This is a genomic window from Serratia sp. (in: enterobacteria) (assembly GCF_046715635.1).
Classification (GTDB): domain Bacteria; phylum Pseudomonadota; class Gammaproteobacteria; order Enterobacterales; family Enterobacteriaceae; genus Chania.
On record NZ_JBKJYW010000039.1, the window covers coordinates 1 to 44,298 of the forward strand.

43 protein-coding genes, 3 pseudogenes and 1 riboswitch are annotated in these 44,298 nt (G+C 54.7%); of the genes and pseudogenes, 26 read left to right on the forward strand and 20 right to left on the reverse strand.

Annotation, left to right across the window (positions count from 1 at the left end; genetic code table 11):
• Nucleotides 1-84: 84 nt before the first annotated feature.
• Together ACLQ7H_RS01735 and bioA are read right to left on the reverse strand one after the other, a co-directional pair.
• Nucleotides 85-567, reverse strand: a complete 483-nt coding sequence (locus ACLQ7H_RS01735; protein WP_411751180.1) for a kinase inhibitor — start codon at nucleotides 565-567, stop codon at nucleotides 85-87.
• A gap of 75 nt (nucleotides 568-642) precedes the next feature.
• Nucleotides 643-1,917: an adenosylmethionine--8-amino-7-oxononanoate transaminase gene (gene bioA, locus ACLQ7H_RS01740; RefSeq protein ID WP_411751181.1), complete on the reverse strand. Its 1,275-nt coding sequence runs from the start codon at nucleotides 1,915-1,917 to the stop codon at nucleotides 643-645.
• Nucleotides 1,918-2,008: 91 nt separating this feature from the next.
• Between bioA and bioB the strand changes: the two genes are divergently transcribed.
• The 4 genes from bioB to bioD are packed head-to-tail and all read left to right on the forward strand — an operon-like array spanning nucleotide 2,009 to nucleotide 5,621.
• Nucleotides 2,009-3,046 (forward strand): biotin synthase BioB, encoded by a 1,038-nt coding sequence (gene bioB, locus ACLQ7H_RS01745; RefSeq protein WP_024483117.1) that lies wholly within the window; start codon nucleotides 2,009-2,011, stop codon nucleotides 3,044-3,046.
• Nucleotides 3,046-4,197: an 8-amino-7-oxononanoate synthase gene (bioF, locus tag ACLQ7H_RS01750; RefSeq protein WP_411751182.1), complete on the forward strand. Its 1,152-nt coding sequence runs from the start codon at nucleotides 3,046-3,048 to the stop codon at nucleotides 4,195-4,197. Before bioB ends, bioF begins: the two co-directional genes overlap by 1 nt.
• Entirely contained in the window at nucleotides 4,181-4,948 is a 768-nt protein-coding gene (gene bioC, locus ACLQ7H_RS01755; protein ID WP_411751183.1) for a malonyl-ACP O-methyltransferase BioC, read from the forward strand. Before bioF ends, bioC begins: the two co-directional genes overlap by 17 nt.
• Nucleotides 4,941-5,621: a dethiobiotin synthase gene (gene bioD, locus ACLQ7H_RS01760; RefSeq protein WP_411751184.1), complete on the forward strand. Its 681-nt coding sequence runs from the start codon at nucleotides 4,941-4,943 to the stop codon at nucleotides 5,619-5,621. The genes bioC and bioD overlap by 8 nt, the downstream gene beginning before the upstream one ends.
• Before the next feature lie 26 nt (nucleotides 5,622-5,647).
• On the opposite strand, the gene ACLQ7H_RS01765 is transcribed toward bioD, so the two are convergent.
• Nucleotides 5,648-6,358, reverse strand: coding sequence for an ABC transporter ATP-binding protein (locus ACLQ7H_RS01765; protein ID WP_411751185.1), 711 nt, complete (start codon nucleotides 6,356-6,358; stop codon nucleotides 5,648-5,650).
• A 177-nt stretch (nucleotides 6,359-6,535) separates the two neighbouring features.
• Between ACLQ7H_RS01765 and ACLQ7H_RS01770 the strand changes: the two genes are divergently transcribed.
• The 3 genes from ACLQ7H_RS01770 (at nucleotide 6,536) to ACLQ7H_RS01780 (ending at nucleotide 9,794) form a co-directional block, all read left to right on the forward strand.
• A complete protein-coding gene (locus tag ACLQ7H_RS01770; RefSeq protein WP_411751186.1) occupies nucleotides 6,536-6,829 on the forward strand; it encodes a hypothetical protein in 294 nt (97 codons plus the stop codon).
• 593 nt (nucleotides 6,830-7,422) lie between these two features.
• Nucleotides 7,423-9,435 carry an excinuclease ABC subunit UvrB gene (gene uvrB, locus ACLQ7H_RS01775; RefSeq protein WP_411751187.1) on the forward strand — a complete coding sequence of 671 codons (2,013 nt, stop codon included), beginning with the start codon at nucleotides 7,423-7,425 and terminating at the stop codon, nucleotides 9,433-9,435.
• Nucleotides 9,436-9,548: 113 nt separating this feature from the next.
• Complete coding sequence (locus ACLQ7H_RS01780; protein ID WP_021180393.1) at nucleotides 9,549-9,794, forward strand: VF530 family DNA-binding protein; 246 nt, start codon at nucleotides 9,549-9,551, stop codon at nucleotides 9,792-9,794.
• Here ACLQ7H_RS01780 and yvcK read toward each other — a convergent pair.
• Nucleotides 9,791-10,708 carry a uridine diphosphate-N-acetylglucosamine-binding protein YvcK gene (yvcK, locus tag ACLQ7H_RS01785; protein ID WP_411751188.1) on the reverse strand — a complete coding sequence of 306 codons (918 nt, stop codon included), beginning with the start codon at nucleotides 10,706-10,708 and terminating at the stop codon, nucleotides 9,791-9,793. The genes ACLQ7H_RS01780 and yvcK overlap by 4 nt on opposite strands.
• A 263-nt stretch (nucleotides 10,709-10,971) precedes the next feature.
• A riboswitch (molybdenum cofactor riboswitch) is annotated at nucleotides 10,972-11,114 on the forward strand.
• On the opposite strand from yvcK, the gene moaA reads away from it, so the two are divergent.
• The 6 genes from moaA (at nucleotide 11,105) to ACLQ7H_RS01815 (ending at nucleotide 14,808) form a co-directional block, all read left to right on the forward strand.
• Nucleotides 11,105-12,088: a GTP 3',8-cyclase MoaA gene (moaA, locus tag ACLQ7H_RS01790; RefSeq protein WP_411751189.1), complete on the forward strand. Its 984-nt coding sequence runs from the start codon at nucleotides 11,105-11,107 to the stop codon at nucleotides 12,086-12,088. It overlaps the preceding riboswitch by 10 nt.
• 192 nt (nucleotides 12,089-12,280) lie before the next feature.
• Nucleotides 12,281-12,793 (forward strand): molybdenum cofactor biosynthesis protein B, encoded by a 513-nt coding sequence (gene moaB, locus ACLQ7H_RS01795; RefSeq protein ID WP_411751190.1) that lies wholly within the window; start codon nucleotides 12,281-12,283, stop codon nucleotides 12,791-12,793.
• 3 nt (nucleotides 12,794-12,796) lie between these two features.
• Nucleotides 12,797-13,276 carry a cyclic pyranopterin monophosphate synthase MoaC gene (gene moaC, locus ACLQ7H_RS01800; RefSeq protein WP_071683176.1) on the forward strand — a complete coding sequence of 160 codons (480 nt, stop codon included), beginning with the start codon at nucleotides 12,797-12,799 and terminating at the stop codon, nucleotides 13,274-13,276.
• The gene (moaD, locus tag ACLQ7H_RS01805) at nucleotides 13,273-13,518 is read left to right on the forward strand and encodes a molybdopterin synthase sulfur carrier subunit (RefSeq protein ID WP_411751191.1); all 246 of its coding nucleotides are present in this window, start codon (nucleotides 13,273-13,275) and stop codon (nucleotides 13,516-13,518) included. The genes moaC and moaD overlap by 4 nt, the downstream gene beginning before the upstream one ends.
• 2 nt (nucleotides 13,519-13,520) lie before the next feature.
• The gene (gene moaE, locus ACLQ7H_RS01810; protein WP_411751192.1) at nucleotides 13,521-13,973 is read left to right on the forward strand and encodes a molybdopterin synthase catalytic subunit MoaE; all 453 of its coding nucleotides are present in this window, start codon (nucleotides 13,521-13,523) and stop codon (nucleotides 13,971-13,973) included.
• Between the two features lie 127 nt (nucleotides 13,974-14,100).
• The gene (locus tag ACLQ7H_RS01815) at nucleotides 14,101-14,808 is read left to right on the forward strand and encodes a Bax inhibitor-1 family protein (RefSeq protein WP_248946152.1); all 708 of its coding nucleotides are present in this window, start codon (nucleotides 14,101-14,103) and stop codon (nucleotides 14,806-14,808) included.
• A gap of 273 nt (nucleotides 14,809-15,081) precedes the next feature.
• Here ACLQ7H_RS01815 and ACLQ7H_RS01820 read toward each other — a convergent pair.
• From ACLQ7H_RS01820 to ACLQ7H_RS01850, 7 genes and pseudogenes are all read right to left on the reverse strand, one after another.
• Nucleotides 15,082-15,576 (reverse strand): annotated as a pseudogene (locus ACLQ7H_RS01820) (DUF3164 family protein); the annotation flags it as partial.
• Between the two features lie 11 nt (nucleotides 15,577-15,587).
• Entirely contained in the window at nucleotides 15,588-15,770 is a 183-nt protein-coding gene (locus ACLQ7H_RS01825; protein ID WP_308872869.1) for a hypothetical protein, read from the reverse strand.
• Nucleotides 15,771-16,064, reverse strand: coding sequence for a hypothetical protein (locus ACLQ7H_RS01830; RefSeq protein ID WP_411751193.1), 294 nt, complete (start codon nucleotides 16,062-16,064; stop codon nucleotides 15,771-15,773).
• 8 nt (nucleotides 16,065-16,072) lie between these two features.
• Entirely contained in the window at nucleotides 16,073-16,324 is a 252-nt protein-coding gene (locus ACLQ7H_RS01835; protein WP_411751194.1) for a hypothetical protein, read from the reverse strand.
• 10 nt (nucleotides 16,325-16,334) lie between these two features.
• Nucleotides 16,335-17,228, reverse strand: a complete 894-nt coding sequence (locus tag ACLQ7H_RS01840; protein ID WP_411751195.1) for an AAA family ATPase — start codon at nucleotides 17,226-17,228, stop codon at nucleotides 16,335-16,337.
• 2 nt (nucleotides 17,229-17,230) lie between these two features.
• Nucleotides 17,231-19,291 (reverse strand): Mu transposase C-terminal domain-containing protein, encoded by a 2,061-nt coding sequence (locus tag ACLQ7H_RS01845; protein WP_411751196.1) that lies wholly within the window; start codon nucleotides 19,289-19,291, stop codon nucleotides 17,231-17,233.
• 2 nt (nucleotides 19,292-19,293) lie between these two features.
• Nucleotides 19,294-19,530, reverse strand: a complete 237-nt coding sequence (locus ACLQ7H_RS01850; protein WP_308872182.1) for a transcriptional regulator — start codon at nucleotides 19,528-19,530, stop codon at nucleotides 19,294-19,296.
• A 181-nt stretch (nucleotides 19,531-19,711) separates the two neighbouring features.
• Here ACLQ7H_RS01850 and ACLQ7H_RS01855 point away from each other — a divergent pair, with 181 nt between their 5' ends.
• Nucleotides 19,712-20,338: a helix-turn-helix domain-containing protein gene (locus ACLQ7H_RS01855; protein ID WP_411751197.1), complete on the forward strand. Its 627-nt coding sequence runs from the start codon at nucleotides 19,712-19,714 to the stop codon at nucleotides 20,336-20,338.
• Between the two features lie 377 nt (nucleotides 20,339-20,715).
• Here ACLQ7H_RS01855 and ACLQ7H_RS01860 read toward each other — a convergent pair.
• The 3 genes and pseudogenes from ACLQ7H_RS01860 to cecR all read right to left on the reverse strand — a co-directional run.
• Nucleotides 20,716-21,825, reverse strand: a pseudogene (locus tag ACLQ7H_RS01860) (ATP-binding cassette domain-containing protein); the annotation flags it as partial.
• A 9-nt stretch (nucleotides 21,826-21,834) separates the two neighbouring features.
• Nucleotides 21,835-22,821, reverse strand: coding sequence for a secretion protein HlyD (hlyD, locus tag ACLQ7H_RS01865; RefSeq protein WP_411751198.1), 987 nt, complete (start codon nucleotides 22,819-22,821; stop codon nucleotides 21,835-21,837).
• Nucleotides 22,822-22,848: 27 nt separating this feature from the next.
• Nucleotides 22,849-23,547 carry a transcriptional regulator CecR gene (gene cecR, locus ACLQ7H_RS01870; RefSeq protein WP_411751199.1) on the reverse strand — a complete coding sequence of 233 codons (699 nt, stop codon included), beginning with the start codon at nucleotides 23,545-23,547 and terminating at the stop codon, nucleotides 22,849-22,851.
• 324 nt (nucleotides 23,548-23,871) lie between these two features.
• Here cecR and rhlE point away from each other — a divergent pair, with 324 nt between their 5' ends.
• From rhlE to dusC, 3 genes are all read left to right on the forward strand, one after another.
• Nucleotides 23,872-25,245 carry an ATP-dependent RNA helicase RhlE gene (gene rhlE, locus ACLQ7H_RS01875; protein WP_411751200.1) on the forward strand — a complete coding sequence of 458 codons (1,374 nt, stop codon included), beginning with the start codon at nucleotides 23,872-23,874 and terminating at the stop codon, nucleotides 25,243-25,245.
• A 126-nt stretch (nucleotides 25,246-25,371) separates the two neighbouring features.
• On the forward strand, nucleotides 25,372-26,331 hold the full coding sequence (locus ACLQ7H_RS01880; protein ID WP_411751201.1) for a D-2-hydroxyacid dehydrogenase family protein: 960 nt from the start codon (nucleotides 25,372-25,374) through the stop codon (nucleotides 26,329-26,331).
• 74 nt (nucleotides 26,332-26,405) lie between these two features.
• On the forward strand, nucleotides 26,406-27,335 hold the full coding sequence (gene dusC, locus ACLQ7H_RS01885) for a tRNA dihydrouridine(16) synthase DusC (protein WP_411751202.1): 930 nt from the start codon (nucleotides 26,406-26,408) through the stop codon (nucleotides 27,333-27,335).
• Here the strand turns inward: dusC and ACLQ7H_RS01890 are convergent.
• A pseudogene (locus tag ACLQ7H_RS01890) lies at nucleotides 27,332-27,862 on the reverse strand (arylamine N-acetyltransferase family protein); the annotation flags it as partial. The gene dusC and the pseudogene ACLQ7H_RS01890 sit on opposite strands and share 4 nt — an antisense overlap.
• Before the next feature lie 94 nt (nucleotides 27,863-27,956).
• A complete protein-coding gene (locus tag ACLQ7H_RS01895; RefSeq protein WP_411751203.1) occupies nucleotides 27,957-28,892 on the reverse strand; it encodes a LysR substrate-binding domain-containing protein in 936 nt (311 codons plus the stop codon).
• A 78-nt stretch (nucleotides 28,893-28,970) separates the two neighbouring features.
• Here ACLQ7H_RS01895 and ACLQ7H_RS01900 point away from each other — a divergent pair, with 78 nt between their 5' ends.
• The 4 genes from ACLQ7H_RS01900 to ACLQ7H_RS01915 all read left to right on the forward strand — a co-directional run bounded on the left by ACLQ7H_RS01900 (nucleotide 28,971) and on the right by ACLQ7H_RS01915 (nucleotide 35,773).
• Nucleotides 28,971-29,834 (forward strand): EamA family transporter, encoded by an 864-nt coding sequence (locus ACLQ7H_RS01900; protein ID WP_411751204.1) that lies wholly within the window; start codon nucleotides 28,971-28,973, stop codon nucleotides 29,832-29,834.
• Nucleotides 29,835-30,636: 802 nt separating this feature from the next.
• Complete coding sequence (locus ACLQ7H_RS01905) at nucleotides 30,637-31,389, forward strand: SDR family NAD(P)-dependent oxidoreductase (RefSeq protein WP_411751205.1); 753 nt, start codon at nucleotides 30,637-30,639, stop codon at nucleotides 31,387-31,389.
• A 159-nt stretch (nucleotides 31,390-31,548) separates the two neighbouring features.
• Entirely contained in the window at nucleotides 31,549-32,664 is a 1,116-nt protein-coding gene (locus tag ACLQ7H_RS01910) for an efflux RND transporter periplasmic adaptor subunit (RefSeq protein ID WP_411751206.1), read from the forward strand.
• A gap of 10 nt (nucleotides 32,665-32,674) precedes the next feature.
• Nucleotides 32,675-35,773 (forward strand): efflux RND transporter permease subunit, encoded by a 3,099-nt coding sequence (locus ACLQ7H_RS01915; protein WP_411751207.1) that lies wholly within the window; start codon nucleotides 32,675-32,677, stop codon nucleotides 35,771-35,773.
• A gap of 36 nt (nucleotides 35,774-35,809) precedes the next feature.
• On the opposite strand, the gene ACLQ7H_RS01920 is transcribed toward ACLQ7H_RS01915, so the two are convergent.
• The gene (locus ACLQ7H_RS01920; protein WP_411751208.1) at nucleotides 35,810-36,247 is read right to left on the reverse strand and encodes a PACE efflux transporter; all 438 of its coding nucleotides are present in this window, start codon (nucleotides 36,245-36,247) and stop codon (nucleotides 35,810-35,812) included.
• A 119-nt stretch (nucleotides 36,248-36,366) separates the two neighbouring features.
• Here ACLQ7H_RS01920 and ACLQ7H_RS01925 point away from each other — a divergent pair, with 119 nt between their 5' ends.
• The gene (locus tag ACLQ7H_RS01925) at nucleotides 36,367-37,254 is read left to right on the forward strand and encodes a LysR family transcriptional regulator (protein ID WP_411751209.1); all 888 of its coding nucleotides are present in this window, start codon (nucleotides 36,367-36,369) and stop codon (nucleotides 37,252-37,254) included.
• A 109-nt stretch (nucleotides 37,255-37,363) separates the two neighbouring features.
• A complete protein-coding gene (locus ACLQ7H_RS01930; RefSeq protein ID WP_411751210.1) occupies nucleotides 37,364-37,990 on the forward strand; it encodes a LysE family translocator in 627 nt (208 codons plus the stop codon).
• A gap of 2 nt (nucleotides 37,991-37,992) precedes the next feature.
• Here the strand turns inward: ACLQ7H_RS01930 and ACLQ7H_RS01935 are convergent, their stop codons facing one another.
• Both ACLQ7H_RS01935 and ACLQ7H_RS01940 read right to left on the reverse strand, forming a co-directional pair.
• Complete coding sequence (locus ACLQ7H_RS01935) at nucleotides 37,993-38,556, reverse strand: DedA family protein (RefSeq protein ID WP_209523512.1); 564 nt, start codon at nucleotides 38,554-38,556, stop codon at nucleotides 37,993-37,995.
• Nucleotides 38,557-38,580: 24 nt separating this feature from the next.
• Nucleotides 38,581-39,267, reverse strand: coding sequence for a DJ-1/PfpI family protein (locus tag ACLQ7H_RS01940; protein WP_411751211.1), 687 nt, complete (start codon nucleotides 39,265-39,267; stop codon nucleotides 38,581-38,583).
• 109 nt (nucleotides 39,268-39,376) lie between these two features.
• Between ACLQ7H_RS01940 and ACLQ7H_RS01945 the strand changes: the two genes are divergently transcribed.
• The 3 genes from ACLQ7H_RS01945 (at nucleotide 39,377) to ACLQ7H_RS01955 (ending at nucleotide 42,663) form a co-directional block, all read left to right on the forward strand.
• Complete coding sequence (locus ACLQ7H_RS01945) at nucleotides 39,377-40,480, forward strand: adenosylhomocysteinase (RefSeq protein WP_411751212.1); 1,104 nt, start codon at nucleotides 39,377-39,379, stop codon at nucleotides 40,478-40,480.
• Between the two features lie 156 nt (nucleotides 40,481-40,636).
• Nucleotides 40,637-41,566 carry a D-alanyl-D-alanine endopeptidase gene (pbpG, locus tag ACLQ7H_RS01950; RefSeq protein WP_411751215.1) on the forward strand — a complete coding sequence of 310 codons (930 nt, stop codon included), beginning with the start codon at nucleotides 40,637-40,639 and terminating at the stop codon, nucleotides 41,564-41,566.
• A 176-nt stretch (nucleotides 41,567-41,742) separates the two neighbouring features.
• A complete protein-coding gene (locus ACLQ7H_RS01955) occupies nucleotides 41,743-42,663 on the forward strand; it encodes a DUF808 domain-containing protein (protein WP_411751213.1) in 921 nt (306 codons plus the stop codon).
• A gap of 276 nt (nucleotides 42,664-42,939) precedes the next feature.
• On the opposite strand, the gene ACLQ7H_RS01960 is transcribed toward ACLQ7H_RS01955, so the two are convergent.
• Nucleotides 42,940-43,488 (reverse strand): N-acetyltransferase family protein, encoded by a 549-nt coding sequence (locus ACLQ7H_RS01960; protein WP_411751214.1) that lies wholly within the window; start codon nucleotides 43,486-43,488, stop codon nucleotides 42,940-42,942.
• Between the last annotated feature and the right edge of the window lie 810 nt (nucleotides 43,489-44,298).

The following is a 44,298-nucleotide window of genomic DNA, read 5'->3' on the forward strand; positions in this document are numbered from 1 at the left end:
TTGGAAACCGCCCTATGTGGGTGGGCGGGCTGGAAAAATATGCGGTTAAAAAGGGGGCCGACGCGCTGCGCCCCTCAACGTTTCTTAGCTGTATTTTACCGTCAACGTTGCTTTGCCAAGGCTATGGAAGTGGATGTTAAAACCGACCATTGCGCCGCTTGCCTCTGCGTCCACTGGAATGCTTTCCACGTCCAACGCATGCACGGTGAACTGATAACGATGGCTTTCCCCCTGCGGCGGAGCCGCGCCACCGTAACCGGCCTTACCGAAATCGGTACGGGTTTGCACTGCGCCAGCCGGTAGACCCGGTTTGCCGGAACCCGCACCTTGTGGCAGTTCATGCACGCTTGCCGGAATATTGGCGACGACCCAGTGCCACCAGCCGGAGCCGGTAGGGGCATCGGGATCGTAAACCGTGATGGCAAAGCTCTTGGTGCCTGCTGGTGCATCTTCCCAGGCCAGATGAGGAGAGAGGTTATCCCCGTGGTAGCCCATGCCGTTAAATACCTGCCGCTCAGGCATTTTTGTACCGTCTTGCAGATCGTTGCTGTACAAACGAAAAGCCATAATGACTCCCAGTTGTCTAAAATACCGAACCCCTAAGCTAGATCGGTTTGCCGCCACAATACAACCTTAAAACCGTTACTCCACCGCAGCAGCAATCGCCGCCGTCAGCTGAGTGAGTTGTTCCGGCGTAATGATATAAGGCGGCATCAGGTAGATCAGTTTACCGAAGGGCCGGATCCATACGCCGCGTTCGACAAATCCACGTTGCAGTAACGCCACATCCACCGGTTGATGCATCTCCACCACGCCAATCGCCCCAAGCACCCGCACGTCGGCCACCTTGGATGATGCTACCAGTGGTAACAACTGCTGTTTAAGCTGTGTTTCAATGACGGCTACCTGATGTTGCCAGCGATTCTCCTCCAGCAAGGACAGGCTGGCGCAGGCGACGGCACAGGCCAGCGGGTTGCCCATAAAGGTTGGCCCATGCATAAAGCAGCCAGCGGCCCCGTTACTGATCGTTTCAGCTATGCGGCGCGTAGTCAGGGTGGCGGAAAGGGTCATATAGCCACCGGTTAGCGCTTTGCCCAGGCAAAGAATATCCGGCACCACGTCGGCATGTTCGCAGGCAAACAGTTTGCCGGTGCGGCCAAAACCGGTGGCAATCTCGTCGGCAATCAGCAGGATCTGGTGGCGATCGCACAGTTCCCGCACGCGTTGCAGATAGGTTGGGTGATAGATACGCATGCCACCAGCCCCTTGCACCACCGGCTCCAGGATCACGGCGGCAATTTCCCCGGCGTGCTGCTCCAGTAGCTCGGCAAACGGAACAATATCCTGTTCGTCCCAAGGCTGGTCAAAACGACATTGAGGCGCGGTAGCAAACAGGTGTGCAGCCAGATAGCCCTGATACAGACTGTGCATGGAGTTGTCTGGATCGCAAACCGACATCGCGCCAAAGGTATCGCCGTGATAGCCATGGCGTAAGGTCAGAATACGTTGCCGCCGTTCGCCACGGGCCTGCCAATATTGCAGCGCCATCTTTAACGCCACCTCCACCGCCACCGATCCAGAATCTGCCAGGAATACGCACTGCAAAGCTTCCGGCGTCATTGCTACCAGCTTGCGGCACAGTTCGATTGCGGCGGGATGGGTAATGCCACCGAACATCACGTGCGACATTTTCTCCAACTGCTGCACGGCTGCCTGATTCAGTTGCGGATGATTGTAACCGTGGATCGCCGCCCACCAGGAAGACATGCCATCCACCAGCAGGCGGCCATCATCCAGTTGCAGCTCGACGCCGCTGGCGGACACCACCGGATAGCAAGGCAAGGGCTGGGTCATGGAGGTGTACGGGTGCCAGATGTGGCGTCGATCGAATTCGATATCGCAGGGAGAGACAGACATTAATAGTAAACCAAATTTTTACAGAATGGTTGACAGTATAATCGCAAACTCTACACTGACGACACTTTTTTCCCTTTTGGAGACGCCGTAAATGGCCGACCGCATTCATTGGACAGTGGGGCAAGCCCAGGCCCTGTTTGATAAACCCCTACTCGAACTGCTGTTCGAAGCACAAACCGTTCACCGCCAACATTTTGATCCGCAACAGGTGCAGGTTAGCACGCTGCTGTCGATCAAAACCGGTGCCTGCCCGGAAGACTGTAAGTACTGCCCGCAAAGTTCGCGTTATAAAACCGGCCTGGAATCCGAACGGCTGATGCAGGTGGAACAGGTGCTGGAATCGGCGCGCAAGGCCAAAGCGGCCGGCTCGAGCCGTTTCTGTATGGGAGCCGCCTGGAAAAACCCGCACGAGCGCGATATGCCTTATCTGCAACAGATGGTGCAGGGCGTCAAGGCGATGGGGATGGAAACCTGCATGACGCTGGGCACGCTGGATGGTGCGCAGGCGGAACGGCTGGCCGAAGCGGGGCTGGATTATTACAACCATAACCTGGATACCTCGCCGGAATTCTACGGCAACATCATCACCACCCGCAGCTATCAGGAACGCCTGGATACCTTGGATAAGGTGCGTAACGCCGGGATCAAAGTCTGCTCCGGTGGGATTGTCGGGCTGGGCGAAACGGTGCGTGATCGCGCCGGGTTGTTGGTGCAACTGGCCAATCTGCCCAAGCCGCCGGAGAGCGTGCCGATCAATATGCTGGTGAAGGTGAAAGGCACGCCGTTGGCGGATAATGATGACGTCGATCCATTTGACTTTATCCGCACCATTGCCATTGCCCGCATCATGATGCCGACATCCTACGTCCGCCTGTCGGCAGGTCGTGAACAGATGAGCGAGCAGACCCAGGCGATGTGCTTTATGGCCGGGGCCAACTCCATCTTCTATGGCTGCAAATTGCTGACCACGCCTAACCCGGAAGAGGATAAGGATCTGCAACTGTTCCGCAAGCTGGGCCTGAATCCGCAGCAAACCGCCACCGAACAGGGTGACAATCAGCAGCAGCAGGTGCTGACCGAGCAGTTGCTGCACGCCGATACCGCTGAATTCTACAACGCGGCGCTGTAATGAGCTGGCAGCAACGGATCGCACAGGCGTTGGAGGAGCGGCGCGGGGCTGCTGCTTATCGTCAGCGGCAGGTGAATCAAGGGGGTAATGGCCGCTATCTGCAACTCGACGGCCAGCGCTATGTGAATTTTTCCGGCAACGACTATCTGGGCCTGAGCCAACACCCTGAGGTGATCGCCGCCTGGCAGCAGGGGGCGCAGCGCTACGGCGTTGGCAGCGGCGGTTCTGGCCACGTTACCGGTTTTTGCCATGCTCATCATGAGCTGGAGCAGCAGCTGGCAGAGTGGCTCGGCTACCCGCGTGCGTTGCTGTTTATCTCCGGCTATGCGGCTAATCAGGCATTGCTCGCTGCCCTGATACAGGCTGACGATCGCATTCTGGCGGATAAGCTCAGCCACGCCTCCTTATTGGAAGCGGCCACTCACTCACCGGCGCAGCTGCGGCGTTTTCGGCATAACCAGCCCCAGGCATTGGAGATCTTGCTGCAAAAAGAGTGTGCGGGCCAACAGTTGGCGATCACCGAAGGCGTTTTTAGCATGGACGGTGATAGCGCTCCGTTGGCCGAGTTGCATCGGTTAACGCAGCAGGCCGGTGCCTGGCTGATGGTAGATGATGCACACGGCATTGGCGTGCGTGGCGAGCAAGGGCGCGGTAGTTGCTGGCAGCAAGGTGTGCGCCCAGAGGTGCTGGTCGTGACCTTTGGCAAGGCATTCGGCGTCAGCGGCGCGGCGATCCTCTGCGATGAACCGTTGGCGGAATATCTGCTGCAATTCGCCCGCCATCTGATTTACAGCACCGCGATGCCACCCGCTCAAGCCTGTACCTTGCAGGCGGCGTTAGGCTGTATTCAGCAAGGGGACGAGCTACGTGGTCGGTTGCAAAAACACATCCAGCATTTTCGTGCCGGAGTGGCGGGCCTGCCGCTAACGTTAAGCGCGTCGGATACCGCTATCCAACCGTTGTTGGTGGGGGATAACCAACAGGCGCTGGATTTGGCGCAGCGGCTGCGAGAGCAGGGGTTGTGGGTTAGCGCCATCCGTCCACCGACGGTGCCACCGGGGGGCGCGCGGTTACGCATTACGCTCACCGCTGCACACCAGCCACAGGATATCGATCGCTTGCTGGAGGTACTGCATGACGTCTGCCATTGATACGGTGAACAAACAGGCGGTAGCCGCCGCCTTCAGCCGGGCAGCGGCGAGCTACGATACCGCAGCGGTGCTGCAACGGCAGGTTGGTGAACGCTTACTGGGGATGGGGCTGTCTCATCCAGGCCAACAGGTATTGGATGCCGGTTGCGGCACGGGCTATTTCAGCCGCCGTTGGCGTGAGCTGGGCAAGCAGGTCAGCGCGCTGGATCTGGCACCGGGCATGCTGGCATTTGCCCGCCAGCAGCAAGCGGCGGATCGCTATCTGCTGGGGGATATCGAACACATTCCTTTGCCGATCTCCTCGGTGGATATCTGTTTTAGCAGCCTGGTGGTGCAGTGGTGCAGCGTTTTGCCCCTGGCGCTGGCTGAGTTGTATCGGGTGACGCGGCCCGGTGGGCTGATCCTGTTTTCTACTTTGGCTCAGGGGGCTTTACACGAGTTAGGCGACGCCTGGCAGCAAGTCGATGGCGAACGTCATGTGAATGACTTCCTGCCCCCAACTCAGATCGCCGCCGCCTGTCATCCCTACCGGCACCAACTTACGGCAGATTGGCAAACGCTCAATTATCCCGACGTGATGACGCTGATGCGATCGCTAAAGGGCATCGGCGCGACTCATCTACATCAAGGCCGTGAAGCTGGCCTGCTTTCCCGCCAGCGGCTTGCCGCGTTGCAGGCAGCTTACCCTTGCCGGGACGGGCAGTTTCCTCTCAGTTATCATCTGGTTTATGGAGTGATTTATCGTGATTAAGCGCTGGTTCGTCACCGGAACCGACACCGAAGTGGGCAAAACCGTGGCCAGCAGTGCCTTGTTACAAGCCGCCTGCGAGGCGGGGTGGCGCTGTGCTGGTTATAAACCGGTAGCGTCAGGCAGTGAGATGACCGATGAAGGGCTACGCAACGGCGATGCGCTGGCGCTACAGAGAAACAGCAGCGTAGCGCTGGATTACGCCGTAGTGAACCCTTACACCTTTGCCGAACCGACCTCGCCGCATATTGTCAGCCAGGCCGAAGGGCGACCTATCTCGTTGGCGCGGCTTTCCGCCGGTTTACGCCATCTTGAACAGCAAGCAGATTGGCTGTTGGTAGAGGGCGCAGGCGGTTGGTTCACCCCGCTTTCTGAGCATGAAACCTTTGCTGACTGGGTCCAGCAGGAGCAACTGCCGGTGATCCTGGTGGTGGGCATCAAGCTGGGCTGCATCAATCATGCTCTATTGACTGCGCTGGCGATCCAACAGTCAGGCCTGACCCTGGCAGGCTGGATCGCCAATGACGTTACCCCGCCAGGAAAACGCCATCAAGAGTACCTTGCCACTCTTTGCCGCCTATTGCCTGCCCCCCTGTTGGGCGAGATCCCACATTTACCGCAGGTAGAACAGCAGGCATTGGGACAGTACCTCGATTTAACCAGACTGAACCCTTGACCAGATGGCCCACGGAAGGGCCAGATTCACACCGTCAGATAGGCATCAATCAATCCCTCATCCAGTTGCCCCAGAGTGCCATTGGCCACGTTACGGCCTTTATCCATCAGACAGAAGCGGTCTGCCAGATGACGGGCAAAAGGGAGTTGGTGCTCAACCAGTAAAATGGTCATACCCAACTCCTGATTCAGCTTACGGATCACCTGGCCAATCTCCATCGCCAGGGAAGGTGACATACCGGCGGTTGGCTCATCCAGGATCAGCAGTTCCGGCTCCAGCATCAGAGCGCGGCCTATGGCTAGCTGCTGTTGCTCACTTTGGCAAAGGTCACCCGCACGGCGCATACGCATCGCCTGCAGCCGGGGGAACAACTGGTAAATGATGGCGGGCATACGGCGGACCTTGCCACGCCCGGCCAGCAAGGCCACCTGCAGGTTTTCTTCTACGCTCAGTTGGGAAAATATTTGTCGCCCTTGTGGCACGTAACCAATGCCCAGTAACGCCCGGTTTTCTACCGGCTGTGGCAACAGGTTTTGCGGTGGCTCATCTGCCAACTGCCAGGTCATACTGCCGCTGACGATCGGCAGGTGTCCCATGATGCAGTTGATCAGCGTGGTTTTACCCACCCCATTGCGGCCAAGCAACAAGGTACATTGCCCGCGAGGCAACTCAAGGCTGACATCCCACAGCGTATGCTGTTGTCCATAATATTGATTTACCGCCCGTAAGCTTAACATTTGGCATTTCCTCCAAGACCGATATTCACGTATGGATAACGTTGACCGCCGCAAGCGGTGTCTCTCCCGGGTGTGGAAAATGCTGTGCTGATTACCCTAATCGCGGCTCAGGCTAAAAAATTGGAAAATGGCCGCTAACGGTCGTTTGGCGGCTCTAGGGGGGCTTTTTGGTATGCAATGAACTTTTCGCCGAAGATAACCGAGCTGGCTGCGGCCGGTTTTAGTCTGAATTTACCGGTTCTTCTGCAAGGTAACGCCCCCGAACCAGGAAATGCAATTCCCAGGCCATCAGGTGTTGCGCAACAAAAAAAACGGTTTGTTATTGTTTTGTTAACTGTTTGGGCCCGGTACGCAGTGGGGCTCTACCAGGGCCAGAAGGTTAACTTGGGCGTTTTTTGCACCGTTACCGTGCGGCATGGCAAGCTGTTGGTGCAAGCCCTAAAGGTTGTTGCCGCAACTTGCAACCCCTGAAAAGCAAAATAGCTAAAAGAGCGTTTTCGTTATCACGGCTTTTAGCATTAATCGGCATAACCAAAGCAGAATTATTGTAAAAAAATAACTAAAAAACCGACTCAGTTGACGTTTCATTGGGAAAAGCGTTCTTTCCACAACTCCCGCCCCCCATGGGGTAGTGAGAGTTATCCACTATTCCTGTGGATAACCTTGTGCATTATACTTAGAAAAGCAGTGTGAACAGAGAGCGGGCGCGGGTTGTGCGCAGGTTGTCCGCATTCTCGTCTTTTTATTAAATTCATTTAATATCAATAGGTTATTTAAAATCAAGCCAACGAATATCGATAACGTGCCGATGGGCGGTTTTTCAGCGCAATCCGGGCCAAAAGTTAATTTGTAACGCATTCTGGGGATAACAGGGTGATTGACAATAAAAATGTCATGGTATTGTCACCTTGCCGGTGCGTTCGCGCCCCGTTAACGGCCGTAATAGCGTAAATCCGCTTGAAGCTGGTTTTATATCCAGTATCATGGGCACTGGCGGAAATCTTCCGGTCTTTCCATAATTAGGCCGCTACCGTCTGGCCGCAAACCTGAAAGATGATGGGGATATGAGCAAACATTTCAAACTGCATTCCGAATTCAAACCGGCCGGCGATCAGCCGCAAGCCATCCAAAAGCTGGAAGAGGGCCTGGAAGACGGCCTGGCGCATCAAACGCTGCTGGGGGTAACCGGCTCGGGTAAAACCTTTACCATCGCCAATGTGATCGCCGATCTCAACCGGCCCACCATGGTGCTGGCGCCCAACAAGACCCTGGCGGCGCAGCTGTATGGCGAGATGAAAGAGTTCTTTCCCGAGAATGCGGTGGAATATTTTGTCTCCTACTACGATTACTATCAGCCAGAAGCCTATGTGCCTAGCTCCGATACTTTTATCGAGAAAGATGCCTCGGTAAACGAACATATTGAGCAGATGCGCCTGTCGGCCACCAAAGCGCTGCTTGAGCGGCGTGACGTGGTGGTAGTGGCTTCGGTTTCCGCGATCTACGGTCTGGGCGATCCGGATCTGTACCTGAAAATGATGCTGCACCTGACCAAGGGCATGATCATCGATCAGCGTTCGATCCTGCGCCGTCTGGCCGAGCTGCAATATACCCGCAACGATCAGGCTTTCCAGCGTGCCACCTTCCGCGTACGTGGCGAAGTGATCGACATTTTCCCGGCGGAATCGGATGAGCTGGCGCTGCGCGTTGAGCTGTTCGACGAAGAGGTCGAACGCCTGTCGCTGTTCGATCCGCTAACCGGCCAGATTGAGCAGGTGGTGCCACGCTTTACCATCTACCCCAAATCTCACTACGTCACCCCGCGCGAACGTATCGTGCAGGCAATGGAAGAGATCAAGGTGGAACTGGCCCATCGGCGCAAAGTGCTGCTGGAAAACAACAAGCTGCTGGAAGAGCAGCGCTTGACGCAGCGTACCCAGTTCGATCTGGAAATGATGAACGAGTTGGGTTACTGCTCCGGTATCGAAAACTACTCGCGCTATCTTTCCGGGCGCGGTGAGGGTGAGCCACCGCCAACTCTGTTCGACTACCTGCCCGCAGACGGATTGTTAGTGGTGGATGAATCCCACGTTACCATCCCGCAGATTGGCGGCATGTTCAAAGGCGACCGCTCACGTAAAGAGACGCTGGTAGAGTACGGTTTCCGTCTGCCTTCGGCGCTGGATAACCGGCCGATGCGTTTTGAAGAGTTTGCCGCTGCGGCACCGCAGACCATCTACGTGTCCGCTACGCCGGGCAAATATGAGCTGGAGAAATCCGGCGGCGATATTATCGATCAGGTAGTGCGCCCAACCGGCCTGCTGGATCCGATCGTGGAAGTGCGCCCGGTCACCACTCAGGTGGACGATCTGCTTTCCGAGATCCGCAAGCGCGTGGTCATCAACGAGCGCGTACTGGTCACCACGCTGACTAAACGCATGGCAGAAGACCTGACGGAATACCTGGAAGAGCACGGGGAGCGGGTACGTTATCTTCACTCGGACATCGATACGGTAGAACGTGTCGAAATCATCCGTGATTTGCGCCTTGGCGAGTTTGACGTGCTGGTCGGCATCAACCTGTTAAGGGAAGGCCTGGACATGCCTGAGGTGTCGCTGGTGGCGATCCTGGACGCAGATAAAGAAGGCTTCCTGCGTTCTGAGCGTTCACTGATCCAGACCATTGGCCGAGCGGCACGTAACCTCAACGGCAAAGCAATCCTGTATGGCGACAGGATCACCGATTCCATGGCCAAGGCGATCGGCGAAACGGAACGCCGCCGCGCCAAGCAGCAGGCGCATAACGAAGCCAACGGTATCGTGCCTAAGGGCCTGAACAAGAAGGTGTCGGATATTCTGCAACTTGGGCAACCAAGCAGCCGTGGCAAGCACAAAGGAAAGGGCAAAGCGGCAGAGAGTGCGGCGCAATACAAGCTGCTCACCCCCAAAGCGCTGGAACAAAAAATCCAGGAGCTGGAGGCGCAGATGTATTCTCATGCGCAGAATCTGGAGTTTGAACAGGCCGCTGCGGTGCGTGATGAAATCCACCAGCTGCGTGAGCAGTTTATCGCGCTATCATAGCGGCACTGCGCTGAATCTAAGGGGCGTGGTATGCACGCCCCGGTAAATTTTCTTGCCGTACGCCCGTTTGCTGATTAAGGTGTGCGCCCCAAGTATTGAGACGAGTAGCCGTCATGACTGCAACCCCATCTAAAGATCCGTTACACGGCATCACGCTGGAGCAACTGCTGAACAAGCTGGTAGCCCAATATGGCTGGAACGGGCTGGCAGAGCGTATTCGCATCAACTGTTTCAGCAGCGATCCGAGCATCAAATCCAGCCTCAAATTTTTGCGCCGCACCCCGTGGGCACGCAAACAGGTAGAAGATCTCTACATCGACAGCGTTAGCGATAATCCTTGGCTCCGCGGTCAAGATTAAGCGCGGCTAGCTAGCTGCACCAACGCGGTATCCAGCGCCTGGCGTAATAGCTGACGATCGTGGCGATACGGGATATCGCTGGCTTCCAGTGGTTGTTGCACCACAATGCGATCCTGTATTGCGCTGGCATCCACCGCCGGGCCAACGATCACGGCGTCAATCATTTTACGACCGATCTTCTCTTCAAGCAGCGCCAGTTTATCTTGCAGCGTCAGTGCGGCTGCGGCAACGCTCAGCTCGCGGCCCAGGTTACCGATATACACCATATTGGCGCTGCTGCGGCGCAGGGCCTGAGTCAGATCCTCAAGCAGCAACAATGGCATCAGGCTGGTAAGAAAACTGCCTGGCCCGATCAGGATCAGGTTGGCCTGCGCGATTGCCTCAACCGCTTCACGGGTGGCGTGTACCGGTGGAGAGAGCAGCAACTCTTGCGGCATGATCCTCAGTTGATCGATATTCACTTCACCGTAGACCTGGTGTCCTTCATGATCGTGGGCCATCAGATCGACCGGCTGTTCCGACATCGGGATCAGTGCCGCGTCGATCTTCAGCAGGCTACGCACCAGATTGATCGCCTCCAGCGGGCGCACGCTCAGGTGATCCAAGGCTTTCAGCATCAGATTGCCCAGGTTATGCCCCGCCAGTTCTCCGTTGCCGCTAAAACGGTATTCAAACATCGCCGAGGCGACGCTAGGCTCAGTAATCAGCTGATTGAGGCAATTACGGGTGTCACCCCAGGCAATGCCGCCTTCGGAACGGCGGATGCGGCCGGTAGAACCGCCGTTATCGGTAGTGGTGACAATGCCGGTCAGGCGAGAACCCAACGACGACAGCGAAGACATCACACGGCCAAGACCATGACCACCACCTAATGCCACGACGCGATCAAGATCGGCCAGGGTACGGTTGCGCATAAAATTCCTTAACTCAGGGTAGGTAGACTGCCTGCATAAAGTAGCGGATTTGACACAAAAACGCGATAAAGAGTGCGATTTGCGTGATTCTGGTCAATTCACTGGCGTAACGGTTGTTTATTATGGTTCTCAAGACTTGAGAGGGTGAGAAAACGCTGTATACACAAGTATATATCGTAAATCCACATTGGCTATCGCGGTTGTTTAGCGCTAGAATTCTCAGGAAAACCACGGTTTCGTTCCGGCTACTTGAGGTAGTGGGAATGGGATCAAAACTCCTAGCCTTGATACCTACGTTGTTCTTTGGAGCGATAGGGTATCCTGGCCGTGGCGATGTCAGCCACCAGGGTGCAGAGTGGAAACGCTCGCATCTCCCGTATTTGGAAGGTGTTACAGGTGCCGCAACTCATTGATGCTTTTGAGCGCAAATTCTACTATTTGCGCCTATCGATCACCGACGTGTGTAACTTTCGTTGCACCTACTGTCTGCCGGATGGCTATAAACCGAGCGGCAGCCCCAAGACCTTCCTCTCTCTGGACGAAATTCGGCGCGTCAGCCGTGCCTTCGCCGAACTGGGTACCGAAAAGGTACGCCTGACCGGCGGTGAGCCCTCTTTACGCCGCGATTTTACCGACATCATTGCCGCCGTGCGCGAAAACCTGGCGATCCGTACCTTGGCCGTGACTACCAACGGCTACCGTCTGGCGCGTGATGTGGCCAGCTGGCGCGATGCGGGCCTCACGGCGATTAACGTCAGCGTAGACAGCCTCGATGCACGCCAGTTTCATGCCATCACCGGCCAGGACAAATTCCGCCAGGTGATGGAGGGCATCGATGCCGCCTTTACCGCCGGTTACAGCAAGGTGAAGGTGAATGCGGTGCTGATGCGTGATGTCAACCATCAGCAGTTGGGCAGCTTCCTTAACTGGATCAAGGATCGGCCAATTCAACTGCGGTTTATCGAACTGATGGAAACCGGCGATGGCAGCGATCTGTTCCGTAAGCACCACGTTTCTGGCGAAGTGATCCGCCTGCAGTTGGAGCAGCAGGGTTGGCAGCGCCAAGCCCGCGGCCGCAGCGATGGCCCGGCGCAGGTATTCAGCCATCCGGATTATCAGGGCGAGATTGGGCTGATCATGCCGTACGAAAAAGATTTCTGTGCCAGTTGCAACCGCCTGCGGGTTTCCGCCATTGGCAATCTGCATCTGTGCCTGTTTGGTGAGCAAGGTATTACCCTACGCGATCTGCTGGCGGATGACGGCCAGTTGGAACAGCTGAAAATGCGTATTCATAGCGGGCTGCAAACCAAAAAGCAGACTCACTTCCTGCATCAGGGCAATAGCGGTCTCACGCAGAACTTATCGTTTATCGGTGGCTAGCTTTAACTCGATCGGTTCCCTCTCACTAAAGGAGAGGGTGACAGCGGTCTCACGTAGAACTTTTCGTTTTTGGTGGTTGATACGATTTCCTGTAGCAATGGGGAGCGCCAGAGGATTAATACGAGCTCGAACGGTTCCCTCTCCCTATGGGAGAGGGTGAGGGGTCATCGACAATTAGGAGCACAACACACAATGAGCCAAACCAGCAGTGAATTTATTGCGGCCAAGATTGCCATTCTGACCGTTTCGGATCGCCGCACTGAAGCGGAAGATACCTCCGGGCAATATCTACAAGAAGCGGTACAGGAAACCGGCCATCAGGTGGTGGCGCGCGCCCTGGTCAAAGACAATATTTACCAGATCCGTGCGCAGGTTTCCGCATGGATTGCCAGTGATGATGTGCAGGCCGTGTTGATTAACGGCGGCACCGGTTTTACCTCCGGGGACAATACGCCAGAAGCGCTATTGCCGCTGTTTGACCGTGAAGTAGAAGGGTTCGGTGAACTGTTCCGCATGGTGTCATACGAAGAGATCGGCACCGCGACCCTCCAATCCCGCGCCCTGGCCGGTATTGCCAACCAAACGGTGATCTTCGCCATGCCGGGCTCCACCCGCGCCTGCCGTACCGCCTGGGAACGTATTATTGAAGAACAGTTGGACGCGCGCCATCGCCCGTGCAACTTCTTACCCCATTTGAAGAAATAATCCATGACGCAGCTAACCCACATTAACGCCGCTGGCGAGGCCCATATGGTCGATGTCTCTGCCAAAGCGGAGACGGTACGTGAAGCCCGTGCCGAGGCCTTTGTAGAAATGCAGGCGGCAACGCTGGCGATGATTATCGACGGCAGCCATCATAAAGGCGACGTATTCGCCACAGCACGTATTGCCGGAATTCAAGCGGCGAAGCGCACCTGGGAGCTGATCCCCCTTTGCCATCCGTTGATGCTAAGCAAGGTGGAAGTACAGCTCGAAGCGCAGCCGGAATTTAACCGTGTGCGTATCGAAACCTGCTGCCGTTTGACCGGTAAAACCGGGGTTGAAATGGAGGCGTTGACTGCCGCTTCGGTGGCCGCGCTCACCATCTACGACATGTGCAAAGCGGTGCAGAAGGATATGGTAATTGGCCCGGTGCGGCTGCTGGCGAAAAGCGGCGGCAAGTCCGGTGATTTTAAGGTGGGATCATGATCACTATTCTGTTTTTCGCGCAGGTGCGTGAGCTGGTAGGCACCAGTACGCTGAGCGTTCCGGCACAGTACCTCACGGTGGAAGAGCTGCGTAAATCGTTGTGTGAACGCGGTGAGCGTTGGGCGCTGGCGCTGGAATCCGGTAAATTGCTGATGGCGGTCAACCAATCGCTGGTGGCCGCAGAGCATCCGCTGCAAGCCGGTGATGAAGTGGCTTTCTTTCCACCGGTAACAGGAGGTTAACAGTGGAAAATACTCGTATCCGCGTTGGCCAGGCAACCTTTAGCGTAGGTGAAGAGTACCAGTGGCTGGCACAGTGTGATGATGACGGCGCGGTGGTGACCTTTACCGGCAAGGTACGCAATCACAATCTGGGGGATGACGTCAGCGCGCTGTCGTTGGAGCATTACCCTGGCATGACTGAAAAAGCCCTGGAAGAGATCGTTGCAGAGGCGCGTGCTCGTTGGCCATTGCAGCGGGCAACGGTGATCCATCGCATCGGTGATTTATTTCCTGGCGATGAAATTGTGTTTGTCGGCGTGACCAGCGCCCACCGCAGCATGGCCTTTGAGGCGGCGCAATTCATTATGGATTACCTGAAAACCCGAGCTCCCTTCTGGAAACGTGAGGCGACCGGGCAGGGGGAGCGCTGGGTAGAGGCTCGCGATACGGATAAACAAGCCGCCAAGCGTTGGTAAATCGCGCCTCAACAGCGGAAATAAATCAATACCTTTGTCCGTTTCGCGTAGCGTATTCTGTGGTACGCTTACTGATGACTGGGGATGTTTCCCCCGAAACTTGGCTCACATGTAAAAGGTAACCGTCATGGACCGATATCCACGTAATGGTTCGATCGTTGAACGTGCCAACAGCGGCATTCAGGCTTATATGGCGCAGGTGTATGGCTGGATGACCTGTGGCTTGCTGTTGACCGCATTTGTTTCCTGGTATGCAGCGCATACGCCTGCGATCATCAACTTTATTTTTTCTAGCCAGATCACTTTCTTTGGGCTGATTATTCTGCAGCTAGGCCTGGTGTTTGTGATTTCCGGCATGGTTAACCGTCTGAGCGGCACCGTGGCCACTGGTCTATTTATGCTCTACTCGGCGCTGACTGGGTTAACGCTCTCAAGCATCTTTATTGCCTACACCTATAGCTCGATCGCCAGCACCTTCGTGGTCACTGCGGGTATGTTCGGTGCAATGAGCCTGTACGGCTACACCACCAAACGCGATTTGAGCGGTTTTGGCAGCATGTTGTTTATGGGGCTGATTGGTATTGTGCTGGCGTCACTGGTGAACATCTGGCTGAAAAGCCCGGCACTGATGTGGGCGATCACCTATATCGGCGTGCTGGTATTTGTTGGCCTGACGGCGTATGACACCCAGAAACTGAAAGCGATGGGCGAACAGCTGAATGCCGATGATAAAGATAGCTTCCGCAAATACGCTATCGTTGGCGCATTGACGCTGTATCTCGACTTTATCAACCTGTTCCTGATGCTCCTGCGTATCTTCGGCAACCGCCGCTAATACCCGTCGTCTTTCAAGCCGCAGCGTTGTTACCTGCACTATCTCACCCCAGTCACTTACTAAACGTAAGCTCCTGGGGATGAGATAGCTTGGCGCCTAGCTGCAACTTGAAATCCATAGGGTATCGTGGAGTCTTTTGTTCTTTCAGTTATCCATATAGAAGGTTAATGGAACAGCTTTTTAGTGCGGGCACTGTCTACGAACGTTCTCTCATCTTATTGAAAAATAAACCATTATTAACGTATTATTTAACCGTTAGTTAAAGACCGTTCCATTCTGGCTATCATAACGACGTAAAGCCAAAACACGCCCGGTGTTTATATTGCCTTCCTTGTCCGTGGAGAATGCCTCACTGATTAACATGTGAATTTCAGGGCGAACGCCTTCGGTCCAGCCTGAGATACATTCCTCAATTAATGACTTTGCAGCCTGCAAACGTTCGTCAAACTGGATTTTATCTTGCATGGCCCGCTGAATTTTGAAACGGCCGTCAAAGGTAAATAGTGTTACGTTACCTTTCGCACCACCTTTTTTAGCGCCGTATTTTTCAGCCGATAAATCTACAAACGCCTGAATATCGGCAAACGCCTTTAGTTTAAAATCAGACAGCACGGTATTAATGGCGATGGCACGCTCGACCATTTCACCGACCAGGCAATCGCGCTCCTTGTCGATTTCTTTAACAATGCTTTCAGGTGTCATTACACCTTTAGCATCAACCCAGTAACCCTCGGGTGCCTGTTGGCAGGTATATTGTTTAGTAAGCATAGATAACACCTCTATTTTTTAAATAACTCTGTAAGTTGTGTTTTAAGTGTGTCAACGTTTGCCGCTTCATCTTCAAAGCGTGCAGATAACCAGTTGTCCACATCTTCCCATTCAGCGCTTAAATTGCGTAGTTCCTTTGCAATGCGCTTCAATTGCCTTGCATGATAAGAAGCCAATTGCTTGTTTGTTGCCATTTATACCCACCTTAGAGCCGTAGTAGTTTCTGACCAAACAATGCGACAATCATTGATTTCAAAAACCCCCTGACGGCCGCTCCAGTTTTCAGATGATGAATTAATCTTGCAATACCTCGCTTTACCATCCCTAATCCATTCTTCACAGAGTGGACTTTTAACAATATTTACCACCACTTTTCCAGACCGGATGATCACATTCTGGATCGAGATTCCATTTTGCGTCATAGACTCAACGACCGGACCAGCCTTAAGCAACATAAGACTGATGTTTTCATTGCTGACGTGTTTCATATTGCCCCCTATAGATTATTGCGTTTCATGAATTCGATATCTTGCACGGTTACCGCCTGCCAACCTTTTTTATAGGTCGATTGGTATGTCGCGTTACGGCTGAATAATGGGACGATATTTGTATCTAACCCTTTTTTTTCAGCCGCCAGGCGCGCCCGGCGTCCATCGTCAAAAATGGTACGCAACTTGGCATTCTTTAATTCAGGATAAAAGCGTTTTAATAATTCAACTGGAGACAAATAACTGAGATTTGCACCCATAACACCTCCGCTAATTGATTAACATCCCCGCCACTTGCTTGATAATGGCGCTGCTAGGCGTACTGCCATTGATAGAGCACAATCGCACCGCACGTTTAAGCAATTTAGATAACCGGCGACCGTTACCGCGTGACTCGGTGTAAAGCACTTCCGCCAGCTCGTCGGCCTGGTCGGGTATTTGGGCCGCTGCAATAGCCACAATATCCTCACTCGGCAGGGTATTACCCAGATTGTGAGCATAGGCAACACGGCTAAAGAGCTGCTTAAACTCACCGCGCTGGCCTTTAAGGTTGATGATCAGGCGTGGCATACCCGCTAGCACCAGCCCTACGCCGGTTTTATCGTGGATCCGGCGCAATATCTCCAACGCCCGGTGGGGCAATAGCTCGGCCTCGTCAATAATAATTAGGCGACCGCTGTCACGCAGCTTACCCACAATGCCGCGCGTTAATTCGTGCATGTTACCCTGGGTAGGAACACCCAATTTTAGGCACAATTCCTCCAGGACAACGCGCGCTGTATAACAAGGATCCGCTTCCAACAATAAAACGTCGGAATGATTCGCGGCGTAATGTTTAAGGGCCATTGTTTTACCTAACCCGGCCTCGCCATATAACACCTGAATTTCACAATCAATATGCGCCAGGCGGATAAACTCAAGGATTCGGCGCGCCGTATGCGTTTCGACAAAACCCGCATTAATTTGGCGTGCAGCTACTTTTTTTTCCTGTGTCCGCTTGATATATTGGTCAACAGCCGTTTCTACGGCGGTCGCATCACCACGATATTTACCCTGCAAGTATTGGTTAATTGTGGCCGGGCTGAGTCCAACAGCCCGAGCCACTGCCGCCTGAGTCATATTTTCATCTAACATAAAATCATGTAACTGTTTTGCCGCATTCATAATTACTCTCCTATCGCGCGATTTTTACGTTGTTGCCGTTCCCACTCGTCCCGATCGGACTCAAATTCAAAGAGCGGTTGAGGGGTATCGCTGATTACTTCCGCTGGAATTAATGCGCCAAAATCAAAGGCAGGTTCCAACGTTGGGTTAAGTTCATCTTTCGCTGCTGTGATTTTTTCCTCAGCGCGTTTAATCATGCCGCCAACACGTTGTTTCTGTTTGTGGTCAACAGCGGTAACAGGGAACGCGGCGCGGGTGTTGCCGTTCCAGATAGCGTCACAAATATACGTGCCATCCATGCGGCGAACGATAACGCTAGCGCCGTCGTGAATGTCATAACTGACGATTACCTCGTTTCCGTGCTCTTTCGCCAAGTCCAGCGAGAAATAGTTATTGTTAAATATTTTAATCATCCCGCGATCGACCTTACGGATCATTTGTGGCCGGAACATATCGCGTAACTCAATATCAGAAAGCTGCTCTATTGCTGTCTGTTCGGTTTCAATTACAAATTTCCGGTATTCTGCCGGGGTAAAATGCAAACCATCAGAGCGACGTGGGAGGCCGGTGTGTCTGTGCTGGAAGTTGTACCAGTCGATTACACTCGCTATCACGTCTAACAACTGTTGCCAGCTCGGTAACTTAGCTAAAGCATTCTTTTGTGGGGTTGATAATTCTTTGCCGTTCTTGAGTGCCACACTAGCGGCTCTAATTGCACGGCTGGTTATCCTGTATGTTTCCCGGTCTGCCCCTGGCCCGTAATAAGTGGCGAATTGCTTCGCTATCTTGTCGGGGATCACTTTGTTTATACGTTCAATAATGCCGCGCCCTTGCGGGTTGCCGGGTATACCGGTTCGGTGATCCACACCAAGGCGCGGCAATATCCCAGTAATAGGGGCATCCAAGATAAGGTTTTTTTCACCGCCGCCATTATCTGAATAATAAATATCGGGTTTACCGTGATGCGTCATGCCATGACGCAAGGCATCAGCGACCGCAAACACGTTTTCAGACAGTGCCAGACTCCACCCGGTTAAATAGCGCGTCCGGCCATCCATAATCAAGGTGATCTCCGGGCTGAATGGCTGCCCGTGGATAGGGTGCGCCACTTCAACGTCCATATTGTGGCCGTCACCAATCCACACACCATTAACAGGCATTTGCTCCCAGTCGCGCACGGTGTAAGGGTTGATAGAACGCCAGGCCGAGCCAGTTACACGGCCGCGCATCTTCTCAATCACCGGCATTTTATTGAGTGCCCGACGAACCGCATAGATAGATGGCAACGCGGCCAGCATTGACGGCTTATCGATAAAATCCGCTTTCCATTCGTCCCGAAATGCCTGGTATGCCTCGTTAATATTTAGGCCATGAGTGGTCCGGTAATGTGCCAGAAAACGCGGCAACCACCCGATCTGCTCTGGCCGCTTCGCTTGTGGGTGCGCTGGTGCCATCATTGCCAGCCGTTCGGCGGCGTTATCGGCCTTGCTGTAATCAATAACCCACTGATTGAGCGTGCGCGTACTGACCAGGCGGTTAGCGCCGCGTTTAGCATTACCTGCCGCGATGTTCTCAAGCAACGCAGGAGGCAGCGTACCGGCCCGCGCGTTCTCTACCAACCAAGTGATCGCCTTAATGCGCGAAAAGCGCATGGTGTGCTCCAGGCGCATGATTTCGGCCACAACAGCACAACGGGCATCAACGATCGCGCGCTGTTTGCCGGTCAATTCGCGCACGCAGTTGTCCAGCACGGCGGGGCACTGACGAACGATAGCTAATTTCCCATCGATAGCCGGGCTGGCGTCGGCACGACGCCGTGCCGGTTTTGCGGCATCGCTGGCGACGGCTGGCGCGGACACAAGAGAGGCGATGTGCCGATCGCGGATGATGTTTTGCAATTCAGCAGGCAAACATTTAACGCTGTACTCAAAAGCTTTTGAGCCTGCGCGCTTTTGCTTCATATCTGGTGAATTACCAGCGAGTTTATTTAGCGCTGCGCGCACACCTTGTGCGGTGCGTGGCATCCCTGGTAGCCCGACCAACTCATTCACTGATATATACATTTTTACGCTACCTGACGTGTTGTGTAACGGCTCGGCCAAATCTGCGCCGGGGTTTTGCCTAGTGCATCGGCAATAATCTTTTCGCCTTTCGGGTATGGCCGATAGAGTGCGTTTTTCAACGTATCCGGGGCCATACCTGCATTTGTTGACAATGCACGCATCGTCAACCCGCACTTATGGAGTGCTGCCACAACGTCGATTCTGTGCCAGTCCATACAAACAATTTCATTTCTGGTCATAGTTCGATTACCCTAAAAAGTTAACCGTGCGGATAACCTGCGCGGCTTATCCGTCCAGATGAGTATTGATCCAAATAGTGGTCATGTAAAGCAAAAGACCTCGTTTCTTTGATCTTTTTTGTTTTCACTTTGATCTCTATTGTTTTCGATATTAATTTCAATTGGTTACGTGGAAAAGCAAATGAATGATAAAAAACAAGAGGATGTTTCTTTTCTATCTCAACGAAAAGAAAGCTTTAAAGAGCGTTTAAAGCAGTTGATAGGCAATCGAAGTGTAAGAGCGGCGGCTAGGGATTGGGGTTTTTCTTTTTCAACACTGAACAATTATCTAACCAAAAACACAGATCCCGCTCTTAGCAATGTTCAAGCAATAGCAAATAAAGAGCAGGTAAGCTTAGATTGGCTGGTATACGGGACTGAGAAGCCTGCGCGACAACCAACAGACCAACCAGAACGCGCTGTGGCGGCTGTGGATGATTTAAAGCGTGATTGGCTACGTATCTATGATCGGATGACTTTAGAACAGCGTGAGGCGGTCCTAAGTCATATTGCTTTGAATGGGATTAGGGCGATACTTCCAGGGGGGGCGGAAAATTCAGCATCAAACGGTCTTAATGATAGCGAACTGATTGAAATTGAAGATAATTTATTAAGGCATGGCGTTAATCGTACTACGGCCAAGGTCATAATGATGGCGCTAAATCTGCCATCTGAAGAAGTCAGAGAGATTTTCGAGGCTGCTGCTGCATCAGCACGGCTGAAATCGTCCCAGGCCAGCGCTATACGTGGTCAGGAAAAAAAGGCGTAGTAAAGCCGCTATGCGAGTTGTATCGCATAACATTGCGGGCTGTAAGTCCTTTTTTATAAACAGTTTTATTTTTTCAGGTGGGACATGTGATTGATTTTCTCCCTCAATTAAAACGGTTAATATCTGGGCGAAATTTGATCATAGTTGAGATTGGCTTAGTGAGTGGATAGTTAAGAAATTATTGCCGTTTAAATGATGTTTAAACTTTGCCATACCCCGCGCAAAGTTATGCAAAATTGAATGCAAAATATCGTATTTTTGCGCGTTTTGTTACAAACCTATGCAGAATCCAATTTTTACCGCCAGGCCGCTCCGGTCCTGGTTTCCTTCGAGTTTCTCGAGCCGCCCGACCTATGCAGAATTGATCACCACCCCACAGATTTGCCCGCGCCGTTGGGGCCGAGCAGGCCAAAAATCTCGCCGCGCTGCACCTTGAAATCCACATGGTCGGTGGCCGCAAAGTCGCCGAATTTTTTGGTCAAACCCTGTGCTTCGATCACCGTTTCCGAGCTGTCGCCCGTTACCGTGGGCATGATCTCGGCCAGGGCGGATTTGCTGTTCGGGCCGCCGCCCAGCAGATCGATAAACGCATCCTCAAAACGCGGATCGGCCTCGGTTAATTCGGCCTGTGGCAGATCCAGATCCCGTAATACCTGCTGATGATCTTCGTCCGGCTTGAGGATCAGCCGCAGATATTTCCCCTGGATCACGCCGTCGCTAACCGCAGGCAGACAGATCGCCCGCTGCAACAGCGATCGGTGGCTACCGGCTGGGGTATCGATCAGGATGGTGCGGCCAGCCATACGCTGGGTAAGATCCTGTGGCGCACCACTGAATAGCAACTCGCCCTCGTTCATCAGCAGCACTTCGCGGCATTGCTCGGCTTCGTCAAGATAGGAGGTGCTCCACAGGATCAGCATGCCGTCGTTGGCCAACTCATGCACCATTCGCCATAGTTCGCGGCGCGAAATGGGATCGACGCCGACGCCGGGCTCATCCAGCAGCAACACCTGAGGTTGGCCAAGCAGCGTACAGGCCAGCCCGAGCTTTTGCTTCATCCCGCCGGAAAGCTTGCCCGCCAGCCGTTTGGTAAAGCGGGTCAGATCGGTAAACGTCAGCAACCGTTCAAAGGTCTGTTTACGCAGATCGCCGGTAACCCCACGCAGATCGGCATACAGAGTGAGATTTTCCATCACCGTCAGATCTTCATACAGCCCGAACTTCTGCGGCATGTAGCCGAGAATAGCGTGCAACTGGCGATCCTGTGCGATCGGATCCAACCCGGCGACGGTCAGCTTGCCGCTGCTGGGTAGCAGCAGACCTGCCAACATGCGCAGCAGGGTAGTTTTGCCCGCGCCATCGGGGCCAACCAGCCCGGTCACCGCGCCACTGCGCAGCGTGGTCGTCAGGCTGGCCACCGCCGGTTTATCGAGTGATGGAAAGCGTTTTTCCAACGCCACCAGTTCAATCGTATGTGCCTGTGCCATCACGGTTCCTTACGGTTGTGAGAAATGGACGGTAACCGGCATCCCCTGACGCAAGGCGTCATCGGCATCGTTGACAATGATCCGCAGGCGGTAGACCAGATCGGTACGCAGATCCGGTGTTTCTACGCTTTTGGGGGTGAACTCCGCGGTGGGGGAAACAAAACCAATCTTGCCGTGATAAGGCTTGCCAGGGCGGCTGTCGGTTTCGATCAAGACTTCGGTACCTGGCGCAGCGCTACCCAGGCTGGTTTCATTGATGTAGGCGCGAACCCACACTGGGCGGGTCAGCGACAGGGTAAATACCGTGCTGCCAGCGCTGAGCATGGTGCCTGGCTCCACGGCTCGCGTCATAACCGTACCCACAGACGGAGAGAGCAGGGTGGTGTCATGCAGATCCAATTGGGCCTGCGCCAGTGCCGCTTCGGCTAGTGCCAGATTGGCGTTGGCCTGTTCGATTTCCTGCGGGCGGTTACCGGTCAGGTATTGCGACAGTTTGTCTTTCGACGCCTGCAGATTAGCCTGCGCCTGATTTCGTGCGGTGCGGGCATCTTCCAGGGCATCGGCAGAGGTGGCCTTTTTCGCCCATAGCCCCTGTTGGCGTTGGAAGAAGCTGTCGGCATAACTGAAGGCCGACTGCCGTTGCGCCACTTCGGATCGCACCTGAGCAATTTCCTCGTTGCGGTAGCCTGCCTGCAATAAATCCAGTTTGGCTTTGGCGCTGGCCACGTTGGCCTGTGCCTGTAGCAACGCGTTCTGGTAAGGAGCATCGTCCAGTTTGCCCAGCAACTGCCCCTGTTGCACGCTGTCCCCTTCGTCTACCGCCAGTGAGGCCAACCGGCCATTAACGCGGAAACCCAGGTTGACCGTGCGGATATCCACATTGCCATACAGCGTCAAAGGCTTGTCCTGCTGGCGTTGGTAAGACCAGAAACCGTAGGCCGCAGCGGCGATCAGCACGATCGCTATACCCACAATGGCAACTCTTTTCTTGTTCATAATGTTCCTTACTCGCAAGACGGAAAGTTAGACGGCGTAACGCTGGCGTAGCCCGTTAACCAGAATGTCGATATGTTCGGCCAGCACCTCGCTAATCTGCTTGGCTTCTTCTGCCGCGATCTGATGCCAGCCTGCCTGGCGTAGCAGGGTTTCCCGGCCAACGCGGAATGCCAGTACTTCACCGATCAGCGCATGGGTATGCAAGACGATTTTGGTGGAGCGCGCATCGATGCCGGTGTAGCCCGCTAACAGGCGACACAGTAAGTGATGCAGCGGGGCTATCACCTGCTGGTGGATCAGCGGGTAGGCATCGGTTGGCGAAAGCTGTTCGCGAGACATGATCTTGCTCAGGTTGAGCGTGTGGGGCTCGGTCATCAGTTGGCTGAAGGCCAGCAACCCGCTTTTGAGATGGTACAGATAATGCTCTGGCTGGCGTTGCTCTGCGGGCAGTTGATAGAAACGTTCGATCTCTTCGCTCAGTGGGCGGAAGCTTTGTTGGATAAAGTCGGCAATCCACTGGGCTACCGCCAGATACAACCCCTCTTTCGAGTTGAAATAATAGGTGATGGCGGCGATGTTCTGCCCGGCGCGCTGGGCGATTTGCCGCGTGGTGGCACCCGAAAGGCCATATTCGCCGAACACTTCAATCGCGGCGGTGAGCAGTTGTTGACGGGCTTGCTCACCCCGTTTAATAGGGCTTACCGGTTGGTTTTCCGCAGAGGACATTGGCTGACCTGAAAAGTTAATCAATCATATGATTAACTTTAGGCCGAGCTGGATAAAATGCAAACTTACAGGTCAGAACATTTTGCTTTTCCGTGAGCTTGCTCGGCGAAAAGTGCTGTGAACACGTAAAATTGCCTTTTCTTATTCGATTTCTGCTACACTCTCGCGCTTGGTGCACTGCAGTTTGTGCCAATCCCTCGAGGTCATGCCGAGGATGTGCCGCAAAAAAGTGCGAGTACCTCCTTATGCCCCGTCTGATCATCCTCCCGGAAACTGCACCGAACATTTGTTTAGGTTAGGGGGGATCTGGAGTTTTTCTCTACTATGTCATTTGAAACCCTCGGCTTAAGTGCTGAAATTCTGCGCGCTGTTGAAGAACAGGGCTATCGCGAACCTACGCCAATTCAACGCCAGGCAATCCCGGTGGTATTGGCAGGCCGTGACCTGATGGCCAGCGCCCAGACCGGCACGGGTAAAACCGCCGGTTTTACCTTGCCGCTGTTACAGCTGCTGAGCAAACACGATCATCCAATCAAAGGCCGCCGCCCGGTGCGCGCGTTGATCCTGACGCCAACCCGTGAACTGGCTGCACAGATCGGCGAAAACGTTGAGGCTTACAGCAAGCACTTGCGCCTGCGTTCGCTGGTGGTGTTTGGTGGTGTGAGCATCAACCCGCAGATGATGAAGCTGCGTGGCGGCGTCGACATTCTGGTGGCAACGCCGGGTCGCCTGCTGGATCTGGAACATCAACACGCGGTTGATCTGTCCAAAATTGAAATTCTGGTGCTGGACGAAGCCGACCGCATGCTGGATATGGGCTTTATCCATGATATCCGCCGCGTGCTGTCCAAGCTGCCTGCCAAGCGTCAGAACCTGCTGTTCTCCGCGACCTTCTCCGATGAGATCAAAGGGCTGGCCAGTAAACTGCTGACCAACCCGGCGTCGGTAGAAGTGGCTCGCCGCAACACCGCATCCGAGCAGATTGAACAGAGCGTTCACTTTGTCGATAAGAAGCGTAAGCGTGAACTGCTTTCCCAGATGATCGGTGAAGGTGATTGGAAGCAGGTGCTGGTATTTAACCGTACCAAGCACGGCGCCAACCATTTGGCCGAACAGCTGAATAAAGATGGTATCACCGCTGCAGCTATCCACGGCAACAAAAGCCAGGGCGCACGTACCCGCGCATTGGCAGACTTTAAAGACGGCAAAATCCGTGTGCTGGTAGCTACCGATATCGCCGCGCGTGGCCTGGATATCGATCAGTTGCCACACGTAGTGAACTATGAGCTGCCAAACGTACCAGAAGATTATGTTCACCGCATTGGCCGTACTGGCCGTGCCGAACGTACCGGTGAGGCGATCTCATTGGTCTGCGTGGATGAACACAAACTGCTGCGTGATATTGAGCGCCTGCTCAAGCGTGAAATTCCACGTATTGCCCTGCCAGGCTATGAGCCGGACCCAAGCATTAAGGCCGAGCCGATCATCAATGGTCGTCAGGCTGGTGGTGGCCGTGGTGCTCCACGTGGCAACGGCGGCGGCGCTCCGCGTACCGGAAACGGTGGCGGCCAGCGTAGCGGCAATGGCGGCGGTCAGCGTGAAAATCGCGGCGGCGGCAGTGCTCGCCCGCAGGGTGACGGCAAACCGCGTTCAGGTGCTCCGTCGCGCCGTCCGCGTAGCCATAAACCGTCTGAATAACCTTCTATACTCTATGGATTTCAAGTCGCCCACCTGCGGCTTGAAAGACGACGGGTATTGAGTTGATCTATACTGAACCGCCATTGATTGGCGGTTTTTTTTTCGCCTGCTTTCCAGGAGTTACCGATGAAATTGAAGTGTGCAATTCTTGATGATTACCAGAGTGTAGCGCTGACGATGGCGGATTGGATCGTCCTTGGCGAGCAGGTTGAGGTCTTTTCCCTGCGTGAGCATATTGACGATGAAGATCAACTGGTGAGCCGCATCAACGACTGCGCGATCGTGGTGATTATGCGAGAGCGCACGCCGTTCACCGCCGCATTGCTCTCTCGTTTGCCAAAACTGCAACTGCTGATCACCTCAGGCATGCGCAACGCTTCGATCGATCTGCCAGCGGCAACCCGGCAAGGCGTTACCGTATGCGGTACCGCTAGCGGTTCTGAAGCGCCGATGGAGCTGACCTGGGCGCTGATCCTCGGTTTGGCTAAACATCTGGTGGCTGAAAGCAGCGGATTACGTGCCAACGGGCCTTGGCAGCAACATGTTGGCATCACCTTGCATGGGAAAACGCTGGGGTTGCTGGGGCTAGGCAAGATCGGCGGCCAGATGGCGAAGGTGGCACAGGCATTTGGCATGAATGTAGTAGCCTGGAGCCAGAATCTGACGGCAGAAAGGGCACAGGAATGCGGCGTGCAGCTTGCCGAGTCAAAACAGGCGCTGCTAGCGGCGAGTGACTTTGTTTCGGTACATCTGGTGTTAAGCGATCGCAGCCGTGGGCTGATCGACCGCCAGGCGCTGGCGCAGATGAAAAATAGCGCTTTCCTGATCAACACTTCACGTGCGGCAATCGTCGATCAACAAGCGCTGGTTGAGGCGCTGCAAACCGGGCAGATCGCCGGTGCCGGTCTGGACGTGTTTGAAGTAGAGCCACTGCCGGCCGATCACCCATTGCGCCGTTTGCCCAACGTGCTGGCTACGCCGCATGTGGGTTATGTGGCGGATGATAACTACCGCACCTATTTCCGGGAAGCGATTGCCGATATCCAAGCGTTTATTGCCGGTGAGCCGCTGCGCAAACTAGGCTAATTTTATCGGTGGGAGGGTTGTTGGCACCACCTTTCGCCCGTATCATTGCGCCCTCTTTGATTGCAGGGGTAGGCATGCGCGTATTATTGGCTCCAATGGAGGGGGTACTTGACTCTCTGGTGCGAGAATTGCTCACCGAGGTGAACGATTACGATCTCTGCATCACCGAATTCCTGCGGGTGATCGATCAACGATTGCCCGCCAAATCCTTCTACCGTCTGTGTCCGGAACTGCACCATGCCAGCAGAACGCCATCCGGCACCCAGGTGCGGGTGCAACTGCTGGGCCAATATCCCGAATGGCTGGCGGAAAACGCGGCTCAGGCCGTTGAGCTAGGTTCTTACGGTGTCGATCTGAACTGCGGTTGCCCGTCCAAACATGTCAACGGCAGCGGCGGCGGGGCCACCTTGCTCAAAGATCCCGAATTGATTTATCAGGGGGCCAAAGCGATGCGCGCCGCGGTGCCAGCGCATCTGCCGGTGACGGTAAAAGTGCGCTTGGGTTGGGATTCAGATTCCCGCAGCTTTGAAATTGCCGATGCGGTGCAGCAAGCGGGGGCGACCGAAATCACCATCCATGGCCGTACCAAAGAGGACGGTTACAAAGCCGATCGCATCAACTGGCAGGCGATCGGTGAGATCCGCCAACGTTTGAGCATCCCGGTGATCGCCAACGGGGAAATTTGGGACTATCAAAGTGCGCAGGCGTGTATGCAGGCCACCGGCTGCGACGCGGTAATGCTGGGGCGCGGCGCGTTGAACATCCCCAACCTGAGCCGTGTGGTGAAATATAACGAACCGCGTATGCCTTGGCCGCAGGTGGTGCAGCTATTGCAAAAGTACGTGCATCTGGAAAAGCAGGGCGATACCGGTTTATATCACGTCGCCCGCATCAAACAGTGGCTCAGCTACCTGCGCAAAGAGTATCAGGAAGCCACGGAGCTGTTTACCGAGATCCGCACGTTAAACAACTCCAAGGATATTGCGCGGGTGATTTGCCGCTAACTCCTGAGTTCAATAGCGAAATAGTGCCGCAGCGCCTCCAGCCGTTCCACTTCTGAATGCAGTGTCGACTCCTTACGGTGATGGTCTTGGGTCACGATCAGCTTTAACTCGCTGAGGGTGATGCGGCCGTCTTCCGTGGGGCGAGAGCACACCAGCTTTTGGGTAAAATGCGACTGGGGCGAAGTGCTGTGATAGTGGCACATGTCGTTAAACTCTTCCGGCTGCCGGGGTTGCAGGGTAAAGCGATACAGCGTCTTGGCGTGGGAGGTCCGATCGCCATTGCGGCGCTCCAGATGATACCAGTCACCGTCTTGCTCAAGATGAAAGGTACCGCTGGCCTGCGGTTGTTGCTCGGTGGTGGTGATTTTCAGCGGGGCGAGGAAAGAATCGCCAAACCCAACATCGACCAGATAGGGCTGATCCAGGGTTACCACCAGCGCCATATGGTCAAACGGCGGGCCAAAAGAGCCGTCTCTAGTGTGGATCTCCCCGGAAATAAACGCCACCTGAAAGCCGATGTGTTGCAGATAGCGTGGTATGTCCACCAGAATTCTCGCTATACGGGAAATTTTGCATAAATTAGCGGGAATTGCGCCAGTCGGGGAAGCAATATGTGCGGTGTTAACAGTTGGCGGGGCGACCAGCCGCAGTTAACAGCAGATTTACCCAGCGGCGTGTCGCCGCCCCCAGAAATTCCTGGTTTGTCCAACAGAGGCGGAATTCATAGGCGGAAGGAAGCTGCCATTGTCCGGCGAAAATCTCAACCAGTTTACCACTGCGTAAAGCATCCTGCGCTACCGCCAAGCTGCCAAGTACCACGCCGTTCCCGTCAATGGCTTCTTGCAGGGCGTGACCAACGCTGTTGAAAGTCAGTAGCGAGCCGGGCTTGCCGCTAAGCTTGCAGGCGGTGAACCAATCTTGCCAGGCAGCAACGCCCAAGCCCTGTGCATCTTTCCAGGGGGAGTGGATCAGGCGTAATCCCAGCAAATCTTCGGGGGAGCTAATTGCTGGGCAACAACGCAAGAAGTCTGGGCTGGCCAAGGGCGAAAAAGTATCGGTCAGCAGACGTCGGGAATGGTGCAATGGACTGTTAATCGGGCTGTAACGGATGGCGATATCCGCTTCACCGGCCTCAAGATCGCGCACGCTTTCATTGGCATCGATCACTAATGCGGTCGCGGGATCTTGTTGGTGTAAAGCTGGCAGGCGTGGGGCTAGCCAGTGGCTGGCTATACCCAGAGTGCAGGTTAGCTTGAGCGTACTCTGTTCCTCTGGGCGCATGCGCTCGCAGGATTTCCTCAGTAGCATAAAGGCCCGGATAACCTCCGCAGACAGTTGTTGGCCGCTATCATTCAAGGCCACTGCATTACCTTTACGATGAAATAATGTCACACCCAGTTCGCTTTCCAGTAGCCGTATTTGACGGCTGACGGCGCCGAGGGTCACATTCAATTCATCGGCGGCTTCGGTAAAACTGCTACAGCGTGCTGCCACCTCGAAAGTGTGTAGAGCCTTTAACGAAGGCAGACGTTGTTGAGCGTTCAGCTTGAGTTTCATTCAACCATATTGCCAATCTATCGATGTTGCACAAGCACTATTTCTCTTAACCTGCATCATGCATTCGGTGGAGAGAAAATGATGGATGTTTTGATGGGGCTGATGGCCGCAATATGTTGGGGAGGAACCGATTTCTTGGTGGGTATCAATGCCCGAGCGGTTGGTGTCAGGCGCGCCGTGTTTTTCTCGCAGGTCGTCGGAATGGTTGTTTTAACCTTATTGCTGCTGAGCATGCCGTTACGTGTCTCCAACGTCCCGATTGCTATTTGGGGGCTGGCGTTACTGGCCGCGGGATTGATCGTGATTGGTGCGCTGGCCTTATCGCATGCGTTTGCGTTGGGCAAAGCGGCGCTGGTAGCACCATTAGTCACCAGCTATGGCGCAGTGACGGCATTGTTGTCCTGGATCAGTGGCGAACGGCTAGGGGCATTCACCGTTCTGGGGCTGGCAATCTGCCTGTTGGGCGTAATCTTGACCGCTATGAACCTGAACCGACAGACAGAAACATCTGCGATGCGACTCCCGCTGTTGTTCGCCCTGTTGGCATCACTTTGTTACGGCTGTAGTTTCTGGTTACAGGGGCGTTATACCTTGCCGGTGCTAGGGCCAAAGCTCAGTTTGTGGATGGGTTATGCTGTGGGTCTGACGGCCCTGTTGATATTCGGCGATCGTAAAAAACTACTGGCACGTCCCAATCTGCGGCAGAGCGGATTATTACTGGCCGCCAGCCTATTAAATTTGGCTGGTTTCGTGGCTTTTGCCGTGGGAAGTGGCCATGGTTCGCTCTCGGTTGTGACGGTATTAAGTACGCTTTCTGGTGGAGTTGCCGCTCTGTTAGGGGCATTATTACTAGGTGAAAGGCTGTCTAGCGTGCAATGGCTAGGCGTGATGACGGTACTTGCAGGGGCGCTGTTGCTACAGGTAAATTTAGCTGGCGTGTAGTTACCAAGTAACCTGAAAGGTAAACGCTAGTCGATCTCAGTACGTTTAAAATTAGCGATTTAGCGAATAAACGTATGTTGTTAAAAACAGTATTGACTTAGTTTGAAAAAGTCGTAAATTAGTATCCAGCAGCAGGAAATTGATAGTTAGCTGCTTAGCTAAATAACAGATTGAAAGGTTATCTTTAATAAGTTGTTTAGTGATATTGCGATAAAGGCCACGAAGTTCTGTTGTATGGGGAAGTCGTCGTTGAGTCGCCAGTTTGGACTCATTCGACAATGCTTTAAGGCCATGTAGTCAGTACCGACGATCGCAGGGTGTGTACCACAACGCGATGATGTAAGGCTCTGTTTCTCAAGCGTTAATGTTGCAACTTGTTAAGTTTTTCTGGTAAGTTTGTTGCAATGAAAGTAAAGCCATGCGTCAAAAGTTTATATCGCGAGGGGGAATGTACCAGTTTAGCTTGCCCTACCTCTATAATTTAGTATGAGGTGAGTAAGTGAAAATTTGTAAATCAGCCAGTATAGGGGAGGATGTAGTTAGCTTTTCAATACCCAATATTATCTGTGATAAACAAGTACATTTTAAGCAGTATCGAAAGTAGTACCCAGTTAGTAAGTTGATTAATGTTGAATTTTAAATCTGCAGTAACCTAAAAGCCCTGGCAAATATTGTCAGGGCTTTTTCGTTTTGTCCTTTTGTCAGGGGGATGCTTCAGCGCGTTTTGGAGGATAGCCACTGCCAGAAACTGTCATGCTCAAGCCTTAGTCTGAACGCCTCACTCAAGTTATCGGGAGGCGTTATGCAAGATTTTACGGGTAAAGTGGCGTTGGTGACCGGGGCTTCCACCGGTATTGGTGAAGCTATTGCTCAAGAGTTGGTCGATCGGGGGGCGAAGGTAGCGATCACCGCCAGAAATAGTGAAAGACTGGCAGCAACGGCACAGCGTATCGATCCGACAGGAAAATCGGTATTTCCGTTGGTGATGGATGCTCGCGATCCTGAATCGGTACGCAGTGCAGTAGAGCAGACGCTGGCCCTTGGTGGGCGATTGCATCTGTTGGTCAACAATGCCGGTATTACCGGGCCGCATGATGTGCCGCTGAATCAATACCCCATTGAAGATTGGCACGCGGTGATTGAAACCGACCTCAGTGGTACCTTCTATGGGATGAAGTACGGATTACCCGCTATTGTGGCAGCAGGCGGTGGCGCGGTAGTGAACCTCTCTTCCGCCAATGGCATAGTCGGCATTGCCGGTATTGCGCCTTATACCGCGGCCAAGCACGGCATTATCGGTTTGACGAGGGCCGCCGCTCTGGAGTTTGCCGATCGGGGGATACGCATCAACGCCGTCGGGCCTGGTTATGTCGATACGCCTTCGATGGCCAGATTACCGACCTGGGTGCGGGAGAAAATGGCTGCCTCCCATCCGATGGGGCGTATGGCGACGCGTGAAGAGGTGGCGAAAACGGTAGTTTTTTTGCTTTCTACAGACAGCAGTTTCACCACTGGGGCCTTTTACAGCATTGATGGTGGTTATACGGCGCAGTAAACCGCTGGTGGGTGCTGCATGCTACGCCCGCCAGCCTTGGTGTAAGCGAATTTGCACCGTTGCAAGAAATCGTCAGCAGAGCTCGTTCTGACTTGCAATGGGTGAACTATAATTTTCATCAATTTAGGTTGGTTTAATTGATGAGTGATTTTGCTGCTTATGACTACACCCTGGTTCTCCTGCTATATGGCATTGTGGTTGCTGGCCATCGCCACTCCGATCGTAGCCGCACCGTTGCCTGCGGTGACCGTGGCGGTGATTGAGCAAAGCCAACCCGAACGCGCATTGCACTATCTTGGCCGCATCGAGGCGATACAAACCGTGGAGGTGAAGACCCGTACCGAAGGGTTTATCGCCAAACGGCCATTTACCGAAGGGCAGATGGTCAAGGCCGGGGACTTGCTGTACGAGATTGAGCCGGCATTACACCATTCTGCCGTAGCGCAGGCTCAGGCGCAGCTAGATAGCGCTACGGCCACGGCAAATCTGGCGCAGGTAAACCTGACGCGTTTGCAGCAGTTAGGCAATAACCGCGCGGTCAGCAGAGCGGATATCGATGCCGCGGCAGCCGAACGTGATACCAGTCGAGCGGCAGTCGCCCAGGCGCGGGCACTGCTTAATACGCAGCAGTTACAACTCAGCTATACCCGAATTTATGCGCCGATTGCCGGGCGCATCGGCCACAGCCGCTTTCATGTGGGCAGTCTGGTCAACGCGGCAAGTGGCGCACTGGTCAATATTATTCAGCTCGATCCGATCCGTGTCGCGATCTCTATCAATGAACGGGACTATATTACCGCCGCCTATCAGCGTCAGCGTGGGGAGGGTAAGCTCGCCGAAGGGCAGTTTTCCGCCCGTCTTGAACTGGCCAACGGCAAATCCTACCCCGAGCTGGGCACTTTTGAATCGATAGATAACCAGATCGATGCCCACACCGGCACCGTCACTCTGCGCACCCGTTTTGCCAATCCTAATCATCTGCTGCTGCCCGGGGGCGTGGTGAACGTGATCCTGACCGCCGAGCAACCGCAGACGGTCACGCTGGTGCCAATTGCTGCGCTACAGCAAAACCAGCAGGGCCACTTTGTGTTGGTGGTCAGCCCAGAGAATATCGTGGAGGTCAGAGAGGTGGCTCTGGGTGAACAGCATCAGCAATATTATCAGGTGAACGCCGGGCTCAAGGCTGGCGAAAGGGTGATTATCTCCGGTGTTCAGCACGTCAGGCCCGGAATGCAGGTGAACGCTATTCTCTCCAGCGCCAACGCGCAACCATAAGGGGCCGCTGATGCTGCACTTTTTTATCCGGCGGCCAAAATTTGCCATCGTGATTGCGTTGGTGATCACCCTGGTAGGGATAGTTTCCCTCAAGGTGATCCCGGTTGAACAGTACCCCGATATCACGCCACCGGTGGTTTCCGTCAGTGCGCTCTATCCTGGAGCCAGCGCCCGCGACGTGGCTCAGGCGGTGGCATCGCCGATCGAGGCTCAGGTCAACGGCGTCAGCAACATGCTGTATATGGAATCGACCAGCGCCAACAACGGCGGTTATCAGCTGAGCATCACCTTTGCCAGCGGTACCGATCCGGATATGGCTGCCGTGGAGGTGCAAAATCGTATTTCACAGGTTAGCGCGCAGCTACCGGCAGAAGTGAATAACAACGGGGTATCGGTGCGCAAGCGGGCCTCGAATCTGCTGTTGGGCGTTAGCGTGTTTTCTCCCAAAGGTAGCCGCGACACGCTGTTTCTGAGCAACTACACCAGTATCCAACTGCGCGATGCCTTGGCCCGCATCAGCGGTGTGGGGGATGTGCAGGTGTTTGGCGCCCGCGATTACAGCATGCGCGTCTGGCTCGATCCGCAGCGTATGGAGTCGCTCAATATCAGCGTGCAGGACATCGTGCAGGCGTTACAGCAGCAGAACGTGCAGGCTGCCGCAGGTCAGATCGGTTCCGCGCCTTCCCCTTCCCAGCAGCAGCAAACTCTGACCATCAGTGGGCAGGGGCGTTTAACCGATCCGCAGGAGTTTGCCAGAGTGATTATCCGCAGCGGTGCCAACGGGGGCACGGTGCGGGTGAGCGACGTGGCGCGGGTGGAGCTGGGGGCACAAAACTACCAGGTCAATGCCTCGATGAACCAACAGGAATCGGCATTTTTGGTGGTTTACCCCACGCCGGGAGCCAATGCGCTGAATGTCGCCAATGCGGTACGCCAGGAGATGGCGCGCCTGTCGCAATCCTTCCCCAGCGATATGAGCTATGACATCAAATATGACTCCACCCGCCCGGTAACGGCCACGCTGCACGAGATTGCCATTTCGCTGGCGTTAACCTTGGCGGTGGTGCTGCTGGTAGTTTATCTGTTCTTACAGAGTCTGCGGGCCACCTTTATCGTGGCGCTGACCATTCCGGTGTCGCTGCTCGGTACCTTTGCCGTGCTGTACGTCTTCGGCTACTCCGCCAATACTTTGAGCCTGTTCGCCATTATTCTGGCGCTGACTATTGTGGTGGACGATGCCATCGTGGTGGTGGAAAACGTGGAGCGTCTGCTGGCCCAAGATCCCGCTCTTAGCCCGGCAGAAGCGACCCGCAAGGCGATTAGCCAGATTGCTGGGCCGATCGTCGCCACGACGTTAGTGCTGATGGCGGTCTTCGTGCCGATTGCGGTGCTGCCGGGCATTACTGGTGAGCTGTACCGTCAGTTTGCCGTGACCCTGTCGGCGGCGGTGATCCTGTCGAGCATCAACGCGTTGACGCTGTCCCCGGCGCTTTGTGCCACGCTGATCCGGCGGCGAGAGCTGGCGCAAACCGGCTTTTTTGGTGGTTTCAACCGGGGTATGGACCGGATGCGCGATGGCTATGTGCGCCTGGCCGCATTGGCCAGCAAGCGGGCTCTAACCACGGTGATTGCACTACTCGTTGTTGGCTTGGCCACCTGGTATGGCTATAGCCGTTTGCCAACCTCTTTCCTGCCGGAGGAGGATCAGGGCTACTTCTTCGTCAACGTACAGCTGCCGGATGGGGCTTCCCTTGAACGTACCCAGGCGGTGATGGATCGGATGCATCAGCAGGTGATACAAAACCCGGCGGTGGAAGACGTGATCAAAATTACCGGCTTCAGCCTGCTGAGCGGGGGCAATTCACCCAATGCGGGCTTCGCCATCGTGATGCTCAAACCCTGGGGCCAACGCGAACATGTTGACCGGGTGTTAGCCGATCTTCAGGGCAGACTGGCGGCAATCCCCTCGGCGATGATCATGGTGGTTAATCCACCGGCAATCGCCGGGCTAGGCAACGCCGCCGGTTTTGATTTACGCCTGCTGGCGCTGGAGGGGCAAACGCCGCAGCAAATGGCTCAGGTGGCCCAGGGGATTATTTTTGCGGCCAACCAGCGGCCAGAGCTGAGCCGGGTGTTTACCACCTTCAGCGCCGTGGTACCGGATATCGATCTGGCGGTCGATCGTGAACGGGCTGCGCTGTTGCAGGTGCCGGTCAGCCGGATCTTTACTACGCTGCAAGTTTCGCTTGGCGGCCTGAACGTGGGGGATTTTTCAGTCAATAACCGCATGTTCCGGGTGCAGTTACAAAACGATAGGGATTACCGGCAACGTACCGAACAAATTAATCGCCTGAACGTACGCAGCGACACCGGTGCTCTGGTGAGCCTGGCCAATCTGGTGCGGCTCACGCCTTCTATCGGCGCGCCTTTTATCAGCCAGTTCAACCAGTTTCCGGCGGTATCGGTGAACGGTTCTGCGGCCGAGGGGGTTAGTTCCGGGCAGGCGATGAAAACCATGGAGTCTTTATTGGCCGAGCAGTTGCCAAAGGGTTATGGCTACAGTTGGAGCGGCCTGTCCTGGCAGGAGCAACAGACCGGTGACCAAGCCTTGTTGATCTATCTGGCGGCGCTGGTGTTCGCCTATCTGTTCCTGGTGGCTCAGTATGAAAGCTGGAGCATCCCGCTGGTGGTGATGCTATCGGTGATTTTCGCCGTGGCGGGGGCGGTCGCCGGGTTACGCATGATGGGGTTCGCCAACGACGTTTATGCCCAAATCGGGCTGGTGTTGCTGATTGGTCTGGCGGCCAAGAATGCCATCCTGATCGTCGAGTTCTCGAAGGCGCGGCGTGAAGAGGGGGCCAGCATTCGCGAAGCCGCGCAGGATGGTGCCAGGCAACGTTTCCGGGCGGTGATGATGACGGCTATCTCCTTTATTCTCGGGGTCATGCCGCTAGTATTTGCTACCGGGGCCGGGGCGATGAGCCGCCAAATTATCGGTATTACCGTATTTGGCGGGATGTTACTGGCAACGCTGGTCGGGATCTTCTTTATTCCTGCGCTGTACCTGCATATTCAACGGCTGCGCGAATGGACGAAATCCCGGTTTTGATAGCGTGCCTCCCACCTAGGCAGGAGGTACTCTCGATCATGCCGATTCGGCTGCAGGCAGGGCGGAGGTTGGCAGCCCGAATATTTTGTCGAAGGCCCAGTTAAACACAAAGGTATAGCAGGGAATAATCACGATCAGCGCCATATCCAGCAGCAAGGCCTGCACCAGGGAAATCTCCATCCACCAGGCGATCAGCGGGATCAGGTAAACCACCAGCGTCAGTTGGAAGCCCACTGCGTGCAGAATGCGGCGCTTCAGCGTGCGGGTGCGTGATGCCTGGCGGCTTTCCCAGAATTCGTACAAGGTGTTGTAAATCAGGTTCCAACTGACGGCGATGGTGGTGATGATCACCGCTAACGGCCCGGTGCTGCTCGGGGCGGAGCCGGAGAGTAGTGCCAACCCAAGGGCCGAAATGACCATACCGATAACTTCATAAGCGGTCACATAGACCAGTTTGCGTTTCACGCCTTGCATGCTTTTCTCCTGCTTTGTTTTTCGTGCCTGATGACGTCCGGCAACCCGATGCGTAAGATAACGTCAATCCTATTGATAGAAAAAGTCAGGAGCTGTCAGTTTTTCTGACAGGTAAGACGATGAATTTTTCCAGTGACAATATCGAACTGTTTTTGGCCGTATTGGATCGCGGCTCATTCTCGGCGGCAGCCAGGGCATTGCGGCGCGTGCCTTCGGCGGTCAGCATGGGGATCGCCAATATGGAGGCGGAGCTGGGCTTTCAGCTGTTTGATCGCTCACACCGCGAACCGGTGCCCACCGCGCTGGCATTGGCACTGGCTCCCCATGCGCGCTTGATTGCCGAGCAGCTCAAACAGTTGCAGATCCATGCCATTGAGCTTTCTCAGGGGTTGGAGAGCAGGTTGTCGATCGGTGTGGCGTCTGATATCAACAGCAGCGGTCTGCTGGTGGCGGTGAAAGCGCTGGCGGAACGCTACCCGTTGTTGGATATCGAGGTGCTGACAGCTCCGCAAGATGATGTGTTGCATATGCTGCATCAACAGCGGGTTAGCCTGTGCCTGGCATTCGGCGGGCTGGAGGTTAACAGCCAGGAACAGTTTCACTTTGTGGGTAGCGAATCGTTGGTGGCAACCATTGCGGCGCAGCATTCGGCCCTGGGTGCTAGCGGTGCCGAGTTGTTTCTGGAGGAACTGGTCAACGTGCGGCAGATCATGGTGGCCAGCCGTGACTTGCCTATGGCCGACACACGCCCGCAGGTAGCGGAATCCTTCTGGCGTACCGACAGTTTGCCGATGGCGCTAAGCATGGTAGAGGCCGGGCTGGGTTGGGGCAACTTCCCGTTGTCGTTAACTGCGCCATTGCTGGAACAGGGCCGGTTGATCCGCCTGAAATTTAAAAATACCAAAAACGAACTGCGCCTGCCGGTGCACCTGATTTGGCTGAAGCACCAGCCGCAACAGAAGGCGGCCAGGGAGTTGGTGGCGTTGATGATGCAGGGCAATGCCTGACGGGGGGGAACATGGCGCGGGTTTACTCCCGTATCCTTACGTCGCTATTGCTTTTATTTTAGCCTCCGCGTTAATTTGAATGACTAAATCAGGCGAGGGGGAAAAGCAGATGATCAACGAAACGATGCTATCGGTAATCAGCATAACTGGCGCAATAACGCTGGGAGCAATGAGCCCAGGGCAAAGCTTTATTCTGGTAGCGCGAACGGCGGTGGCTTCGTCACGGCGCGATGGGATGGCGGTGGCATTGGGGATGGGGATCGGCTGTTTTATCTTCGCATTAATCGCCTTGTTGGGGCTGCAATCGCTGCTGTTGGCGTTGCCTTGGCTGTATACCACGCTGAAAGTGCTGGGTGGGGCCTATCTGATCTATCTGGCGTTCAAAATGCTACGTGGAGCCAATCAGCCATTGATGATCGAAGCGGTTGGCGGCCAGCAGCTAGGCTTTCGCCGGGCGTTCACCACCGGGCTGCTAACCCAGTTGGGCAACCCGAACACCGCTATCGTATTTGGCAGCGTGTTTGCGGCGCTGCTTAGCCATCAGATCCCCATGGTGCTGTATATCGTGTTGCCGCTGATTGCTCTGGCCGTCGATCTGCTGTGGTATGCCTTTGTGGCGTTTGTGCTGTCGTCACCGCGCCCGCGCCGCGTCTACCTGCGTTTCAAAGCCTGGTTCGATCGCCTGGGTGGCAGCGTGCTGGCCTTACTGGGGCTGAAGCTGATGCTCAACAAATAGTCTTATTGTGCGTGACGCCGCCGCCACCAGTAGCGAAGCAGCAGAATAGCGGCGATCACCACTACGCAGAGCAGCAGACTATACAGCTTTTTGTCACTACCGCTGACAAAACTGCTGATGGCCTGGCCACCAAAATAGCCGAGCAGTACAAATAGCGTGGCCCACAGGATAGCCCCCAGAATATTCAGCGGGATAAAGCGCGACGGGGGCAGCTTGCTGGCACCGATCAGCACCGGGCCGATAAGACGGAACCCGTACATAAAACGTACGCCAATCACAAATAAAATCGGGTGGCTGGCAATCAGCTTTTGGGCGCGTTCAATGCGTGCTTGTTGGCTCTCGATACGGGCAAGCACTCGTCCACCAAAATGGCGCCCGGCGAAATAGAGCACCTGATCGCCCAGGGCGCCGCCAATCGCCACCACCGCAATCACCAGCGGCAGGCGCAGCAATCCGTTGTGTGCCGCAATCCCTCCCAGCAGGGTGATGGTTTCCCCTTCAAGCAGGCAGCCGATCAGCAGCGCCCAGTAGCCGTATTGGGTAATGTAGTGGGCCAAATCTGTCATTGTTGCTCCTTCATTACGATGAATTTAGCTTTGATGATGTGCCGCAATTTGTGCCACTAGGGCCTGGCGGCGCCGTAAATTTTCCGCCATCGTGGCCTGCACTTGTTGCACCACCGCTGCGGAAGTCAGTTCAAGAGTCCCGCCTGTAAACGGCGGTGCTGGCGCATACTCCATACCGAGCTGGATCGCCTGGGCGGTTGCTTCCCCGTGGAGTTCGGCAATCAGCGTCAGCGCAAAATCGATACCAGCAGTGACACCGCCGCCGGTGATGATATTCCCATCACGCACCACGCGCTCATTGCAGGGGATAGCGCCAAACAATGCCAGACTATCGCGCATCGACCAGTGGCAGGTAGCGCGCTTGCCTTTCAGCAATCCCGCTGCGGCCAGGATCAGGGAGCCGGTACATACGGAAGTGAGGTAACGCGCTCCGGCCGCCAAACGGCGAATTTGCTCAAGGTAACCTTCATCTTGCATCGCGTCTAGACAACCTCCGCCGCCGGGCACGCACAGCACATCACAGCGTTCAATATCCTCAAGTGAACGCAGTGCCGCAAAATGCAAACCATCGGCAGTGACCGTTTCCCCGGCCATAGAAGCCACAATCACTTCAGCATCTGGCAAACGGGACAAAAACTGGTGCGGGCCAGTAAAGTCCAACTGAGTCACCCCCTGATAGATCGGAAAAACAATCACTAATGCTGCTGCCATGATAGTCACCTCGGTTTTTTGCTGTGAGATAAGTGATAATAGCTGCCATGCGATGCAGATTAATCATTCTGCCATGCCTTGGCGGCGTGGCGTAGTAAAGGAGTAACCGATGTATCAGGATTTTGACAGTGAGTTGAAGTGGGCCATGAGCCATATGCCACGTACCCGCGCGGCAGTAGCGGCTTTACCGGATCTGCACGGCGTGCGCCTGGCGTGTAATATGCACCTGGATCTGAAAATGGCACCGCTGGTCGCTGGGCTGCTGGATAAGGGCGCGGCCATTTATCTCACCACCTGTAACCCGACGCCGGTACAGGATGACGTCGTGGCCTGGCTGGAACGCCACGGTGCCCAAGCGCACGCCTGGCGTGATATGAGCGATGCCGACTGGTCTGAATCGTTCGACCGCGCGCTGGCCTGGGGGCCGACTCACCTGTGTGAGATGGGAGCCGATCTGACTACTCGCCTGCATCAATCTGCCAATGGCCCGCAGATCAAGGCCGGGTTGGAAGCGACGGGTTCAGGCATTAGCCGCTTGGGGGGCATTGCGCCACGTTACCCGATCTTTAACTGGGATGACCTGCCGGTAAAAGAAGGGCTGCATAATCGCCACATGGTTGGGCTGACCGCCTGGCATACCTTCTTCCAGACCACCCATCTGACGCTGCATGAAAAATGTGTAGTGGTGATTGGTTATGGGCTGGTAGGCCAGGGCGTAGCAGCCTCTGCCAAGGCTTATGGCGGGCAAGTTATTGTGGCGGAAATCGATCCGGCCCGTGCTTTGCAAGCGCGTTACGATGGTTGGGCGGTCGTCGATTTAGCCACTGCCGTAGAGCAGGCCGATGTCATTGCTACGGCCACTGGAGCCAAAAACGTGCTGTCTGCACGGCATCTGGAACGTGCCAAGGATGGAGTGTTTATCCTCAACGTTGGGCATGTCGCGGAAGAGATAGACGTCGGTTTCCTGCAGGCCTTGCCGCACAGCGAGCCAATGCCATTTGTAAATGCTTACCAACTGGCAGACAAAACGCTGTATCTGCTGGCCAACGGGTCGATGTTTAACCTGACGGCAGGCTACGGTGACAGCCTGAATGCTTTCGATGTGACCCTGGCCGTAATGGCGGCCGGTATCGGGCATATCGTGGGGGCCGGTGAGCAGCATGCTGCCGGATTGTACCTGTTGCCGCAATCTGCCTGGCAGCCAGCGCTGTAACTTTTACCTTGCGGGCGTACAAGCCAGTACGCCTGCGGGTTGCATAAATTTTGCGCCGATAGATTTTGTCACAAATCGCTACGCACAATCACAGTGCAATTCTATAGCCCTCACTTATAATTCCACGCAGTCGGTTCTCTCCTCCGTTACAGAGTAATACATGTGAAAATCCGTGTTTTGGTTCTAACCCTGCTCGCGTTACAAGCCGGTACTGGACTGGTGCCGAGTGCATTAGCCAGCAATAAACCCGCCGCAGTGCAAGCCACCCAGCCTGAGCTAGCTTCTGGCAGTGCCATGGTGCTGGATATGCAAACGCATCGGGTGATTTATTCACGTAACCCCGATGAAGTGGTGCCTATCGCCTCGATCACCAAGCTGATGACGGCGATGGTGACGCTGGATGCCCGCCTGCCGCTGGACGAAATGCTGTCGGTAGATATCAGCCAGACGCCAGAAATGAAAGGCATCTACTCCCGGGTACGATTGAACAGTGAAATCAGCCGCAAGGATATGCTGCTGTTGGCGCTGATGTCGTCGGAAAACCGGGCTGCGGCCAGCCTGGCGCATCATTATCCCGGTGGCTATAACGCCTTTATCAAGGCGATGAACGCCAAGGCTAAAGCACTGGGCATGACCAATACCCATTACGTTGAACCGACCGGACTATCGATTCATAACGTTTCTACCGCGCGGGACCTGACCAAGCTGATGTTGGCGACCAAGCAGTACCCGCTGATCGGCCAGTTGAGCACCACTACCGAACGGATGGCGACCTTCAAGGATCCCAACTATACGCTGCCGTTTCGCAATACCAACCATCTGGTCTACAACCAGAAATGGAATATTCAGCTGACCAAAACCGGCTTCACTAATCAGGCTGGGCATTGCCTGGCGATGCGTACCGTGATCGGCAACCGCTCCGTTTCGCTGGTGGTGTTGGACGCCTTTGGCAAATATACCCATTTTGCGGACGCTAACCGCCTGCGCACCTGGATTGAAACCGGTAAGGTAACGCCGATACCGGCGGCGGCGCGGGATTATCGCCGCCAGAAGGATGCCGCCCTGGCGAAGAACGACACGGAATAAAGCGTTAGTTATTAACCTGCCGCCTGTCGCGGCAGGTTATCGTTTCCCTATGTTGCAAAACTCACGACTTAAGCCCGCGCCTACAGTAAAATCATTAAGATTTTCCCTCTTCATGTCTTCAACCCGCTATGCTAAACCGGTATGGCTATCTCACCCTTTGATAAGGAAAGTGCACTTTGGCAGGCAGTAGCTTATTAACCCTAATCGACGACATTGCTTCGTTGCTGGATGATGTTTCGCTGATGACGAAAATGGCGGCCAAAAAGACCGCCGGGGTACTGGGAGACGATCTGGCGCTCAATGCCCAACAGGTCAGCGGTGTTAAGGCCGATCGTGAAATTCCCGTGGTGTGGAAGGTGGCCAAGGGATCGTTTATCAACAAGGCGATCCTGGTACCGCTGGCATTGCTGATCAGCGCTTTCGCCCCTTGGGCGATTACGCCGTTGCTGATGGTCGGTGGGGCTTACCTCTGCTACGAAGGGTTTGAAAAGGTTTACCACAGCCTGATGCACCGCAAGAGCGCAGAGGCAGAAGAGAAAGCGGAATTGGACACCAGTGAGGACGTTGCGGTCTATGAACAGCGCAAAATCAAAGGCGCCATTCGTACCGACTTTGTCCTCTCCGCCGAGATTATCGCTATTACGTTGGGTACCGTAGCCGGAGCCACCTTTAGCCAGCAGGTGATTGTGTTGTGTGGCATCGCCATTGTGATGACGGTGGGGGTGTATGGCATCGTGGCGGGTATCGTCAAGCTGGACGATCTGGGGTTCTACCTGGCTCGTAAGCGTAGCGCGCTAGCACAATCGTTAGGGCGCGGTATTGTCAGCGCAGCCCCTTATCTGATGAAAACGCTGTCGGTGGTGGGTACCCTGGCCATGTTTATGGTGGGTGGCGGGATTTTGACCCACGGGTTACCGCCGGTGCATCACCTGTTTACCGACTGGGCGAGTTATTCTGCGGTGGTACCTGGAGTAGGTGCGATCCTGGGGGGCTTGACCCCAACGCTGCTGAATGCGGTGTTCGGCTTGATCGCCGGTGGCGTTGTGATGCTGGTGGTCTCCGGGGTGAGTTCGGTGCGGGCCCGTTTTAAGGCTTGATGCAAAGAGGATACGGCAGACCATTCTCCATCAACTCTCTATCCGCCATTGGGCGCATTGATGCGCCCAATGGTGGTGAGAACTAGAAGATCAGTTTGAACACACCGGTAATGGTCAGTAGGCCAACAATAAAGATAATCGCAATAATCCACAGAAAAATTTTCATCCGTCTCTCCCGACTGTTTATGTTTAGTGAATGCATGAATGCACACAGGGATCGCTAAGCCACGACAGAATTAACTATAGTTGAAAATCAGCAGCTTGCCCGGAAAGGGCCTAAGGCAGCGTATGGCTGCCGCCATTCAGCGGCCGCTGCATAATGTGCGTATCCAGCCAACCGCCAAATTTAAACCCGACGCCGCTTAGTGTGCCGATGCTGGTGAAGCCCAGCTTGCGGTGTAGGGCAAGGGAGCCGGCGTTACCTGCGGCATCGCCAATCGTTGCCAGCATTTGCCGCCATGGGCCTTGCTCACAGCGGGCAATCAATGCGCTGAGTAACGCCTTACCGATCCCATGCCCCTGCATGCCTTCGGCGACATAGACCGAATCCTCGATGGTATAGCGATAAGCAGGTCGCGGCCGATACGGCGTGGCATAGCAATAGCCCACGACACGGTCTTCTCTCTTCGCCACCAGCCATGGCAACCCGGCAACCAAGACGTTATTACGCCGTTGTTGCATCTCAGCCAACGTTGGGGGCGTTTCTTCGAACGAGGCTGGCCCGTAAAGCACGTGGTGGGCGTAAATCTGTTGAATGGCGGCCATATCCTCAGTGCTGGCATCGGAGACGCTTAGCGTGGCCAGCGGTGGGGTTGCAAGTGACATAGAGCTACCTTTTATGATGATAAATCAGAGTACCAAGGCATTATGCTCTGTGCCTGGCGACAAGGTAAATTGGCTTTTTGTCTGGCGGGGATAAGAAAAAATGATGGCATTTTCATGCTGAGAAATCTGTTAAGTGAAGAGAGGTATGTCATTGCGTTAGGTGATGCCCCTCACCCTAGCCCTCTCCCACAGGGAGAGGGGACCGATCGAGTCCATTGATACACCCATGACATCCTGAAACGACGCGGATGCATCAAAAGCACAAGCTAGTTCAATAACCATATAATTGTTTGATATTAATATGTTTTATTAATTTATCGGGTTGACCAAGTACTCCGTAACAGCTCCCTCTCCCACAGGGGACCGATCGAGTTCGTTGATTGCTTTGCGTAATACTTTGCCTTTCTTGTTCTTACTCCCTACTTTCCGAAGCTGCACGGGCTAATTACGCACTCTGGACAGCTCTCAAAAGGGGACCGTTCGAGTAGGTTTGAAAATGCAGGGTGATGTATCTTGGATGAGGGGGGAGTACTTACTGAGATGACCTCTTTACTTCCAAAAGAGCAGGGACTATCAGCTCCCTCTCCCTGTGGGAGAGGGTTGGGGTGAGGGGGAAACGCATCCAGCAAGTCGTCACTCATGCTGGATGCGCGGTGTTGTCAAAGCTTACTGATTATTGCGTCAGTAAAATCCCACGCTCTTCGGCCAACTGCTGAGCTTCTTCATCATCAATCATTCTGATTTTGAAGCCGGTGAAGCCATAAATGGCGGCAAACACCATCGACGCGTAGAAGAAGATGCAGTAAGGCA

Coding starts and splice junctions, on each gene's coding strand:
- ACLQ7H_RS01770 (WP_411751186.1), top strand. CDS start 6,536: ATGAACTTTTCGCCGAAGATAACCGAGCTGGCTGCGGCCGGTTTTAGT.
- ACLQ7H_RS01925 (WP_411751209.1), top strand. CDS start 36,367: ATGAATTTTTCCAGTGACAATATCGAACTGTTTTTGGCCGTATTGGAT.
- moaB (WP_411751190.1), top strand. CDS start 12,281: ATGAGCCAAACCAGCAGTGAATTTATTGCGGCCAAGATTGCCATTCTG.
- bioF (WP_411751182.1), top strand. CDS start 3,046: ATGAGCTGGCAGCAACGGATCGCACAGGCGTTGGAGGAGCGGCGCGGG.
- yvcK (WP_411751188.1), bottom strand. CDS start 10,708: ATGCGCAACCGTACCCTGGCCGATCTTGATCGCGTCGTGGCATTAGGT.
- ACLQ7H_RS01815 (WP_248946152.1), top strand. CDS start 14,101: ATGGACCGATATCCACGTAATGGTTCGATCGTTGAACGTGCCAACAGC.
- ACLQ7H_RS01735 (WP_411751180.1), bottom strand. CDS start 567: ATGGCTTTTCGTTTGTACAGCAACGATCTGCAAGACGGTACAAAAATG.
- rhlE (WP_411751200.1), top strand. CDS start 23,872: ATGTCATTTGAAACCCTCGGCTTAAGTGCTGAAATTCTGCGCGCTGTT.
- ACLQ7H_RS01905 (WP_411751205.1), top strand. CDS start 30,637: ATGCAAGATTTTACGGGTAAAGTGGCGTTGGTGACCGGGGCTTCCACC.
- ACLQ7H_RS01895 (WP_411751203.1), bottom strand. CDS start 28,892: ATGAAACTCAAGCTGAACGCTCAACAACGTCTGCCTTCGTTAAAGGCT.
- ACLQ7H_RS01900 (WP_411751204.1), top strand. CDS start 28,971: ATGATGGATGTTTTGATGGGGCTGATGGCCGCAATATGTTGGGGAGGA.
- dusC (WP_411751202.1), top strand. CDS start 26,406: ATGCGCGTATTATTGGCTCCAATGGAGGGGGTACTTGACTCTCTGGTG.
- ACLQ7H_RS01765 (WP_411751185.1), bottom strand. CDS start 6,358: ATGTTAAGCTTACGGGCGGTAAATCAATATTATGGACAACAGCATACG.
- ACLQ7H_RS01945 (WP_411751212.1), top strand. CDS start 39,377: ATGTATCAGGATTTTGACAGTGAGTTGAAGTGGGCCATGAGCCATATG.
- bioA (WP_411751181.1), bottom strand. CDS start 1,917: ATGTCTGTCTCTCCCTGCGATATCGAATTCGATCGACGCCACATCTGG.
- ACLQ7H_RS01830 (WP_411751193.1), bottom strand. CDS start 16,064: ATGAAACACGTCAGCAATGAAAACATCAGTCTTATGTTGCTTAAGGCT.
- cecR (WP_411751199.1), bottom strand. CDS start 23,547: ATGTCCTCTGCGGAAAACCAACCGGTAAGCCCTATTAAACGGGGTGAG.
- ACLQ7H_RS01920 (WP_411751208.1), bottom strand. CDS start 36,247: ATGCAAGGCGTGAAACGCAAACTGGTCTATGTGACCGCTTATGAAGTT.
- moaD (WP_411751191.1), top strand. CDS start 13,273: ATGATCACTATTCTGTTTTTCGCGCAGGTGCGTGAGCTGGTAGGCACC.
- hlyD (WP_411751198.1), bottom strand. CDS start 22,821: ATGAACAAGAAAAGAGTTGCCATTGTGGGTATAGCGATCGTGCTGATC.
- ACLQ7H_RS01850 (WP_308872182.1), bottom strand. CDS start 19,530: ATGACCAGAAATGAAATTGTTTGTATGGACTGGCACAGAATCGACGTT.
- ACLQ7H_RS01845 (WP_411751196.1), bottom strand. CDS start 19,291: ATGTATATATCAGTGAATGAGTTGGTCGGGCTACCAGGGATGCCACGC.
- bioB (WP_024483117.1), top strand. CDS start 2,009: ATGGCCGACCGCATTCATTGGACAGTGGGGCAAGCCCAGGCCCTGTTT.
- ACLQ7H_RS01840 (WP_411751195.1), bottom strand. CDS start 17,228: ATGAATGCGGCAAAACAGTTACATGATTTTATGTTAGATGAAAATATG.
- ACLQ7H_RS01880 (WP_411751201.1), top strand. CDS start 25,372: ATGAAATTGAAGTGTGCAATTCTTGATGATTACCAGAGTGTAGCGCTG.
- ACLQ7H_RS01960 (WP_411751214.1), bottom strand. CDS start 43,488: ATGTCACTTGCAACCCCACCGCTGGCCACGCTAAGCGTCTCCGATGCC.
- ACLQ7H_RS01855 (WP_411751197.1), top strand. CDS start 19,712: ATGAATGATAAAAAACAAGAGGATGTTTCTTTTCTATCTCAACGAAAA.
- ACLQ7H_RS01930 (WP_411751210.1), top strand. CDS start 37,364: ATGATCAACGAAACGATGCTATCGGTAATCAGCATAACTGGCGCAATA.
- ACLQ7H_RS01780 (WP_021180393.1), top strand. CDS start 9,549: ATGACTGCAACCCCATCTAAAGATCCGTTACACGGCATCACGCTGGAG.
- ACLQ7H_RS01915 (WP_411751207.1), top strand. CDS start 32,675: ATGCTGCACTTTTTTATCCGGCGGCCAAAATTTGCCATCGTGATTGCG.
- bioC (WP_411751183.1), top strand. CDS start 4,181: ATGACGTCTGCCATTGATACGGTGAACAAACAGGCGGTAGCCGCCGCC.
- ACLQ7H_RS01935 (WP_209523512.1), bottom strand. CDS start 38,556: ATGACAGATTTGGCCCACTACATTACCCAATACGGCTACTGGGCGCTG.
- ACLQ7H_RS01940 (WP_411751211.1), bottom strand. CDS start 39,267: ATGGCAGCAGCATTAGTGATTGTTTTTCCGATCTATCAGGGGGTGACT.
- moaC (WP_071683176.1), top strand. CDS start 12,797: ATGACGCAGCTAACCCACATTAACGCCGCTGGCGAGGCCCATATGGTC.
- ACLQ7H_RS01825 (WP_308872869.1), bottom strand. CDS start 15,770: ATGGCAACAAACAAGCAATTGGCTTCTTATCATGCAAGGCAATTGAAG.
- ACLQ7H_RS01835 (WP_411751194.1), bottom strand. CDS start 16,324: ATGGGTGCAAATCTCAGTTATTTGTCTCCAGTTGAATTATTAAAACGC.
- uvrB (WP_411751187.1), top strand. CDS start 7,423: ATGAGCAAACATTTCAAACTGCATTCCGAATTCAAACCGGCCGGCGAT.
- ACLQ7H_RS01910 (WP_411751206.1), top strand. CDS start 31,549: ATGACTACACCCTGGTTCTCCTGCTATATGGCATTGTGGTTGCTGGCC.